The following is a 57,671-nucleotide window of genomic DNA, read 5'->3' on the forward strand; positions in this document are numbered from 1 at the left end:
TTTCTTTTCCTTCTTGCTGAATGAAACAGTTTAAAGTGGTTCCTCCAACCTGATCAAAATAGCTGATATTGAGTTTGTGGAATCCTTTTTCGAGTTGTACGGCACCATAGGCTTCATTTAGCCAATGAATTCCTTCATTGTTAACGACTAGTTCATCGTCTATAAAAAGCTTCGATCCGTCATCTGAAAGCGTCGAAATGGTATAGTTTGCGGTTTCGGACACATAGATGTACCCGTCGAATTTTAAGCCGATATAACGCTCTGTTTTGGTTTTCCATTTTTCACTGCTAATAGCGCTTTCAAAAATACCTGAGTTTAGAGGTTTTGCTAATTCTAAATCTTGTACTTGTTGAAAAAGAGTTCCGGTATAGTAGTTATATTTTAAGCCCTGTTTGGTTGGTTTTATTGCTAAAGCCGGTTTTAAATCAGGATTTCGAACCAAAATTTTATTAATGGAACTTTTTCTTCCACCAGAACTAATCTGAACTGTTTTGATGATTCGATATTCTCCTTTTGGGACATTTATGGTAACCGGTTTTTCATAAAGTACCGCAGTCTCGTCCGGATTATAACCGTCGATAGTATAGAAAATTTGCCCGTTTTTGATTGTTGGCACTAGATTTAAAGTGTATTTTGATGCAATTAGTGCTGTTTCCTCAGAACCAAAAGGCGTTGGGACCTTGTACAATCTTTTTTGAAGTTCCAGTTTTTCCAAGTGATGTGGCATTCGTTTTAAAACAAAACTGTTGTAATTTTTGTTTTGAGGTTGTGTCCAGGCAATTTCTGCCAAAGCAAAAACTCTTGGATAAAGCTGGTAATTTAATTTCGCCGGGTTGGTTAAGTATTCCGACCAAAGATTAGACTGTACACCAATAATGTATTTTTGCTCTTCAACAGTTAAGCTGTCCACAGGAGTTGGATTGTAATTGTATATTTTGTCGACTGTAATTAATCGTCCTACTGTCAAAGGTTCTTGGGGCGAATACCCTTGATTGTAATCTAAATAAAGAACTTGTTCGGGATTCATGATTACAAAATGCTTCTGTTTTGCGGCCGCAATTCCTCCGGATTCTCCGCGCCAGGACATTACCGCTGCATTGGGAGCAAGTCCGCCTTCAAGCATTTCATCCCAACCCAGAATTTGTCTTCCGTTTGCATTGAGAAATTTTTCTATTCGCGTAGTCAGGTAAGTTTGTAGTTCGTGTTCGTTTTTTAGTCCTAAATCTTTAATCTTTTTTTGGCAATTCGGACAAACTTCCCATCGTGCTTTTGGGCATTCATCTCCTCCAATATGAATGTATTTGCTTGGGAATAATGCAATAACTTCAGTAAGAACATCTTCTAAAAAAGTAAAAGTTTCTTCTTTTCCGGCGCAAAAAATATCTTCGAAAACACCCCAGGATTCCACAACTTTGTAAGTACGATCTGGAAAACAGGATAAATTGGGGTAGGCGGCTAATGCTGCTGTTGCATGTCCTGGCATTTCAATTTCGGGAATGATATTCACATAATGAGCTTCGGCAAATTTAACGACATCCTTAATTTCTTCTTGTGTGTAAAAACCACCATAAGGATTGCCGTCAAAGAAACGTGGAAATCTTTCAAACTTATTGCCAACCAGTGTTTGTGCTCTTTTAGATCCAATATCGGTTAGTTTCGGGTATTTTTTTATTTCAATTCTCCAACCCTGATCATCAGTTAAATGCCAGTGAAAATTATTCAATTTATAGTACGACATCTGACGGATGAAATCTTTTATAACGTCTGCCGAAAAAAAGTGACGACATACATCCAAGTGCAATCCGCGGTAAGTGTATCTTGGTTCGTCTTCGATAGTGAGACAAGGGAGCTTTATTTCTTTTTTATCAGACAGTTTGTTCGGTAAGAGTTGCAGTAAACTCTGAACGGCATAGAATAAACCTTCTTCTGAGCCGGTTACGCTGATCTTTTTTGAAGTAATACTAATTTTGTAAGCTTCTTTGCTTAGGGAAGCGGAAGGATTTTTGGTGCTGAATTGAACTTCGATCGTACTCTTTTTTGAAGGAAGGTTTCCGTTAATGACTGTTTCAAAAAGTTGTGCTGTTTTAAGTTCTTTTGGACTAAATTTATTGTTCTCAAAAACAACTTTGATTTGTCCGTTTAAGCGAATACTGTCGCCTGTTGCTTTATAGAAGTTTGGTGCCGGAATTATAGTATTGTTTTCAGAAGTGGCTTGTGCATTTCCGAAGGAATAACAAAACAGCAAAAAAAATAGAAGGCTTTTTTTCATGGTTTATTTTGGGTTAGTTATAAACAAATATATTGTTTAGGAATCTATTTGCAAAAAATATGCAAAACTTAACATTGCTTAAATGTCTTTGAAATAGCGGAATTAACTTTTTTATTGCGTCATGTTGTATTTTGTTTCGCAATAATCTTGCATTAATTGTTTACATTTGTTTAATAAAATGTATTTTCATGAACAATGATAATGAGATAGTAAATTATACTAAGGAAGAACGTAAAAGTCATATTTTAAAAGAAATTAATTTGCACACTCGTGTAAGTTTTGAAACGCTTTCTGTTAAACTATGCGTTTCAGAAGATACCGTTAGACGCGATATTAATGAACTCGAATCGGAATCCTTATTGATTAAAGTAAAAGGGGGTGCGATGACCAAAGCTTACCACCACTCTTCATCAAATCAAACCTATGCGGGCGAGTCGAAACAAATTATTGCGCAAAAAACAATAGGACTTCTTCATGACGGTATGGTTTTGTTAATTGGTGGCGGAACGACCATTAGAGAATTTATTCGTTTGATCCCAAATGATTTGAGTCTGACCATTTTTACGGTTACTGTTTTGTCTGCTGTTGAACTTCTGGATAAACCTAATGTTAAAATTATCATGATCGGTGGTAGCATTTCGTCGTACAGCCAAATGTGTGTGAGCGGTGATGTATACAATCAATTGGCTAATATTAAAGTCGATTTATTGATTTTAGGAACCAATGCTTTAGATATTGAAGGCGGTTTCTCAGATTCTGATTGGGAAACGGTTCAGGTGAAAAAAGCAATGATTCAGGCTTCACAAAAAACAGCCATTCTGACTATTTCTGAAAAATTGGATACCGTTCTAAAAATGAAAATTGCCAACTTATCCGAGGTAGATTATGTAGTGACCGAAGTAGAGCCTGATCACGAAAAATTACAATCCTATAAGAAGGCAGTTCCAAGTTTAGTGTTTGTTTAATGCCAGTTTTTCATTAAAAAATTAATCCAGTTCTGGTGAAAGATGCTTTTTAGATCTTCATCAGTATAGCCGTTGTTTTTAAAAATCAATACCAGTTTCTGCAAATCGGCAATCGTGTCTAAATCATACGGACCTTGTTCGGTTCCAAAAGCGCCATCCAGATCTGAACCTACGCCAATGTGGTTGGCATTTCCTGCCAATTGGCAAATGTGATCCATGTGTCTGAAAACCGTTTCCAGATTGCATTGTGTGCCTAAAGGGGTTGAAACGCCTCTTTCCCAATTTGGGACTAACATCCAGGCGTCTAAAGCACCACCGATAACTGCTCCTCTTGAGATTAATGCTTTAATCATTTCGTCGCTGTATTGTCTGTTATGATCCACAAGACTTCGGCAGTTGTTGTGACTTGCCCAAACCGGACCGTTGTAATGATCCAAAGCTTGCCAGAAAGCATCGTCACATAAATGAGTGGCATCTAAAATAATATTCAGACGTTCCATTTCTTTTAATAAATCAATTCCGTTTTGATTCATTTTTCCCGTTGCATCTGTTCCGTTCGCGTAACGTCCGGGGCCATAATGAGCGGGTCCAATGGCTCTTAATCCATAATTGTAGGCTTTCTCTAAATAGGAAATATCTACAATCGAATCGGCTCCTTCTAAACTCAGGATATAACCAATGGGTTTTTTATCATTTGGGGTACCATCATTCCATAGATCAATTTGCTTTTGAAGCGATTTTTTATCAGTAATGGCAACCATTTCACCGGCTTCCTCCATGCATTTGTACCAGTTTAATTGTCCTTGCGTTTGCGCCCAGGCTTGCTCAGGAGAGTTCCAACCCGGAATGCTGCTGCCCGGTTTTACAAAACGTGCGATTTGTGTGGCGACTACAATGCCAATATTACCTTTTCGCAAATCAGGAAACGAAACTGTTGCCCGTTCACGATCCGGTTTGTCGGTCATTCCTTTTTCTAAATGGCGTAACGTTTTTACATCATTTCTTAAATCTCGGTTCCATTCCATTGCATTCATGCTCAGGTCTAAATGGGCATCTATTATAAACATAGTGGGGATCTTAAATTTTAAATACTAATTTTTCTGTTGCGCGCCTCGACAACCCATTGGTCGCAGATTTGATGCGCTGCATTGACAATCTGAACGGTCTCGTAAAGGGCGCAGGTAGGGCAGACGTGGTACGGAATGGCATAAATAATATCGCCAATTTTATACTCGTTTTTGCCTCGGTTTTCTATAATTAAATGTTCTTCTGAATGGGCCGTCGGGACCAAGTTTTCATCATTCAAAATCACTAATCTTTTGTCTATCGGATTTTCTGAAGCAACTGCTTTATAACCAATATCAATGCAAAATGTTGAAGAACTTGGTTTTGAAATAATGGTTCCGACAAGAACTGCTGCCGGTTTAAAGTGTTGTTCGGGTAAATTTAGACTGTAATTAATATCCCAAAAAACAAAAGTGCCCGGACTGCATTCTACGTTTTCTTGTTCGGAATAAAAAGGGAATGTATTAGAACCTCCTGCCACAATTTTTAGTTCATAATTTACTTGTTGTTGTAACGTTTCTATTTTTTGATTGATGATTGAAAAAGAATGGGAAGCGTCTAGTTTTCGTTGTTCAACACTACCTTTTAGATGACCGTCGTAAATGTGAATTCCGGCAAAATGAATGTTTTCCAGTTGCATTATCTCTTCTGCTAAAGCAATCCAATCTTCAGAAACCGAAAATCCTGTTCGGTTCATTCCGGTATTTAGATCCAGATAAACGGTAAGTTGTACTTGCTTCTTTTTTGCACTTTCATTTAATTCTTTCGCTGATTCTATATTGTCGACGATAGTTGAAAATTCTGAAAGAGGATATTTCTGAACTAAAGAAATCCATCTTTCCCCACGTAATCCAACAGGCTGATAGGCTAACAGTATATCCGAAATTTGGTGAATTGCACAAAGTTCTGCTTCAGCAATTGTGGCGCATTTGACTTTGTTTATGCCATAGACTTTAAACAAATCAAGAATTTCTCCGGTTTTGTGTGTTTTAATGTGAGGACGTAACTTCTGCACATCACCTTTTACTGTCGCAATCAAATGTTCGATATTGTGTTGTAAACGGTCTTCATAAACAGCCAAAAAGGGAGTGTCGACAAGTGTTTCGGAATTAATTTTCCACCAATTTTCTTCCATGATTTAGGTTCTTGTTTTTTCGATAACTTCAATTAAATTTTGAAAGGCTTCAACTGATTTTTCATAAGTCAATTGAGCTAATAGTTCTTTAGAAAACAAATTAGATCCGATACCCACACAGACAACGCCAACTTTAAACCAGGATTTTAAGTTGGTTTCTTCTAAAGTCACGCCACCGGTAGGCATTAGCTTTAAGTTCGGAAAAGGAGCTTTTATTGCTTTTACATAGCCAGGTCCGCCAATTTTGTCTGCAGGAAATAACTTGACTATTTCTGCTCCTAAATTATTAGCATGCAGTATTTCGTTTAAAGTGGCAGCTCCGGGAATCCAATACACCTTGTTTTTAAGGCAATAAGCGCCAATTTCCAAATCGGTGTGCGGACAAACGATACAATCTGCTCCCAATTGATGGTAGGTTTGTGCATCCTGTAGGGTCAAAATAGAGCCAACGGCTATTTTTAGGTCTAATTTATGGGCATTTCTAAACGCAATCATTTGGCTGAAAACCTCCTTTGCATCATTTGAACGTGCTGCAAATTCGATAATTTTAATACCGGTTGCTGCAGCTGATTTCAATAAGATCTCGGCAGTTTGAATGTTGATTTGAGTTACTAACGGAAGTACACCTTGAGCTTTTAAAATGCTGTACATATCTGGGGAAATTTATCTGTTAATTCTATTACTTGAGCCATTTTTAATAAAATGACTGATCTCGGTTGGGCTGCTGATGGCAAAATCTCCCGGTATGCTTTGTTTAATTACGCCACAGGCCGTTGCCCAATCTATAATTTCCTGACCGGAAAAGGCTTTGTTGAGTCCGTAAAGCAAACCTGCTGTAAAGGCATCTCCCGAACCAATTTGGTCGGTTACCAATTGTATTTTGTGTTCTGTGGTTTCGTAAAAATGATCTTCATGTGCCAATAACCCTTTGTACAAATGAGCCGGTCCGTCTGATTTTCTAAAGCTCATCGCAAGCGTTTTTAGAAAAGGCATTTTTGCTTTTAATAACTCGAATGTTTTCTGAAAACGATTGGCATCGGATTCTTTGGTGTCGGTTTTGATTCCAAAATAAATTTCTATTGCGTCTAAATCGGCAATAGTGATGGTGCTGTAATGAAGCAGTTCGGGCATAACCTCAGCGGGTTTTTTGCCGTATTGCCATAACTTCGATCTGAAATTAAAGTCAGAAGAAATCGGTAATCCTTTTTGATGTGCAGCTAGAATGGCCTCTTTGCAAACCAATGCGGCTTCATAAGAAACACCAGGACTAATTCCGGACCAATGAAAATGTGTGGCATCGTTCAAAACAAGATTCCAGTCAATTTGCTTTTCTTTAATGGTGGCAAAAGAAGAGTTACTACGGTCATAGATCACCTGCGATTGTCTGATTTGATTTCCGGCTTCAACAAAATACAGTCCCAGACGTTCTCCGCCATAAATGCAATTCGAAGTGTTTACTTTGTATTTCTGAAGTTCGTTTAAGGCTAATTGTGCCAAATCATTTTGAGGCAATCGTGTGATATAATCGGTGTGGATTCCTAATTGAGAAAGTAAAACACAAACATTGGCTTCGGCTCCGCCAACATGAATGCGCATTTCGTTGGCTTGCGTAAATCGATATCCATTCGCGACATTCATTCGGAGTAATAATTCTCCAAAAGTTGTAATTTTTGTTTGTGAGGTATTTGTATTCATGTTTATAATTTTTGTACAGATTAATAGCGTATAGATTTTGTTAAGCCACGAATTTTATCAATTATAGCAAATCACTGCGTATAATTAATCCGGGGGAATTTGATCAATTCGTGGCAAACAATTTTAATCTGTTGAATATTTCTTTAGCCACGAATTACACAAATTTACACAAATCATTGCGTGTAATTAATTCGGTGAATTCATGGCAAACAATTTTAATCGTTTGAATCAGTGAAATCTGTGGCATTTTTTAAACACGAATTACACTAATTTGCACCAATCGTTGCGTTGAATTAATTCGTGAAAATTCGAGCAATTCGTGACCAACAATTTTAATCCTTTGAATCAGTGAAATCTGTGGCATTTTTTGAACACGAATTACACCAATTTGCACCAATCGTTGCGTTGAATTAATTCGTGAAAATTCGAGTAATTCGTGGCGAACAATCTTAAATCCTTTAAATCTGTGGCATTTTTGACTTGTGTTTTAAAATAATTCAAAAACAGCTTCTACTTCTACAGGGATATTATCAGGTAAAGAGCCCATTCCTACAGCGCTTCGTACTCCAATTCCGTTTTCCTGACCCCATACCTCAGCAAATAATTCGCTGCAGCCATTAATTACATAAGGATGTCTTAAAAAATCTTCCGTACAATTTACCATACCAAGGACTTTTACGACTCTTTTTACTTTGTTCAGGCTTCCGAAATTGGTTACAATTGTAGAAAGCATCGTCAGACCAACTTGTCTTGCGGCCAGTTTTCCTTCTTCAATGTCCATATCGTCGCCAATTCTTCCGATGATTAAGGATTTGTCGTCGCGAACCGGACCGTGTCCTGACAGGTATAAATATTTACCATCAACTAAATAAGGTTTGTAAATACCAAGCGGCTGTGGTGCCGGTGGTAAGGATAAGCCTAATGTTTCAAATTTTTCTTGTGGTAATAAATTCATGATATTAATGTATAATTGAGTTTAAAATAAAAACGAAAATGATTCCTAAAACCGATACTAAAGATTCCATGACGGTCCATGATTTGAATGTATCTTTCAGGCTGATATTAAAATATTCCTTAAACATCCAAAAACTAGGATCGTTTACATGGGAGCACATTAAGCTTCCGGCTCCTACCGCTAATACTAGTAGATTGGGGTCTAGGTTATTGGCTTGTAATAAAGGTAGTAAAACGCTGGCAGTCATTAGGCCGGCAGCTGTTGCAGAACCAACACAAATACGAATTATTGCAGCCATCATCCAGGCCAATATATAGGGATGAATGCTTGTTTGTGTTAGCAAATCAACAATGGTGTTGTTAACGCCGCTGACGATCATGACTTCTTTTAAGCTTCCTGCACCACCAACAATTAAAACGATTAAGGCAACATCTTTAATGGCAGTTGCGTAATCATCCATTACGGATTTTAAGCTTCTGTTCATTCGTGTACCTAAAGTGTAAGTGCAGATCAATAGTGAGATTAACATTATAATGCTAGGTTCACCAAGTGTTTTGCCTATGTTAAGAGCTGTTTCGTTGTTAGTCAAAAAGGGTAATAACGAGGTTAAGGTTAATCCAAAAACAGGAAATAGCGCAGAGAATATACTAACGGAAAAACTCGGAAGTTTACCTTCGTTTGCAATTTCTTCTACATTTAAAATTTCTTGATTAGATTGTGTTTTAATGTTTTTAAGCAAATTTGAAAATAACAAACCCGCAATGAAAATAGTCGGTATAGCGATTATAATTCCGTACACCAAAACAAGGCCAATGTCCGCATTTAAAATACTGCTCAATGCCATTGGTGACGGATGGGGAGGCAAAAAACCGTGCGCTACTGAAAGTGACGCAAGCATAGGAATTCCTAAATATACTTTTGATAGTTTAAATTGATGGGCTACTGAGAAGATTAATGGAACTAACAAAACAAACCCCACACTATAAAATAGAGGTATCCCAACAATAAATCCGGTAATCATTAGGCCTAAGCGGACGTATTTTTTACCTGTCCATCCCATAACAGTTTTAGCAATAACATTGGCTGCTCCGGACGAAACAGTGAGTTTTCCAATGCAAGTTCCAAATACGATGATTAGCGTTATGGAGCCTAACATTTCGCCCAGACCTTTTTGCACCGTCTGTGATAAAGTGTCTATCGGCAGGCCTAAAGTAAGGCCTGCTAATAAAGCTGTGATAATAAATGCGATAAAAGGATTGATTTTAAACCAGGCAATTTGCAGGATTAAAAAGGCAATACAGGCAGTAAGAATTAAAATGCTCATTTATTTCTATTATATTATTTATCCCACCATGTTCTTGTTGTGAATGTGTCTGCTCCCTGGCGTTTGATGGCTTCAGCTAAGTTAGCTGAATTCACGGAATATTCGCTTACAGGGTATCTCAAACGTCTTGGTATTGTTCCGTTTGTGACATTGCCGGGAAAGTTTACCGGTACCAGAGCAGGGTAGCCTGTTCTTCTCCAGTTCGAATAAATTTCCTGCTCATCTACAAATAGGGCAACCCAAATTTGAGAGTGTATTTGATTCATTTTTTGCTCAAAAGTTCCTGCCGCGTTAAAAGGATTAGCTGTTAAATAAGGTGTTGCATCCGTGATGGCATAAGTTGCACCGTAAATTCCCATATTGAGGAACGATGCTTTTACTCCTTTTTCATATAAATCTTTATCCGTTTCGGCAGTGTACCAACCTCTTGCTGCAGCTTCTGCTAAATAAAGATTAGTTTCGGCATTGCTTAAGATTACAAGAGGGGCGTCATATCTAAAAACAGTACCCTGATTTGGCTCAGAAAAAGTGGCTTGTTCTATTGCTGTTGGAGGTGTTTTAAGTCCGTTTGGGAAACCTTTTTGAACGTCGGCCGCAGTATTTTGCGTTGTTCCTTGCCAAACACCTGAGTAAACACTGATTCTTGGGTCAGCTGTAGCTTTTAGTACATCGATAAACGTTTTGGCCAGTTTCCCGCCTTCTACATTTTTTTGACCAAAGGAGTCTTTTGTGAAATCAATACTTCTGGAATCAATACCGGCTGGGTTTCTGTTGAAATCGTTTGGACCATCCGTATATTTCATAAGTGCATTGTCGGTTCCGTTTACAATTACACCACCGGCGATGGCTTTTGTAACCCAGGTTTTGGCCAATGCCGGATCAACTTTTGTTAATCTTAACCCTAAACGAAGCATTAAAGAGTATGAAAATTTCTTCCATTTGGGGATATTACCGTCATATATAAGATCGGCTTTGCCAAAGCTTGTTTTTGCAGGGTCTAATGCGGTGGCAGCTTCATCAAGTTCTTTTAATAAATCTTTGTAGATGAATTCCTGACTGTCGTATTTAGGAAGAAAATGTTCATTCGAATATGCCTTCGCCGCTTCCGTATAAGGAACGTCTCCGTACAAATCGGTCATGCGGTGGTAGATGTAAACTTTCCAGATCCTTGCAATGTTAAGTCTGTTGCTGTCAAGAGGATTATTCTGTAGTAAATTAATCACTGTTTGAATTTCATTTACTGCAGTTGGATAACCTCGATTGAAATACGCAGAATAGTATACCTCGTTGCTCAGGTATTTATCTCCAACACCGGATGCTTCTTTGTAAGTGGCATAATGTTGTAACATACCCCCACATTCTAAAACGTTAGTAAAAAAATAATTGTTATTTAAGCCGTCCAGTTGTGATTGACTGAATATGAAATTTGGATTGGCTACTTCAACAGAATTAGGGTTCGTGTTTATTTCTTCAAAATCTTTAGTACAGGCTGTCATGCTTCCTAAAAGTATACCTGCTATATATAAAATAGATGTCTTTTTCATTTCTTTGTACTTTAAAATTTAACATTTAAACTTAAACCAAAACTTCTTGTTCTTGGTACTCCAAATTGTTCTACACCTTGAGCATTTCCGGCACTAAATACCGATTCCGGATCTACGTTTGGTGTTTTCTTGTAAAGGATGAATAAGTTTCTCGCGATAAAGGAAACAGAAACACCCTGAAGTCTGGAAAGGCTTTTGATCTTTTCGATTGGTAGCTGATACCCGATAATTACTTGTCTTAATTTTACAAAACTGGCATCGTAAACAAAATAAGAAGAGATGTTTCTTAATCCGTCATAGTAGGTTCTTAAGTTTTCAGGTGAAATAACCATGTTAACCGGATTTCCACTAGGATCTACGCCCGAAATTGGCAATCCATTTTCACGACCTTCTAAAGTCATTTTGGTTAATCCCATACGAGTTCCGTATAAATCTGTACCGGAATATAAGTCTCCTCCAAATTTACCATCAATTAAAAAGCTGAATGATACTGATTTGTATTTGAATTCATTACTAATACCTGCTGCCCAAGGGTGAACTCCCTGACCTAGTTCTTCCAGAGGACCTTGTGCTACTGTAGCAGTACCGGCACTAACATTATAAACTGTATTGCCGTTGGCATCTTTTAAAGGTTTGTATCCTTTTATAATACTGTAAGGACGACCAACATCACTTGCTATGGTAACGTATCCGTTTACAGAAGTTGCCATTGTGATGGAATTTAAGTGATCTGCAAGTGCTTCAACAGTATTTTTGTTGTAAGATCCATTAATACTGGCATCCCACGAGAAGTTTTCTGAGTTAATGATTTTTCCGCTTAATAAAACTTCAACTCCCTCATTTCTCATTTTTCCAAGATTCAATAAGGCAGTTCTGGCTCCTGATGCATTAGAGATGGTAGTTTCAACAATATCATTAGTGGTTACGCGGTTGTACCAGGCTAAATCAAGATTCAAACGATTGTTGAAAAAACCGATATCTGTTCCTACTTCAAACGTTGTGGAAGTCAATGGACTCAAAGTAGAATTTGGAACTCTTGAACCCGTTGTACCTTGTAATTGTTGACCGTTATGTCCTCCCTGAATGATAGAATACGACTGATTTAAGGCGTAAGGATCCGGAGTAGCGCCACCAACTTGTGCCCAGGAAGCTCTAAGTTTAGAGAACGAAATCCATTCCGGCATTTTTACAAGATCAGATAGGATAACACTGGTTCCAATTGAAGGGTAAAAGATCGTGTTGTTTTCTGATGAAAGAGTCGAGAACCAATCCTGACGTCCTGTAAAGTTTAAGAAAACGACATTTTTATAATCTAAATCGGCAGCTGCATAAACCGAGTTTGTTTTGGTTTTTCCATAAGGATAGCTGTAAGTTATAGTAGCTAAGTTTGTTAGCGAATAGAAATTGTCCAATACAAAGTTGGATCCGTCTATTCTGATTTCGTCTCTCAAAGAAGTACGGGAATTGACACCAATTAAAGCGTTTAAAGAAAAATCATTGTAAATGTTTTTCTTGGTATAATTAAGGATTGCTTCAGAGTTGACATTAGACAACTTTACTTTTGAACCTTGTCCGTATCCAACAGGATTGTTTAAACTTGTTTTTGGGATATAACCATAGAAATCATAATTGGTAAAATCTTGTCCGATACGCCCTTGAAGGAATAAGTTAGGAGTAAAATTTACTTTTACGTTTAACATTCCGATGAAACGGTTTTTGGTATCGCTGTTTTTTATTTGATTTACTGCGAAGTAAGGATTGGTGGCCACAGCAACAGGGTTCCAAGGTGTTTCAATGCCATTTGGACCATATCCCGGAGAAAGATTTCTGATGTCTACGGTGTTGGCAATCATATAAGTTCCCCAGTTTGGGTTTGCCTCGGCATCAGAAACGGTTGTTCTGTTGTCTGTTTTGTCAATGTTGTATTGCGCTACAACATCAAATTTTAGCCAATCTGTTAAATTTACATTGGTTGAAATGTTAACGCTTTTACGATTAAAGCTCGAATTAGGAACAATGCCTTCATTGTCCATATTCATTAGTGAAAGACGTCCCGTTGCTTTTTCACTTCCTCCCGATAAAGCGATAGAGTTGATGAAAGTTGTTCCGGTTTTGTAGAAGTTTTTAATGTTGTCTTTTTGAGGGGAGTAAGGTCTTTTTACACCATCAAACTGAATAACATCTGATCCGTCCATTTTTGCTCCCCAGGACCAACGTCCGAATTCTATAGCTTCGGCTTTTGTTGTTGGTTTTTTGCCCAAAGCACCGGATCCGTATTCGTATTGCCAGTCCGGTTTGATAGATGGAGTTTCAAAAGTAAAAGAGCTATTGTACTCTACACCGATTCCTTTTTGTGCTGTTCCTCTTTTGGTTTGGATTAAAATAACACCATTTGCGGCATTTGCACCGTACAAAGCAGCAGCTGTTCCTCCTTTTAAGACGGTAATACTTTTGATGTCATCCGGATTTATAACAGATGTTCCGTCTCCTCTGTCTACGTTAATTCTTGGAGATCCCGCTCCGTTACCGATTCCGGGCAAGTTCAGTTGGGTGTTGTCTATAGGTAAATCATTGACAACATACATCGGTTGGTTGTTTCCGTTTAAGGAACCATTTCCACGAATTACAACTCTCGTTGATCCCGTCGGGCCCGTGGCAGTGGCACTAACGTTTACACCGGCAATTTTTCCGGCCAAAGCATTCGTGATATTAGTCTCTTTTGCTTTCGTAAATTCGGTTCCCTTAAGTTCGGTTACCGCATAAGAGATGGCTTTGCTACTTTTTTTAACTCCTAATGCAGTTACTAAAACTTGTTCGAGAACATTTTCAGCTGGTTTTAGGCTTATAACGATATTTGTAGTGCGTTCCAGATTGTATTCGGTACTTTCATAACCCATATAGGTGATGATAATTGCAGTCTCATTTTCCGGAACATTTAGTTTAAAATTCCCGGATTCATCCGTGATGGTTACTATTTTGTTATTGCTTTTTGCAACGATGGTGGCTCCTGCAATAGGCATTCCGTCATCTTGGCCTTTTATTTGACCCGTAATTTCAATCTGACTGCTTTTTTGTTCAATAAGGTGCTTTTTAATTGCAACCTCGTTTGCATTTGCTGAGAGGATCATTCCTCCAACAAACACTAATGAAATTAGCTTTGTTTTCATAATACTTTGGTTTTCATGTTTTTTTTTGGTTTAGTCGGCAATCAAATATAGAAATTTATTTTACAAATTTGCATTTTTTTTGCATAAAATGCATTTTTTTTGCAGATTTTTTTTCTGAAGTATTTTTTTATTCCAAAAGAAGTGTTGTTTTTAGTGGTATTTTGAGAAATTTTTGCACAGAATGGTTTTCTGCGAAAAAAGTAATTTTGGCTGAAAAATCGTATTTTTTGATCGAAAAGGGGTTCGATAGACGCTGGTTGAAACCAATGGCAATTCAAAAAAAGTACCACTCATAATTCGGTGTGAATTTCGAGTGGTACTAATAAAAAAAGGAAGTATGTGATTTTTATAAAGGCTTGTAAATTAATCTACATCCCACCAAACTTTAGCTAACCAACTATTGTTGTTGTATTTTGCACTTGCAGCTAGATAGTTGTCTCTGTTACTTGTGGATTCTTCTATTGGGTAAGGCATTCTTGTTGGCATAATTCCGTTGGTTCCGGAGGCAGGACGCGTAATTTTAATCAAAATTGGAAAGTCAGTTCGTCTGTAATTGGTATAGGCTTCTATTCCGTTTAAAAAGAATGTTAACCATTGTTGCGTCGCAATTTCTTCCAGTTCTTTTCCGGGTGTAAGATTTTTGGTTGCCAGAAAAGTGTTAATTGCTGCATTATCAATTATACTTTCGTCTTTAAATATAGACCATTGTCTGATTCCTGCTTCAATTCCTTTTTTGTAATAGTCTTTGGCGTCTCCGGTATACAGTCCTTTAAAAGAAGCTTCGGCTAGAAGAAGCATTACTTCAGAATAAGTAAAATGAAGGTACGGAGCACTATTTTCGTATAAATAAGGTTGGAGTTCTGACAGGTTGTTGCTGGATGGTAAGTGATCCCATCTGTAATTATTCGGATTGATTCCTTCGTAAATTCCGTTAGGATTTAGTCGAAACCATATTTTTTTTCGGGGATCATTTCCTAATAGGTTCAGGATGGTAGTGGTTGGGTGATCGTATACAGGACCGCTGCCTTTTAGTCCCTGTGACACTCCATTACCGTTGTTCAAGGCCCCTGCCGTTTCCGGAAGTGTTGCGTCATGTTTCATGTAGCAATTGTCGGCGTTGCTTGTAAACAGGCCATTTGCAACGGCTTTTAAGATTTGTTCTTTTGCCAAAGCAGGATCTACTTTTGAGATTCTCATGGCACAACGAAGTCTTAATGCACTAATCATTTTCTTCCATTTGGCTGCATCGCCGGCATAAAACAGATCTCCTTTAGTAGGTACAGATTGAGGTTGCATTTGATTTTGGGCTTCATCCAAAACTTTAAAAAAATCGGTATAAATGTCTTTTTGACTGTCGTATTTTGGATAGAAAATTTTCTTGTAATAACCTAAACCTGCTTCAGAATACGGAATGTCTCCATACAAATCGGTTAAGCGCTGAAAGGTCATAACTTTTAATACTTTTGCCATTCCGTTTAGATTGTTGAACTCCGGTTTTCCATTGGTTTTTTCCAGAACATCAACAAGGTTACGTACGAGCCCGCCTCCATAATTTGAAATCCAAAGCGCTTCTTGGTATTCTCTGGATGCAATAAAAAAAGAACCATAATTGGCAACAGGCCAAGATCCGCCAAGATGTTGAATAAATCCTTCTCCGTAGATAAGATTTGCTCTCCATTGTTCAAACCAGCCACCCGACATTGCGGCTTGAATTCCGGTTAATTGTGTTGAAGGATCTACCGATACGAAAGTTTCCGGATTGGTATTGGTTTCTCTGAAAAGATCGTCGTCAGCACAATTAGTTGTGGTAAGTACCAGAATCATTCCCAGTACATATTTTGTTAACTGTTGTATATATTTTTTCATTTGGATCAAATTAGTGGATTAGAATGATAATTGTAAGTTAAAGCCATAAGATCTTCTGTAAGGAAGAGAACCATATTCAAAACCTTGACCGTTTCCGTTTGTATAAGTAGATTCCGGATCGATGTTTGGAACTTTAGAATAAACGGTCCATAGGTTTCTTCCAATCACTGAAAATTTAAATCGGTCAAATCCGGTTCCTTTTAACCATTTTTTAGGAAGGTCATAACTAATAGAAGCTTCTCTCAGTTTAACATAAGATGCGTCATAGATGAAGGGTTCCGGAGTGGTATCATCTCCGTACAGATTTCTCCAATACGTTTGAGGATTCACCGGTGTAGTATTGTTTTGGTATCCGGTTACATTGCCGTTGATGTCTTTAATTTCGGTTACCCCGTTTACAATAAGTCCTGCGCCGGGAGCCAGTTGCCCGATTTCTGTTGGCGTTTTTCCTGCTGCAATTTGTTGGGCAACCCATGCGTTGAATTCTTCTCTTCCTTCGATAGTTACATCAGATAGTCCTGTAGAAGCGGCAAGAGCATTGGTCATGGAATACATTTTGCCTCCAAATTTCATGTCAAAATTGGCTCTAAGACTTATTCCTTTATAAGAGAATTCATTAATAACCCCTCCAATCCAGTCGGGTGCAGTTTTTCCTAAATTTTCAAGGGTTTGCGTTAATATAGGATTACCCTTGTCGTCTATCAGGATTTGACCGTCAGGTGATCTTTGAAATTTTTTCCCATAAATCTGCGTAGAGCTTTCTCCTACTTTTGCAACAATTTGTGCGCCTGCCCATCTTGCATTAGAGATTACTTGCAGGTCTGTTTTGTCTGTTAATTCCAGTAATTTGTTTTCGTTTTTCGCAAAGTTAAGGGTGATGTCCCAGTTGAATCCGTTTGGATCTCTGAAAATACCGGCCGTTACCAAGGCCTCAAAACCTTTGTTTTCAACCGTACCCGCATTCGCATTTGCTCCTACGAAACCGGATGTTTGTGAAGTGTTTAATACAATTAATTGATTTTTTGTTTTGGTGTAATAGTAGGATAGATCTAGTTGCAAACGGTTTTTAAAGAATCCTAAATCGATTCCCGCTTCGTAACTGGTGGTGAATTCCGGTTTTAGAGCATTGTTTGGGACAATGTTGTTTACTACTGAGCCGATTGGGTTTCCTAATAAAGGCTTTGCTTGTATGTTATAGTTGAGGGCAGTTGAATAGGGTGCCTCCAGTGCTTTTGCAGTTCCTGCCCAAGAGGCTCTTATTTTTCCAAAGGTCAATACTTCGCTGGTAATGTTTAAACCATCAGTAAAAATAAAACTGGAAGATACAGACGGATAAAAGTACGAATAGTTATTGTTGCCGGAGGAGCTAACTGCTGAGGCAAGCGTTGAATTCCAGTCGTTACGACCTGTGAAATCTAAGAATAAATAGTTTTTGTAATTAGTTCTTAAGTAGGTGTATACGGAGCGTACCAGTATTTCATCATTGATTTTGGAGCTGGGAATGCCGGAAAGAAAATTCGATTGTTTGTTTATACCATTGGTAATCATGTTTGTGAATACATTTCCTGTAATGACTCTTTGGGTATTTCGTTGATTGGCACCGGCACCTAAATTGATATTAAAATCACCGAATGATTTCTGAGCATTTAATAAAACCTCTGTGTTGTATTCCTGAAAGGTAGTATTACTATTGGCCAGGTATCCTGATTGTCTTTGTGACCAGGTCGTTCCGGCATTTACAAAATCGGAGCTTTCAAATGTAAAACGGTCAATTCCTGCCCTTCCTGTGGCGTTTAGCCAGCTGTTAAGAGCATAAGTAGCGCTGAAATTACCCAGTATTCTGTTTTTCTGTGTTTCGTTTTTATTTTCGTTTAAAACAAAATATGGGTTTAGTCGGTTTGGATCTGCATTCCATGGGTAATAGATGCCGTTTTCATCCTCATAGTTTTTTAGCCAGGACTGGTCAATGTTCGGGGCTATAGCGGCTACTGATAATCCAAGGTTACCGGCATCGTCTGATAGGGAAGGTCTGTTGTCTGTGTTTTCTGTAATATAGGTAAATTTGGCGTCTAGTGTAAGTTTGTCGATCTGCGAATTAAAACCTAATGTAAAAGTGTTTCTTTTTAAAGCACTTTTAGGGATAACATCAGTAGCATCAAGATTAGAGTAGTTCAATCTAAAGGCGGTGTTATCTCCTCCTCCTGACAGACTAAAGCTATTGATTGCAGTTACTCCTGTTCTGAAGAAGTCTTTGATATTGTTGTTTACGTTTTGATAAGGTTTGTAGGATCCGTCAAAGATTCTTACTGTGTTGTTGCCGGCTGATCCGAATTTCGGTCCCCAGGCGCTGGTGGTGGCATTTCGTCCGTTTGCAATATCGTTGGTATTTGGAAGCAGGCCGTTTGATCCTGTACCGTAGTCTCTTTGAAAATCTTTGTAGTTGGTGCTGATTTTGTCAAAAGTAGTAGTGCTGTTCCATTCTGCTTTTAAAGAGTTTCTTTTTCCTTTTTTGGTCGTAATGACAATGACTCCATTGGCGCCACGTTCTCCATAAAGCGCACTGGCAGCTCCTCCTTTTAACACAGAAATATTTTCAATGTCATCCACGTTTAAACTCGATAATCCATCTCCGTTATCAGCTCCTTCGGCATATCTTGCGGATTTAGAATCTGTTATTGAGGCTAACCCGGTGTTTCCTAAAGTAACACCATCGACAACATAAAGTGGTTGGTTGTCTCCGCTAATCGATCGGTTTCCTCTTATAACGATGCGGGAACTGGCTCCGATACCTCCTGTGGTTTGAGAGATGTTTACCCCTGCTACTTTTCCGTACAGAGATTGTGCGACACTTATTGTCGGGTTGTCGGCCAGGTCTTTTCCTTTTACATCCTGAAAGGAATAACCAAGTTCTTTTCTTTCTCTTTTTATGCCAAGTGCAGTAACTACAACTCCTGAAAGAACTGTTGCGGGAGCTTCTTTTAATTGTACATTAATGATAGCAGCGTTATCGATAAGAATAGCTACGGTTTCCAGTCCTAAGAACGAAATGATAAGTGTTTGCCCTTTTTCTGCCTCAATAGAGAATTTACCATCGAAGTCGGTGGTGACACCTTTTTTCTCATTTTTCAGGAGCACAGTGGCTCCGGGTAGTGTTATGCCATTAGAATCGGTAACAGTTCCTTTGACAGTTTTTACCTGTCCTGTTGCGATTTGCATAGTAAAAAATAGTATAAATATTGAAATAGTTTGTTTCATTATCTTGGTTTTAGTTAGTGGTGGGTTGTTGATTGATGTGTTTTGGTGTTAAAGCGTTTTTAATTCGTTTGATTTCGAGATTTTCTTACAAACAAAATGTAGTGTTTTCTCTATTGGTTTAATGCGGCCTGTGCTTTAATAGTACAGCACTCAAGACAGCAGTTCTACCTGTTAAATTTTTGTTTTATGCTTTTTTATTGCATAATATTTTACAATTTTTCGTAAATGATTTTACGGGTGTATTGCCTGATAAACGGGGTGTTTTTTCTCATAATTGAATGTTTTTTAAGGGGTTACTTTTTTTATTCGCGGTCAAATATATATAATTTATATCCATTATAAGCGATATTTTTGCAAAAATAATGCAATATTTTTGCAATATTATTTTTGTTAATGTTGTTTTTCTCTTAAAAATCCGATGTTTACTGGGTTTTCTTCCTTTTGGGTTGGGGTTTTGTAAAACGGGAAGCAGGATTGGTTTTTTTATGCTTTAAAAAAAGGTATTTTTGTAAGATGAAAATTGTACTTATTCAATCAGACCTATATTGGGAACAGCCTGATAAAAATCGAAATCATTTTGAGCGAAAAATCAATGGAATTGCGCATGCAGCTGACCTGATTGTGCTTCCCGAAATGTTTTCGACCGGATTTACTATGAATGCGAAAGCAGTCGCCGAAACGATGCAAGGCGAAACGGTGCACTGGATGCAAGCCTTAGCAAAGCAAAATAAATGTGCTATTACAGGAAGTTTGGTTATTGAAGAAAATGGGCAGTACTATAATAGAATGTTGTTTGTTTTTCCGGATGGAGAAATGCAGCAGTATGATAAACGCCATTTGTTTTCGCTGGCCGGAGAAAACCAATTTTATACCGGTGGAACCCAGAAAGTAATCGTCGAATATTTAGATTGGAAAATCTGTCTTCAGATTTGTTATGATTTGAGGTTTCCGGTTTTTGCTAGAAATGTAGAGAATTACGACCTGCTTTTATACGTTGCCAACTGGCCGAAAGTTCGTATAAATGCATGGGACGCTTTGCTGAAAGCGCGTGCAATCGAAAATCTAAGTTATGTAGTTGCGGTAAACAGAGTAGGCCTGGATGCTAATAAGTATGAGCATGTCGGTCACTCCCAAGTGATAGATTTTCTCGGGAATCCTGTTTTGGATCCTCAGGAAAAGGAAGGTGTTTTTGTGGTTGAAATCGATAAAAATACAATGCTGGAAACCCGTAAAAAACTCGATTTTTTAAGTGATAGAGATGATTTCACTATTACGATTTAATGAAATAAAGATTTAAAGAATTAGTCCAAAATTTTGATTTCTTTCTTTGAATTTTTAATGCGAACTACAATTTTTGTGTATGCCCATCCTGTTCCTTTTTTGAAGGCTGTGATATCCAGTTTACCTTTGGTTTTGGTGCCCTGTATTCTAACAGAAGAATGAACAGTACTATGGTCTTTAGAATACGAGGTGTTTCCTTCTAAAATGGCCAATTGGTCAAGAGGTGCTATAGTGCCGATAATTTTTAAAACTTCCTGATTCGTGTTGGCTTTTTGTATCGCATCTTCAAAAAGAGAATTATCGGAATAGGCCTGAACGATATCAGTTGTATTTCCTGCAATATTTGACGATAGAATAAATCCAAAGCTTAGGATCGATAGTAGGGTTAGTGGTAAAAACCATTTCCAGTTTCTGCTCCACCAGCTTTTTCTTAGGACTAATTCATTCTCTGTTTTTTCCATTTTTTAGTCTATTGTTGAATTTAGTTTAAAATTAGTGAAGTTTTAAGTTGAAGCAGGAATGAAAAACGTCTTAAATGATATTGAGGGATTCTCTTCGAAAGATCCGATTGATTCTAACGCAATTGCGATTTCTCTATAAAAAAAAAAATAAGCTCTCGAAATCTTTATTTTGAGAGCTCATTCTATTTTGATCGAATACTTTTATTGAACTAAAACTTAGAAGGCGGTCTTTTTCTTTTTTGCTTCTTCTTTTTTCTTTTTATCGTCGACTTTTTTCTCCAGTTCAGGATTGTACTGAATGCTTAAGTCAAAATCCTGTGACCAATCCCAGTTGCTTCTCACATCAAAAGCTTCCTGTAGATAATTGATTTCTTCAGGGTATTGTTTTTCCAGATAGTTTCCAGTGTCGTATATTTTATTTTTATTGTCATCATATATTACACGAATAGTAAATGAATCGGGCTCTATGTGATTAAATTCAAAATTGGTTTTGCTTTCAGAATATTCCGTCGCGATGATCTTATCTCCTTTTTTGTTTATCAATTCTACAATAATCGGAAAACGCTTTACATTTTGTAAATTCAATTTAAGATTGGCGTAATCTTCGTATTCTTTTGTGTTTAATTTATACGATAAAGTATCGTTCGTTTTTTCGTAAAAATCGGTCAAAGCTCCCGGGAAAAAGGTGAAATTGTACTTTTCCAGGGGTTCTCTCTTAAAATCTACATAGAGTTTCTGATCGAATTCATCGTATTCAGTAGTAAAATCAACTGCAACAGAATCCTTGTTGATCAATTTGATTTTAGATTTATCAAATTTTACCAAAGGTGTTTCGGTCTCTAAGGTAAATCGCTCAATGAAGTTGATTGTTCCGCTTTGTACCGCCTTTATGTTTAAGGTGTCTTTTTTCTGGTCTTTGATTTTAAAAGTGAATTTCTTCTTGTAATTTTCTCTTTCAATCTCCATCGATAAGGAGTCGGTTTTTATGGGCTTGTACCACACCTGTAAAGAATCCTTTTTAGGAAACTGTGTTACAATCGTCTCCAGAATTTCAGACTTATTTTTAAGTACAATTTTCGGCTTTTTATTTTTGAAATTCTGTTTTCCGTCGTAAGGGAGGTACAGTCTGTTTCCGGAAGCCTGTATCGGTTTTAAGGCTTTTAACGGAACGGTTTCTTTGAATAATTCCAGTTCAAAAACAGTATCGTTTGGTATTGTAATGTAGTTTTTCAGAAACCCGATTTTATCTTCTTTAGGGTTGAATTTGTTGTTGTTTCCCTTGTCTTTTAAAGCTACCAAAAGATATTTTCCGGCTTTTAGATTTTCTAATTTAAAAGTTCGTAAACTGTCCAGCGTGTTCGTGATGTATCTCGGATTTTGCTTGTAAATTACAGAGTCTTTAAAAGTATCGTTGACTTCGTAAAGCATTACAGAGACAAAGTTGTCGACGTTTTTCTCGTAGGCATCTTTGATTGTTCCGTTAATAGAAAGCGAATCGATATAACTGCCCGTAGAAAAAACGTACTTCAGCTGGTTGTATGGATTTCCTTCGTTGTTGTCTGTTATACTCTGTCCGAAATTTAAACTGTACGTGGTATTAGGTTGTAAGGTGTCTCTAAATTTTATGTTTATAAATTTACTGGCATTAGAGGGTGTGATTATCGGCTCTTGTTTCATTGGTGGCGAGATAATCAGCTGTTTGTTGACGTTTTTAAGTTTTATGTATTCGTCAAAAGTCAGGGTGATTTCCTTTCCTGTAAAATTAGTCGTAAAATTTTTCGGTGAGCTGTATTTTAAAACGGGAGCCAGGGTATCTTTTAATCCGCCCGTTATACTGCCTCTTTTGGCGCAACTCAACATTAAAAAGACTAATAAAAGTGAAATATATCTGAGGTTGTTTTTCAACATAACGTTTTTAAATTTGATTGCACAAAATAACGATTATATTTGCTTTAATTGAAATTTTTTATCCATTTATTAGGATTTCAGGCTTTTGTTTCCGCTGCTTTTTTATGCTTTCAAATAATGGATTTGATATAATTTCTTATTTTTGACATTAAATATAATTTTTCCAAGTTTTGATAAAAAAAGTTTTTTGGGGTATGTTGGTTTTTTTACTCTTCTCCTGCAGTAAAAATGATAAGCCGGCAATTGCCTTTTATTATTGGAAAACAATCTTCAAATTGTCTGAAACCGAAAAAGAGATCCTGGAAGAAAATAAGGTAACGAAGCTTTATATCCGTTATTTTGATATTGGTTTGCAACCTCAGACAAAGGAGCCAATTCCGATTAGTCCGATACGGTTTCAGGGAAATGTCGCTAATTTTAATGTTGTTCCGGTGATTTTTATTCAAAATAAAGTCATGTTGCAATCTAATTTAGATGTTGAAAATCTGGCCAAAAAAGCAGTTCAATTAGTAGAGGAGATCAGTACTGTAAATAAAATTGCCTTCCGGGAAGTCCAAATTGACTGTGATTGGTCTCTAAACAGCAAGGATAATTATTTGAAATTTGTGGAGCGTTTTAAAAAGCTTTCGCAGAAAAAACTTTCGGCAACGATTCGCTTGCATCAGGTTAAATATTTCAAAAAGACCAAAATTCCAAATGTCGATTCCGGTGTTTTGATGTATTACAATATGGGATCCATTGCCTCCGATTCGTTAAATTCTATTTACGATCAGAAAATTGCAGCGCGCTATCTTAAGAGTTTAAAAAAATATCCGTTGCATCTCGATTTTGCTTTACCTATATATTCGTGGGGAGTTCATATCAGAAATCAAAAAGTGATTGGATTGCGTTCTAAATTGAGTTTTAGCGAACTTCAAAAGGATGAGAATTTTGTGCAGACAAGTGCCTTTTTTTTCAAAGTAAAACAATCAAACTATAAAAATGGAGTTTTTTATGAAGAAAATGACCTGCTGAAAATCGAGGCCATTACTCCTGAAGATTTGAAACAAATGGCGAAGGAGTTGGGCGAAAGTACGGGGCAAGCGCCAAAAGAAATTATATTTTACGATTTAGACGAATTCAATTTAAAAAACTATGAAAAGAATATTTTTGAGCAAGTTGTTTCTTGTTTCTAGTGCCGCTTTGCTTTTTGCATACGGAATAATTTATGCCTGTGGAGGCGGAGACGATTGGGATTATTTTGGTTATAATTCGAATTTTACACCGGAGACGTTTGCAGATAAGTCCTATGCGCCGCTTTTTTTGTCGGGAGATTTCTTCTATGGAATCGGTTCTGATACCGAGCACAATTCGAGGTTTAATGACAATATTAAACTGGATTGGGAGAATTTTTTAAAGGGAAAGGCGGATGCTGCGACTGTGCGTTATTTTCTGATTGGTCCTGATGAAGAAAGGGCATATGAGGACCGAAATAAACCCTTGAAGAATAAAGTTGAAATTGAGCAGCTTCATGTTTTTTATAAAACGAAAAAAGAGAATAAGACTTCGCTTAAATGGGGAAAAGTAGTGAGTCTGAAAGAGGTTAAAATCAAAAGTTTTATTGAATTTTTGTATTTGGCACAAAAGATCGAAACGGTTTCTATCGGCGAGGATTATTGGAGTTATGACCCTGTTGTGGCTAAAACATTCAATGACAAGAAGATGATTCAGTCAATTGAAAATGTTTACAATATGACTTCAGATCCGTTTCTGAAAAACAGGTATTGGTTTCTTACTGTGAAAGCACGATTTTATAGTAATGACAAGCAAAAAGCAATTCAGTTTTTTAATAAAACGGAAGCTTCAGTTCCTAAAAACACCTTATATTACAGAGCTCTTTCGTATGTGGCAGGAATAAATTATCAGCAAAAAAAGTATGCGGTTTCAAATTATCTGTATGCGCAGGTTTTTGATAAATGTCCGGAGTTGCGAGTGGTTACGGCTTATTGTTTTCATCCGCAGAATGTTGCAGATTGGAATAAATCTTTAGCGATGGCTAAAAATAACAAAGAAAAAGCGGCACTTTGGGCTATTCACGGCTATTATAAAGATGAAAAACAGGCTATTGAAAAGATTTACGCATTAGATTCAAAAAGCGAACATCTGAATTATTTGTTAACACGATTGATTAATATTGAGGAGGGAAAAATAAATTATTCGTTTCAACAGAATATGGGGGATAATGTTCCGGCCAAATTGCAAACGGTTGCGGAGAATAGAGTAGAGAATTATGCTAAAATGGATCAAACTGCTTTTGATTTAACAGCAAAAATTGCGGCGGCAGGGAATACAGAGAAACCTTATTTGTGGGATATTGCGCTGGGCTATTTACAAACTTTGAAAGGAGATTTTGCCGGTGCGGATAAGAATTTTGACAAAGCGGCAAAAACACTTCCGAAGACAGAACTGGCAGGATATCAGTTGAGGTTGTTGCGTTTTGTGAATGCGCTGAGTAAAATTGATAAATTGACAGATCAAAATGAGAGAACGATTCTGGCTGATTTGAATTGGTTGTATCAGGAGCTTCCAAAAACATACAAGGGACAGGAGTTTCGTTATGAGAATGCAGTGTTATGGAGTAAAAATTATTTGGCAGCGCTTTACAAAGCAAAAGCAAACCCTGTAATGGCGGAAGTTTTCGGTACTTCTTCTTATGGTTATTGGAATTCGGGTAATGCTTTTTATGATAACGAAAAAGAGCTGTTGGAGATGAAGGCATTTCTGTCTAAATCCAATAAAACCGAAATAGAGAAAATTGGGGCTGGGATTTATGGCTTTAAATTAAAAGATATCAATAACTTTCAGGCTGTTCAGGCCACTTTTAAGAATAAAATTCCGGAGGCGATTGCTTTTATACAGCAAACGGACTCGGTGCAGTATCGTACCTTTTCAGGAAATCCGTTTAATGGAAATATAAAAGACTGTCATGATTGTGATCATGTGGCTTATCAAAAAAAGAAATATTCTCAGCTTGAATTCCTGAATACCATAAAAACCATGCAGGATAAACTGGCTCAGAAAGAAGATGTTTATACCAATAGTTTGTTACTTGGGAATGCTTTTTACAATATCACTCATTTTGGGAACGGAAGAAGTTTTTACGAAATCAATATTGTAGGCTACGGCTCGAGCCCCTATTCTTTTAGAAGTGCAATGAAAGGAATGATCACGGATTGTACTGTTTCAAAAATGTATTACCAAAAAGCCTTTGAAGCCGCGACAACAAAAGAACAAAAAGCAAAATGTGTCTATTTAATCTCCAAGTGTGAACGAAACGAATATTACAACAACAAATACAATAAGGTAAACAGTTGGTGGGAAGTGGAGGACGATAAGATTAATTTTATTGCCTGGAATGGATTTAAAACACTGAAGAAAGAGTATTCGGATACGAAGTATTATCAGGATGTGATTGCAGAATGTGGTTATTTTAATACGTATGTGAATCAATAATAAGGAGCAGGTTTAAATAATAGTAAAAGAAATGGTAAATAAAATAGAACATATCGGAATTGCAGTAAAAAACATGGAGGATGCCAATGTGTTGTTCGAAAAATTACTGGGCGTTCCGTCATACAAAATGGAATCGGTAGAGAGTGAAGGGGTTTTGACTTCTTTTTTTCAAACTGGAGTTAATAAAATTGAGCTTTTGACGGCCACAAATCCCGAAAGTCCAATTGCGAAGTTTTTAGAAAAAAAGGGAGAAGGGATTCATCACATCGCTTTTGATGTAGAAGACATTCACGCAGAAATAACACGACTGAAAGACGAAGGTTTTGTGTTGATTAATGAGGTACCGAAAAGAGGAGCGGATAATAAATTAGTAGTTTTTCTGCATCCAAAAAACACAAATGGGGTTTTGGTGGAGCTTTGTCAGGAAATAAGATAAAAAAATGTGTTTTTTTATTCCTGAATAAGCCATTGAAAATCAATTGTGTTCTGTGAAATAAGGGTGGCAGTTGCAAATTAAATAGAAAACATCTCTTAAAATATTTGGAGTGAACGAAAAATAGTAGTAATATTGCAACCTCAAACCGGTCCTATAGCTCAGCTGGTTAGAGCACCTGACTCATAATCAGGTGGTCCCTGGTTCGAGCCCAGGTGGGACCACTTTTAAAGTTCGTAAAGCCTTGATAATCGTGAGATTATTGAGGCTTTTTTTATTAGAGCTCAAACATATGCTCAAACTTCTTCGGAAAACCTTACCACCATTGACTTTGTTTGATTGTATGACTTCTCCAAATTTAATTTTGAAATGATATTGTTATTAGTAAATTACATAACTAATTTTACTATTTATCCTTTATATTACTTAGCCTAAAGAGATTGAAAATGTTTCCGTTTTTGTCAATCTATATATTTTATCTTTGAATTCACATTATAGATTTAACTAGTCCCACTAATAGAACTGATATATGAACAGAAATGACCGTACTTCTATCCAATTAACAGATTTATCTCTTGAATCAGTATCAAATGTGTTTAAATTCTTAGAAGAGTTTCTTAAAATTGATAATTTGGATTTAGATGTTTTTGAAAACAAAATAAGGAAATTCAATATATTGGAACAGTACTTTATTTGTGAATATGGAGCAGAATATTTTTCAGAGCAAAAACTTAAGCACTTATCAAAGCATGAATGGATTGATGATGAGGTATTTGGATTAATTCGTGAAAATAGTCGAAATTTTATTTTAGGCATTGAAGGAATGAGGAGGTCTTTACGACGATTAGCAGCAGTTTATAAACGTAAAAATATATTTTTCAAGGATTTGCCATTGTTATTTGAAGAAGATGCTATAGATCATAGACTACCTCTTTATTTTATTCCGCAAACATTAGAAAATTATGAAAAAAGAAGCAATGTTTTAGCAATAAATAAAACTACTTTTAAGAAAGAAGTTTATGATATTTTCATTGATATATTTTCTAAGAATGATATAGAATGGTTTTTTATTAATTCTTTCGACTTCAAGAATAATCCGTATCCAGTTTGCTTTCTTTACATAGAAGTTCACGATATGTCAGATTTTAACAACAGGATTCATCAGCTTTATATTAGCTATACTCAATATTATGAATCAGAAAAAAAGAAGTATGAGGATTATTATGCAGATTACATAAAACAACTAGAAAAAGGTGAAGTGAAAAAAGTTTCAACTACCGATAAAGGACTACTACTTATTGATATAGATAAAATAAAAATAACTGATATTCGTAAAAAATTCTACTCTAAGCCAAAAGAATCACTTAGTTTACCTAATGTTAGTAAAACAGATTTTACTAAAATTATGTTTAATAATTTCATTCACATAAGAGAAAAATATTATCGAAAAAAAATGGAAAACTCTGATTACCAGTTAAAAATATTCCTGAAATCAATCGAAAACAGTATTCGCCCAACGAATAACTTATAGGTGATGTGTAAAGCGTGTAAATTTTGTCGACATTTTACACATCATTAAATAAACCATTTTTCATTCTATAATTTCGCTTTGTAAAGTTGAAATTATATGGAAGACCAAGCACTTTTTAATCATTTTTTGAAACTCTTTTCGGAGTTAGAAAACCGTATAGCTGAGAAAGTTATTTCTCAACTATTAGAACATTCTAATGCACTTGTAGGGACGCCTGCGAACCGAGAAAATCTTTTGAAACCTGATGAATTGTGTGAGGCTCTTAGAATTTCTTCTTCTCAATTTTATAAGATAAAAAAAGCTCATAAAAACTTCCCCGTTTGTAATGTAGGAGGCGCTAAGCGTTATAAACTATCAGAAGTCGAGCAGTTTATCAAAAAATCTAAAATCTAAATTTATGGAAAGAGAAAAACCCGAAATAATACCGAAAATTATTTCGACACCATTTCGCAAAACTGCAAAAGGAAAAATATATGTAACAACTATGGATTTTATCAATTTTTTACAATTTCTGAATTTTTGTAAAGCCAAAATAAATGAAGCCTTTGAGTACATTCAAATTAAAGATAATATAGTGAAGATTGTTGATAAATCCTTTATGATTCAAACGTGTTTGGAATGGTTGGAAAATAGTTTTGAAAATTTTTCAGATCAAGGATTCACAATTAAAGATGTTCATGAAGCTTGGGTTTCTAGAATAAGAATTTTAATGGATGAAAAAACATTGTATTTTCTCCCCACAATTGAATTTAGTCCTCACTTTGATACTGAAAAAGAGTGTTTTCTATATTTTAAAAATACTGCGGTAAAAATAGATAAAGAAACAATTGTTTTAGTTGATTATCAGGATTTAAACGGTCATGTATTAGAGGAACAAATTATTGACCGAGATTTTGAGTTTCCAGAACAAACATCGTCCACTTTAATCTGCTTTTTTCAGCTATTTGTTAGGAATATTTCAAATCAACTGACCAATAGAATAAACGCTTTTGAATCCATTTTAGGCTACTTGATGCATCGTTTTCAGAACCCAGCAAAATCAAAAGCTGTTATACTTTTGGATGGTTCAATCAACGAATTAAATATTGTTTCAGGTGGTACTGGGAAGTCTCTTTTTGTAAAAGCATTAAGTTTTGTGCGAATTGTATGTGATATATCAGGTAAAGATTTTGATATTCGGAATATCTTTTCACTTCAAAGAGCAACTCCACAAACTAATATCGCTGCAATTAATGACGCTAAAGAAAACCAAAATTTTGAGTCGTTTTATGGGCGAATAACAGATGGTTTTACCATCAATAAAAAATACAAACCCGAGATTTATATTCCTTTCAATCGTGCTCCAAAGATGCTTATTACATCAAATTATATGCTGAGAGCTCCTTCGGGAAACAGTACTGAAAGAAGACGTTATGAGATAGAGTTTTCAGAACATTACGGAGAACATCTTACGGTTTATGAAGACTTTGGACACTATTTTTTTGATGATTGGGATAGGAATCAATGGAATGAGTTTTCTATGTATATGATGTGTTGTATTCAAAAATATCTCAATACAGGATTAATAGAAGCAAGTTCAATTAATTTAAAAGAGAGACGACTTATAAATGATGTCGGTATTGAATTGATAGAATTTTTAGATGAGGAATTACTTCGAACTAAAAGATTACATAAAAAGGAATTGTTTCAGACTTTTATCAGAGGTGGTTATGTTTCATACAAATATCTACCAACACAAAAAACATTTACCACTCGAATCAAAAAGTATTTCGAATATAAAGAGATTAATTACATAGAAACTCCAAGCAACAGTAAAGTATATTTTGAAGTAGTAGAAGAATCCTCTCTTGCAAGTTATACAACGATTAAAGATGTTACGACAGATTATAGAATTGTTGATACTGCTAATAAAATGACTCGATTAGTAAAAGAACTTAAAAAGCATTTTAGCGAAAACCCTAATGGAGTTTTAGCACTAGATTTAGAAACTACAGGACTTGACGCTCATAATGAAAAAATTGTTTGCATGGCATTGACTTTTAAAGAACGTAGAGGTTACAATATTATTTTTCCAAAACACAGAACAAAAGTCAATGATTTTATCAAACCGATATTTCATTTTTTGGAAAATGAAAATATCATAAAGGTATTTCATAATGCAAAATTTGATCTCAAATTTTTGCAATTATATGAAATTGCAATTGGCGGGACTATCAAGGACACCATAATTATGGATTATTTATTAGACCCAAACCGTAAAACGCATGGCTTAAAAGAAATATCAAAATTACACCTGAATTACGCACAGGTCGATTATCAAGAATTAACCAAAGGAAAATCAATTAGAGAAGTTCCTCCAGAAGAATTAACGCAATACGCTTGTGAGGACACAGACCAAACTTTTCAACTATATCATTATATCAATAACGAATTAAAATCTAAATTATGAACGATACAATTATCAATATAGAACATCAATTAATACCTGTTCTCGTTAAAATGGAATTGGAGGGAGTAAAAATTGATGTAAAAAAATTATCGAATGTAGAACTTGAATTAAACGAGTTAAGTAATTCTACCAAAATGCAAATTCAACAACTATCCAATTCAGAGGTTAATTTAAAAAGTTCCGAACAAGTGAGTCAACTGCTTTTTGAGGATTTAAAAATACAGCCTAAAATAAGTAAAAAATCAAAAAGCGACTATTATTCTGTGGATAAATCGCACTTAAATAAGTTGCTTAAAGACCATGAAATAATTCCATTGTTGTTGGATTATAGAAAAATAACAAGTCTATTGCAATTCTGTGATCAATTAAAAGAAGTCAATTCTAAAACCAAACGGTTACACGGCAATTTTAATCAAATTGGAACAGCAACAGGTCGATTTAGTTGTAGTAAACCAAATTTACAAAACATTCCAAATGTAAAGGTAAAAGCAGAAGAAAAAAATAGACTGAAAGTACTTGAATCTAAATTTAGAGAGGTTTTTATCCCTGAAAATGATTGTCAGTTTGTTGGAGCAGATTATTCTCAAATTGAACTTCGAGCAGCCGCAGAAATGAGCCAAGATCCTTTTTTGTTGAAAGCCTATAATGAAGACTTAGATATTCACATACTTACGGCAAGTGAGATTTTCAAAGTAAAATTTAATGAGGTTAGCAATGAACAACGCTCCATTGCAAAGTCAATTAATTTCGGATTAATTTATGGAAAAACAGCAAATGGACTCGCAGAATCATTGACTGAAATTACAAAAAAATCACATTCTGTGGAACAGGCTCAAAAAGTAATGGATGACTATTTTAAACGTTTTAGTGGAGTGAAATCTTTCTTAGATGGATTAATTGTTTTTGCTGATAAGTATGGTTATTCCAAAACACTTTACGGAAGAAAAAGACCAATTCCTGAGTTAAGTTCTTCAAAAATGTCGGAAAGAGAAAAAGGAAAACGTCTTGCAATGAATTCTCCTATTCAAGGTAGTGCCGCTGATATTATTAAAATGGCGATGATAGCTTGTGATAGAGCAATCATAGAAAAGAACCTCAAATCAAAATTAGTACTCCAAGTTCACGATGAATTATTATTTGAAGTTCCTGACGATGAGGTTTCAATAATGGAAAAATTAGTAAAAAACGAGATGGAGAATGCAGTAAAACTATCAATTCCTTTGAAAGTAGAACTCTCAATTGGTAAAAATTGGGCGATGGCTCATTAATATAAAAACAATAATAATAGTAACTCTTTAAAATTCAATATTATGAAAAAGGCAGAAACAAAAAACAATTCCATTTTAACTAAAGAATCTCATTTGCCAAAATTTAAGACAATTGGAGATGAGCTTATTGTTTTCAGTATAAGGTTGACAGTTGAAAATGTAGAGAAAGAAAGTGTTTGTCTACAAAATTTGGTAAAAAACCATTCTGAAAAAGAGCAATTTATACTTAATCCCAAATTATATGAGTCGGATGATTTAAAGCTAGAATTTTCAAATAAAAATGCAAAAATTGATATGAGAATGCCTAAACTGGTCTTCGATACTGTGGATCATAATTCTGAAGACAACCCTTGGATACAGTTAAGAAATTCAATAAAAGAGATGTTAAATATTGACATCTCTAATGCAAAAGTAGAAAAATTAAATTTTATGTTGCCTGAATCAGCGATAGTGAAAAAACTGTTTGAGTATAAATTTGGAATTGACGGATTTTCTTTAAAACAGGCTAGTCAACGGTATAGAAAATTTATAAGAAACGACAAAGAATTGGAATACATAATAATGTCTAGTTATACTCACAGTAAAAATATTATTAATGAGGAAATTATATTGAAAAAAAATCACACCTTTTTAAAATCTTGTCCTTATTCTGATTTTATGAATTCTAATGTGGAAGATAAGATGCGAGAAATTACTTTTGAATGTAGAAAGAACTTAAAAACAAAAGATTAATTAATAATTCTAACTTTTATCTGTATGAAATTCAGCTTAATTCTTGCGTAGGTTAGGCTGATATTTCCCGATATTAAAACAATAATATTATGAACACAAAATTATACAAAACACAGATTGATTATATTTCTTTAAAAGTAGATTCTGTAGATGCTCAACAAATCAATTGGAATCACCTTATTCCGCATCCAACTTTAAGAAAGCAATACGTTTTAGTTCCAAACATCATCAAAGAAGCCAAAAACTTTAGATTATATGCAAAAAGCAACGGAGATGTCATCATTAGCCTTAGCATTCCTTATTTTCTGTTTGGATATAACTACAGAAGTGTAGGGCAGGAAGAACTTACAGGCTTTTATGCTGAAATAAAATCCATTATAGGAATTGATATAAAAAAAGCAGAAATTCTCGAGTTTGAATACGGAGGATTTGAAGATGTTAATGAAAACCCCGAAGAACAAATACAAAAAATTATAGGGATGAGAGATTCTGACTTGGTATATTCCAAACCACAGATAAAAATATATGCTCAACAAAATAATGGTATTTTCTTCAAAATATACGATGCCGTTTATAATGCCAAACTGAAAAAAACGTATTCTCCTGAACGTTTTCCAAAAAGCAATGTTGTTAAATATGAGATAAAAATAACTAATCCAAAACAAATTTTTAAAAGGAATGTAGTATTTGAGGATTTACTTGTAGAACCTAGCCGGGAATCCGTTTTACTCTTCTGTATGCAATTCTTATCCAAAACAAAAAGTTTATTAATTCTACAAGATGATACAAAGGTTCTCCCTAAAAAATATGATTTGATTAATATTTTGTACGCCGAATTGAAAAATTTAGAAAAAGCAAAAGGAAATTCTAATGTAATCCATAAAGAACTTATAGAGATTATCAATTCAAGCCCTTTGTCTTCTTCTCAAAAAAGCAAAAGACGTAAAGCCATTGGCGATCTTGATTCTTTATATTGTGATTTACCTTTTTAAGCAAAACTAATTTTACCCCTTATGGCTAATTCATGTTGAAATAAGGGGTAATGTTATCTCAAATAAATCATAAAAATATGGCAACATTAAAATTTGTACTGAATAAATCGCAACATCAACGAAAAATAAAAAGTAAGGAGTCTATGTTGATGTTGAGGTACACGCACAAAAAGGAGGTTACTTACTTTACAGCTCATAAAAACATTGATGAGAAGTATTGGGATGATAAGGCTCAACAAGTAAAAAGGAGTTATTCTGGATCGGACCGTTTCAATATATACATCAAAACAATTAAACAAAAAGTAGAAGACATTGTTAACGGATTACTTATTTCAGGAGAAGACCCAACAAAAGACTATGTTAAAAGACTTTACAGTAATGGTAAAGAATTACAAGAAAAGAAGAATCAATATAGTTTCTTTGAATACACAGAAGTGTATTTAGAAATCAGTAAGAAGCATAAGAGTTTGGGGACTATTAAAGCTTATAAAACATCTTTGAATCAGCTAAAAAAGTATGAGAAGTATGCAAAGGTAAAATTAGATTGGCATAATATCGATATGAATTTCTATTATGATTTTTTAGATTTTTATACTGGAGTTCAAGGATTAACTAACAATGGATTTGGAAAGGTTATAAAAATAATTAAAGTAATTTTAAATGATGCAACTGAAAAAGGATTCAACTCGAATAACGCTTTTCATCATAAAAACTTTAAAACAATAAAAGAAGAAGTAAACAATATTTATTTATCTGAGGAAGAACTTGAGGCAATAATAAATTTAGATTTAAAGAAAAGCGCTGTTTTAGAACGAGTTAGAGACTTATTTGTTTTTGGTTGTTATACAGGACTTCGATTCAGTGATTTTAGTCAAGTTAAACCTGAACATATTGCAGATAATAAACTTAGAATAAAGACAATAAAGACAGATGAGTGGGTGACTATTCCTTTACTGGATCAAGTGAAAGTCATCATGGAAAAATATAAAGACCAACCTAATAGTTTGCCTAAATCCTGTGTTAATCAAACTATGAATAGACATCTTAAAGAGATAGGAAGTTTAGTAGGAATTGATGAAAAGGTTTTGAAAATAAGAAACAAGGGCAAAGAGAGAATTGAAGAGTCGTATTCCAAATGGGAATTGATATGTACTCATACTGCAAGACGTTCTTTTGCTACTAATATGTTTAAGAGAGGTGTTCCAACTAGAGTAATTATGCAAATAACAGGACATCGTACAGAAAAAGCATTTTCAAGTTATATAAAAATATCTCAGGAAGAAAACGCTGATTTGATGTTGAAATACCTTGATAAATCAGCATAAATAAAGTTTCTTTCAGTGTCTTTTTGATTAAGAGGAAGGCACTCAAAGAAACATCAGCTTAATTAATTTCAAGCCTAAAAAGAAATACGACATAACCTCTTGAAAGCATAACTTATAAGTTGGTTTTTAAATACTTTACAAGGTAAATGTCCTCTCTTTTACATAAACTAAACAACATTTTACAAGTGTATTTTTTTTTTCAAAAAATACCAAATACCCCAGAACAACCTCATTGCGTAGCAAAATGAGTAGTTGTTCTGCAATTTTACACATCTTAATTCTCTTTTTATCTAACTCTTTAATTAATTCTATTTAATTATAAGTGCCAAATTGGTGAATTTGAAATGCAAAATAGGTGAGTTTGAAGTGCAAAATTAGGTGTAATGAGATGCAAAATGGTGATAAAAATAGGAATTTGACCGCTGTAAAAAATAAAATAAAATGACTACTGAGAATAGGTTACCACTTATAATTAAAATTCCATATAAAATTCTGCTGAACAATGAATTGTCATTAAACGACAAATTAATTTTAGGATTGGATTATACGTATAGTTTAAAGATCAGAAGTAATACAATGAATAATATTCAAGTTGGTAAGTTGCTCCAGCTTCATAGTAATATTGTAGGAGACTGCCGAAAAAAACTAGTTGCACAAGGATATTTATCCAAAGAGAAACAAACGTATTTTTTAACCACTAAGTTTGATGAGTTTTCAACCACATTTGAAGATAAAAGAACTATTTATATCCTTTCTGGAATTTATAACAATCCAAAATTACGAACTGGAGAAAAACTACTTTGGGGGGAATATAATTCTATGAGTAAAGGAGATAAAACATATTTCGCTTCACGAGAACATACCGCACAAAGATTAAATGTTAGTAAAGAAAGTATAACAAATTGGACAAATTTACTACAACAAAAAAATCTAATTACACTACAGTATAACATTGGTTACTGTACAAATCAAAGACTAATTACTACTTGCAAGTTTGACTTGTAGTTGATTTGAAGTGCACAATTGGTGCTTTAAGGTCTTATTTATATTTAGAGAAAATTTATTTGTCCTCGAGAGGACTTTGTGGTAAAAAATCTTTAGGAGAACATTCAAATATCTCTGCTAATTTGTTGATGTGTGAAAGATTATATTTTGCTCTAAACTTTGAACTTTCCACATTTCCTATAAAACCAATTGACAAGTTTAAAGCATAAGACAACTCTTTTTGAGAAATTTTCTTTTCTATCCGCATTCTTCTAACTGTATCAATTATATATTGTTCTATCGGTTCTATATTCGAATTGTCCATAAACTTGCATTTGGACAAAGTGAGTTAATGCCGAAAAATATTGCACTTGCACCTGTGTAAGTATTTAAAAAATGTTGATATTTGTGATAAGAATTTTCTAAAACCTAAAGTGAAAATCTTAACAATTATTAATCAATAATCTTTGAAAATGAAATCAACTTTTTTTTGCATCATAGTCACAGTAATATGTTTATCATGTAATTCCATAACTAATAAAGAGCTCCCCGAAAATAAAAATGAAGACGGGACTGATATGTTTATTTGTACTGAAAATATATTTAGTGACTTTGTTGTGTTGAGTTCCTCACTTGATAAAATGCAAAAGCCTCGTACGGCAACTCATGTCTTTAAAGGCATACTAAAAAATAATACACAAAACATTTATAAAAAAGTAACATTAACAGCTGAGTTGATAATTGTTCTAGAGAATGGAAATGAATTAACATGTAGTGATATTAATTACACAAAGAATTTATTAGGAGATGGTATTACACCACAATTTAGAAGCAATTGGAAGCCCAATGAGGAATGGATTATAGATAAAATAAAAACATGTACTTTTCCTGTTGAGTATCTCGACTATCCAGTTAAGGAGGTTTACACGCAATATTATTTTAAATTAACAGATCAAGTTAATAATACAGAAACAGAAATAATGGCATCTCAGAGAGATGTAACCGAAAAGTGGTTTAATGCTAAATCTAAAGTGATAAATAATAGTGTAGATTGTAGTGATAATTCTTTTGAATTTGGAAAATTTATGAGAAATAAAATTTAAGATAAGTATACTCACTTCATACCAGAATTAATAAAAAGGGTAAGAGTGAACTTACCTCTCTATTTTATTATATTAACCACAACAATCTAAGCGTGATGTTAAAGTTAAAATGATGCTTTTTACTAAAGAACAAGGTGTTAGTAACTTGTTAGTCGGAATATATAAATCAAAGCCTCTATTAATTTAGAAGCTTTTTGAACTTACAAAAAAACTAAAAACGAAACCTCTTTAATTAGAGGTTTTTTATTAGTTAAATATATAATTCAATTACACAGAATTATTTAAGATTAAGATCTTTATATAGAATGTCAATTACTCTTTTAACTTCAACTGCCATATCTATATAAGGATTAATATTTTCAAAATCCTGCTTCTGAAAATTGCAAAAGAAATTAATCTTGGTAACCAAATCCATTACTGATTTTCTACTTTCCTCATTAAGATATATACTGTTACGTACAAGAGCATTATTTAATAGGCTAAGAGTTTCAACTGAACCTTTTGCATCGGAATTTCTTTCAAGAAATGGATTATTATAAATATTCGGTTCTAATTCAAATCTAAAATCAATAAGTATATTGTGTAACTCATTAAATGCTCGAATTTTGTTTTGATATAGAATCTCTATACGTTTTGAGCGATTTGAAAGCTTATGAGTTACAACACCTACTATTATTCCACTAATAATTGGAGAAAATATAGCTAGCCATTTGAAAATTTCTAGATTGTTCATTGGTTTGGTTTTAACAAATCTAACAATAAAGCCTTTCACAAGCTAATAGATTAAACTAAAATCCTCATTATGAGGATTTTTTTATGAAATAAAATTTCCAAAATCAAAACTTAAAAAATTGTACAGTCTTTAAAAAAAACTTACATTGTGCAGTTAAATCGATTACCTCTTTAAATACTCAAAGACAAAGTGAATAACGAACTATCAAATATTCCAAGCACATGGAAGTGGGTTACTTTAGATGACATCGGTATTGTTGTCAGCGGGGGAACTCCATCAACTAAAGATCCTGAATTTTGGAACGGGAATATTCCTTGGATAACTCCAGCTGATTTATCAAGTTATGAAGATATTTATATATCAAAAGGAAGGAGAAATATATCTCAAGTCGGATTAGAATATTCGTCAGCAATCCTTCTACCTAAAAATTCTATAGTCTTCTCGTCTCGTGCTCCAATCGGCTATGTTGCTATTGCTCAAAATAAAATGGCTACTAATCAAGGATTTAAAAATTTAATCTTGCCAATCGATTTAGTAAACCCTAAATATGTTTACTATTATTTGAAAGCAATCAAAGAACTTGCAGAAAATATGGCAAGTGGAACAACTTTTCTAGAACTTTCTACAAGTAAATTTAAACTAATTCCATTTCCTCTAGCTCCAATTGAGGAACAAAATAAAATTGTTGAAAAAATTGAAGAATTATTTAGTCAAATTAAGAACTCCGAAGATAATTTGCTGAATAGCCTAAAGTCATTAGAAAAATTGAAATTTTCAATAGGAAATAAATTTTTTATTAAAGACGATAACAGCAAAATAAAAAAAATAAAAAATATAGGAGTAGTAAGTACTGGAAAAACTCCTAGTACAATAAATAAAGAATTTTATGATGGTGATGTGAATTTTTTCAAACCATCCGATTTAGGTGATGATTTAATGTTATATCAATCCGAAATGAAAATTTCAAAAAAAGGTTGGAATGTTATATCACAGGCTGAAGTTGACTCAATATTAGTTACCTGCATTGGTAGTATATTAGGTAAAGTTGGAATTGTCAAAAAAGAAGGAGGGTTTAATCAACAAATCAACAAAATAACTGTCAATAAAGACTATATCCCAGAATATATCTTATATTTTTGTTTGTCACAATTTTTTAAAAATCAGCTAGTTGAAAATTCATCATCAACTACAATTAGTATTATTAATAAAACTAAATTTGAGAATTTAGATGTTTTTGATGTTGATATAGAAAAGCAAAGAGAGATCGTTAATTTTCTCAATGAAAAGCATGATGAGTTAAAATCTCAAGAAAAAAGTGTTCGTATAGAATTAGAAAAAACAAGATTCCTGAGAGATAAAATTCTAAAACAAGCATTTGTGGGAGATTTAATTGATCGATTTGATACAAATTTATCAACTGAAGAATTGTTTGAAAATATAAGGAGCGAAAAAGAAAAAATCCTTGCTAAGCAACAAGAAGTTGTAAAAAGCCATACTAAAGTTTCTAAGGCTAAACATGATTTAAAAGATATTATTAATTCAAAATTTAGTAATGTTCCCTTTAGATTTGAAGATTTAGTAGAACTGAATATATTTTCTATTGTTCAATTAAGTGAACAATGGGATAAACTTTTATTTGAAGGATACATCAAAAAGAACTACAATATTGAAACTAAACAAATACAGTTTAATAAAGTATGAAAATTAGAAGACTTAAAATTTATGACATAGAAAGTAAACCTTTATTAAAGGGTGTTGATCTTTTTTTTGAAAAAGAGACGACTAATATTATAAATGCAAATTGTTTTATTGGCGCTAATGGTTCTGGAAAGTCACAAGTTTTGGAAGTTATTATAGAAATCTTTTTATATATAGATAATTTGTTCAGAAATGAAAACAAGTTAGATCAAAAAAAGATATTTTCTCCATTTGCTTTCAGAATTGAGTATGAAATATATGTTAACACTGAAATTCATCTGGTGATTTTCGAATGTGATACTATAAGAACAAGTTTTAAAAATTTGCACATTGAGATACTAAAAAAAGGAACGGAGAGTATTGAAAATTTAGATATAACTTCACTAAGTATTTCAGATTATATACCAACAAAAATTGCAGGATATAGTTCAGGATCGAATGAAACATTAAGTTTACCCTTTGATTCTTATTATGATGAATATGCAGAATATACTTGGAAAAGAGCAAAAAAAATAAAAGACAGTAATGATTATTCAGACATAGACTATGATCCTAGATTGTACTATATGAATTACAATACTAACTTAGGTATTGTAATTAGTAGCTTTATTTTTAAAGATAAATTGCCTGAATTTGAGTTTATATTAAACGAATTAAGAATTAAGGAATTAAAAAGTTTTGTTATCACAATACAAACGCTCGGGCCATTAGCTCCTAATCGAACTAAAGGGGGGGTAATATTAACACCTGAATTAGAATTATGGAAACAAAAGTTAATTAATATTTCTGATGAAAATATTGTTGATGAGAAGCATCAATTAAATACATTAAAATTCAACATAAATGAAGAAACAATTCTTGCTTTTAAAGATAATTTTTCTTCTGCATTGGAACTCTATACATGTCTTTATAAATTAGAACTTTTAAATAATTTAATTGTTGATAAAACTACAAGAGATAAAATAAAAAAAGAGAGAAAAGAAAGAAGACTTGTGACTAAAATGCCTATTGTTTCTGATATTAATAAGGTATTAAATTATTCAGAATTAAAATTTATATTAAAAGATGATTCTGAAATTAACTACCTATCATTAAGTGATGGGGAACATCAATTTATAAATGTTTTCGGTACATTATTAATGATTAATCAAGAGAATTGTTTGTTTCTATTAGATGAACCAGAAACTCATTTTAATCCGACATGGCGAAAAAAATTCATTCGAATTTTAGAGAAAATAACTACAAATAGAAAATTAGATGTTTTTATCACTACTCATTCGCCATTTGTAGTTTCAGATTGTAAACAAGAACAAGTATTTATATTCAAACGAGAAGATAATAATCAAATTTTGATTTGCAAACCTGATAAAGAAACTTACGGTACTGCCTTTGACAACATTTTAGAAATGGCTTTTAATATAAATCCTCCGATTTCAGAAAATTCCTTACAAGAAATACAGAAATTACAACATGAAAATAATCCTAAAGTCATTGAAAATAGATTAAGTGATTTTGGAGATTCTCTTGAAAAAGCTAGTCTTGTAAATAGAATGGTAATTCTAAAAAATAAAGAAAAATAATAAGATGTTTTATAGATACGAATTTATCAAGCACCGGAGATTTAGGGAGTTATATTTTCATTTTTTATATTTTATTAAAAAGCTAAAAGATGTAAGGGCAAATTCTCGTTTTGTGCCTAAAAATTATTTTCACGCATCCTTTTTAAACATTGAGGGTGAAATTGCACCCAATGGAATGCGAAATGATACCATAAAAGATGCTTTTAAAAATTTCTTTGATGCATATAAGAAAATTGACGGTGATAAAAAAGAAGAATTTTATCAGTTAGTTTTATATTCTCAAAAACTAAAATTAATATTAGAAAATCTTAATCAAGTTGAAGCAAACAAACTTCATATTGATTATTTAAACGGTATACTAAATGATAATCTAGTTTTAAAAAAGTTAATGGATGTTTTATGGAGTAATTTAAAAACTAATGCTTGGGAGATTGATGCTCATTATGATAAGTTTTATAAAAAGTTGCCCGATTCCAAAATGTGCCCTTTTTGTGCTTTAAAAAAATTAATTGATAGCGATTTAGGTAAGGAAGACTATGATCATTTATTATATAAGGCTAAATATCCATTAACATCTATTTGTGATAACAATATTGCTCCAGCTTGTAGTGATTGTAATAGAAGGTTTAAGAATATTGAAGATATATTATTCAATACAATCAATAGACGATTATTTAAATATCCTTTTGTGATGAGAAGAGGATTTGAAATTCAAAATCTGTTGATTACTCTTGATGGAAGTACTCACCCTGAAACAAATTTAGCTAATTATAATGGAGAATGGATTGTAAATATTTCTCCAAATGATGATTTTAATCAATCTTGGTTTGATATATATAAAATAAAAACTCGTTATGAGAGCCATCTTAAAAATGACTATAAAAAATGGATTAAAGAATTAATTAATTCAGCTAGAATTGATAATAATAATGAGACTTCAATTTTACTTAAAATATATATTAATAAATACAAAAAAACTTTTGAATCTTTGGAAGTTGAATATCCATTAAAATGGGCATATTATGATTATATGGAAAAAAATATGTCGGATGATCTACATAATTATATGGAAAGGATTGCAATATGATAACTAATAATTTAGTAGCAAAAATATGGTCATTTTGTGATACTTTGCGAGATGATGGTGTAAGTTATGGTGATTATCTTGAACAAATAACATATTTGTTATTTCTCAAAATGGCTGATGAATATTCAAATCCACCATATAATAGGGACTTTAATATACCTAAAAATTGTGATTGGCAATTTTTTTTAAAACATCCCCTTGAAGGACTGATATTAGATTATATAAATGCTTTAAATGTGCTATCTCAATCGGGAAAAATGTTAAGTAACATTTTTAATGGGGCCCAAAATAAAATTCATGATCCTTATAAATTAAAGAAATTAGTTGAGCTTCTTGATGAAGACAATTGGATTTCTGAATCGGTAGATATTAAAGGTGATATATATGAAAGTTTATTACAAAAAAGTGCAGAAAGCAGTGGTGCTGGTCAGTATTTTACTCCTCGCTCAATAATTAAAGCCATTGTCGAATGTATTGAGCCTCAACCATTAGAGACTATATCAGATCCTACGTGTGGTACAGGTGGTTTTTTTCTTGGCGCAATAGAGTATTTGAATAATAATCATTCAATAGAATTAAAGAATAAGAATAAAAAAGAGTTTCTTCAATTTAAAACATTTCATGGGTGGGATATTGTTCCATCAACTGCAAGGCTTTGTTTAATGAATTTGTTCTTACATGGAATTGGAGATATGGAAGAAACTCCTGAGATAAAAGTTGAGGATAGTTTACTTGAACTGCCAAAAAATAATGTAAAAATTGTATTGGCTAATCCGCCGTTTGGAAAAAGTAGTACTTACACTATAACTAATGATGAAAAATTAGCTAAGCAGGAATCATATATATTGAGAACTGATTTTTGGACTACTACAAGTAATAAACAACTATGTTTTGTTCAGCATATTATAAGTATGTTAGAAGAAAATGGCCGGGCTGCAATTGTGCTTCCAGACAATGTTTTGTTTGAAGGAGGTGCAGGAGAAACAATTAGGAAAAAGTTATTAGAAGAAACTAATCTTCATACAATTTTGAGATTACCTACTGGTATTTTTTATGCTAATGGCGTGAAAGTGAATGTTTTATTCTTAGAGAAAAAAAGTAAAAGAAAAACTCCCAACACTAAAGAAATTTGGTTTTATGACTATAGAACTAATGTACATCATACATTAAAAAAATATCCATTGCAGTTTGAGCATTTAAAATCATTTGTTGAGTGTTATCAGTCTAAGGACAAGGTTACAACATCTGAAACTTGGAATGAAGATAATTTGAAAGGGAGATTTAGAAGATATACTTATAAGGAGTTAATTTTAAGAGATAAAGTTAATTTTGATATTACTTGGTTAAAAGATGATAGTTTTATTGATTTAGATAGTTTACCAGAACCAGAAATACTAGCTCAAGAAATTATTGATAGTTTAGAAAGTGCATTAAATAGTTTTAGAGAAGTAGTTAAAAGTTTATCAAAAGGAAATTAAATGACAACAACTAAAATAATTGCATTTGTTGATATATTAGGGTTTTCTAAAATGATTGAAGATTACGATAATGGTAATCATCAAATATTAGAAAGTTTAATTCATGCGATGAATAATGCTGGTGGTTTTATAAAAGCTCTACCGAAAGAGAATAATGAGTTTGCTTTCAATTTTAGGGAATGTATTGAAGCTAAATTGTTTTCTGATTGTTTATGTGTGTCTGTGCCCTTAGAGTATGGTAACGAACATAATACTTATAATCTTTATGATCAATTCTGGTTCTTTTATCAATATTTGAGTGGTTACCAAATTCTACTTTTACAAAAAGGTATTTTTACTCGCGGAGCAATTACAATAGGGTCATATTATTCAGATGAAAATATAATTTTCTCTGGTGGATTAGTAGAAGCATATAATTTAGAATCGAAAGTAGCAAACTATCCAAGAGTAATAATAAGTAAAAAGCTTTTAGATGTTTTCAAAAGCTCTGACTTACATAATAATTGGGATTACAGTCAAATCTTAAATATTGATAATACAAATGAAGTTTATATAAATCCTTTTAATTACAGAATATCTACTTCACAATTAGCAGATCAAATTTTGCAAGAAATGATGTCAAAAGGAGGAATAGAAGGGCTTTTTAATGATTCATTTCAGGAAGAAGACTTAAGAGATAAAAATGTAATCCTACAGGAGGTTTTAGCAATTTGCCAAAATGAAATCAATACTGATATCAGCGATAAAGTAAAAGACAAATATAGTTGGATAATTGACTTTATAAATTATGAATTAAGTATTGATAATTCAAGAGAATTTAGTCAATTTAAAGTATAATTAAATGAAACAAAAAACTATTATTCAATTGTGGGGTAAACATGGTTGTGGTAAAACAGGGACAATAAAGTTTCTAAGAGAAGAATTAATAGTTCGTTATATTAATCCTTCACATATATACCCAACACCTTTACCTCTGGGTGAAATTTCCGACGTCCTTACATGTGGCGGTTATAAAGTTGGTATTGAGAGTATGGGGGATTATCTGTGGCGTTATAATCTACATGATAGATTGAGTGATTATGTTTTGGCACACAATTGCGATATCATAATTTGTGCCAGTAGAGTTTATAATGATGTTTCGGCTCATATTGAGCATTTAGCTAATACGCATGGTTATAGATTGCTAAAAGTTACAAATTATAGAGGAGATAATCCTCCATTTGATAGAGGTGAGTTAAATAAACAGTCGGCTACTCATTTGTTGGATTTAGTAAATCAAATAATTTTAGGTATCATTTAAATAGATTTAAATGGTTTCTTTCAAGTGATGCTCAAACCCACGTACATCCATAGTATTCCATAATAGTGTAGTTTTTGATATATTTGCAGCAGAAAGTTTATAGGAGTCTATATAAACACATGTAAATCCATTAATTGAGATACAGGTGGGACCACAGTCAATTCTTCAGAAGCCTTATAAACATTATGTTTGTAAGGCTTTTTTATTTCTAGAGATGAATTATTTAATAATTGTATTTTTAATTTTTTTGTACGGATTTTATTCTTAATATTAGCATTCATTAAAATTGATTATTAATATGGGAGAATGGTCTAAGTCTGTAGGAGAAAAAGGGGAAAAGATAGTTGATTACTTTTTTAGGGATATTTTAGGGTATGGCAATGTGTTACATGGGGAATCTATTATTTGCAACAAGCCCGTTAAGCACAAAGATAAAAAAGCTCAAGGAAATAGAACAACACATGGAATAGATGCATTTGTTAGTATGGTCAGTCCTATGGAAGATCAAACCCTTGATGTAGGTGTCATTTCATCTAAGTTTACTTCAAAACCTTATCCGAACTCCCCTAAAGCAACTTTTAAAGAGCATTTTATTGATTTAGCTCATACACTTGAATGTTTTAAAAATTCGAAATTATCTGCAGATACAAATTTTGGTTTTTCCAATGTAAATAAAACAGAGGTCGTAGGTATATTAGTTTGGGCATCTAACAAAAGTGATGAAAGTAAAAATATAATATCTGAGATTTCAAATATTCAAATAGATAATGATCTAGTATTTGATAAAATAGTTGTTTTAGATAACAATAGACTAAGCTTTTTTGTTGACACAATTCAAAATGCTAAAAAAGAATTTGGAAAAGAAAATTTGAAGTTCGTTTATCACAATACCGGATTAAATAATATTAATCTGCAATCGCAAAGCTTTGGCGACTTTTTGCCTTTACAATATCTTTTTTCAGATATAATACCTGTGCGTATTGCGAAAGATGGAAAAGTTGAGCTTTTGATTTTTTCAAAGGATGAGTTTTCAAGTAGCAATTTTACTAAATTATTAGATTTTGCAAAAGGTTTTGATCACTTAGGTTCTATATCGGCTACAGTATTATCGTTTCCCGATTTTAATGATTTAGAACATTCGCCTATTGTGAAAAAGGAGTTAGCAAGATTTGGAAATTACATTCACGAGAAAAATTTGTTTTTGAAAAAGCATACAGAGGATTTTAGAAATTATTAATTATGAAGAAAGATATTTTACCACAAGGTGATAGGATTAGGCAATTTTTAACAAATGGGAGTATTACTTCTTCTAATCTTAATACAATACTTAGAGAAAAAGGTGTTTTCTTGGGGCATTCAGAAAAAAATTCTTCTGTACCATTATTGATGAAAACATTGATAAGTCCAAGCGAATTTGATGATTTGTGGGAAGTGCAAAAAGTTAAGGACGAAACTGTAAAGTATAGGACAGCTACAATAAAATGTACTACAGATTTAGATTTAACAGATGTTTTTTCGGAAAATATTAATTTAAATAAATTGATAAACGATGCACATCATTATGACCCAGGTTTTAGTTTAGTTGGAACACCTCATTTTTATTTTGATGATGGTGAAGCTGTTTTTAGTTATCAGATTAAGAAACAAAACCTACTTGAGAACTGGAATGAAAGTGAAAGTTTGCATAGTGGGGCAATTTATATTAGTAAGTCTAAAGAGGGCGATATTGAACTTTCAGTAAAGCAAGATTCTACATCTAAAGAGACTATTTTAATAAATAGTATTTTAGGGGGTGAGGTTAAGAGAATTTTAAAAGAAAGAAAGATTATAAAGCCTGATGATGATTTTATTAGAATAAAATTTAATGGCTTCACAAATAAAAATAGAATACAGTTTTTGTATGCATTTACGACAAAATTCTGTATTTATTTGGATTATGTTTCCATTACTGACATCGATCTTTACTTAGATGAAAATGAAAAAGCTCATGCTGATGTTAAGGATTTTTTGGATGAAATAGATTCTTTAAAGTTAAATGGTAGGGAATTGCAAAATCATATTTTACTTAAAAATAATTTATATCATTCAAAGCTTATTTTTGCTTCTGTTTCTTTAAAATATAATTTTGATATCGATGGAGTTAAGGGAACATGTGTAATTGATATTTCTTTTCCCGACTATATAACGAAGAAGGATGTGAACGCTGAGTTACAGATTTCATACAATTTTAAAATAAATAGAGAGGATAAGAGAAAAGCAACAGAATTGCAGCTTAGAAAAAAGGTGTACAGATTTGTTGAAAAATTAAAGACAAGCAGTTATGAAAAACATAAAAAAGCTAATCCTTAATTGGGTTAGCTTTTTTAAATTTAGAAATTTATTCCTAGAGAATTCCAAAACTCAAGTTTTCTATAATTTTCATTTAATAAATAAATATACTCGGGGTTTAGATTTATAAATAGTAATATCATATTGGTGGTTATTTCTTTTATAAGTTCTCTTTCTTCTTTGTCTTTAATTTTATTTGCAACTTCAAGAAGTTGGTTAAATGTTGCGCCATTATAAATTAAAATTGCTAGTGCGTATTCAAAAAGGAAAAGATCTTCGTCAGCCGAATCAAATGTTGCAAATTTTATACTTTAGGTAAATCTTTTATTACTGTATTGTTTGTTATCGTAATTTTGTTTTTAGTTGTTCATAGCTTTGTTTTTATCGTCCAATATTTTGTAGAGTGGTAATGTTTGTCTGTTAAGGTTTGTCATTTTTATAATAGCTCTATTGCTGTGGTCTTTTACTTCAAATTCTTTCAGTATAGCGTCTAATTTTTTAAATTCATCTACAAAGCTCGAATCTGTATAGAGTTCTGAAACTTGGCGGGAGCAATTCCAAACTTGACAATTAAATTTGTCGCTGTTTTTAGTAACGTATTTTATTACGAAAGATGCTATCGACCTAATGTTATTTGAATTTAATTGTCTTACATCAGATGCTGATGAGGGTTTGTAATTTTTATCTCTTGGAAGTATTCCGTTTTTCTTTTGTAAATCAAGTTAATGATTCTACCACTTCCTGATATTTGTTGGTTATCATGTAATGAATGGAGATTTCCTTCAAGGAAGTTTTTTTGTAAGCTTATGAGCTTTTGTGGCTGATTTGTAGTTTGTTTAGTTGAGATAGTAAAAAAGCTTCATAAATTTTATGAAGCTTTTTTTATTTGTAAAACTTGCATTTGAAAGAAAATCTTATACATTTGCCAATAATTTTGAGCGTAAACACTTGTTTTTGTGAGAATTATAATAAGAAAAATAATTTTAATAATGTACTGTGCTGTTTTTCAGCGTATTGAAAATTATGAAGATATCTAAGCCTGTTTTTTTTGTATTTCTTTTGACCTTGATTAGTATTTCGAGTGTTAGGGCTGAGGATGGTCCTCCTGAACCAAGGGCCAGGACTAGTAAGACAGCTGCAGGGCCTCCGCCTCCGCCGGATGGGCCTATTGATCAAAATTTAATAATTTTAGTTGTAGGTGCTTTGTTTCTGGGAGCACATACTGTATATAAAAATAGTTATAAAAGAAAAGCTTCAATGTAAATTGAAGCTTTTCTTTTATATAGCATGTTTTAGAGGCTATTTGTTTATCGAATAAAGTCTTGAAATGTATTTTCCTACTACATCAAATTCCAAATTAATCTTTGTTCCGATTTTAAAGTTTTTAAAATTGGTGTTTTCATAAGTGTACGGGATTATTGAGACACTAAATTCATTTGTTTTTGAATTTACAACAGTAAGACTTACTCCGTTTACGGTTATGGATCCCTTCTCGATAGTAATGTTGCTGAGGTTTTTGTCGTACTCGAAAGTGTAATTCCAGCTCCCGTTTGCCTCTTGTATGTTGGTGCAGGTTCCGGTTTGGTCTACGTGGCCTTGTACAATATGTCCGTCCAGACGATCTCCGAGTTTCATTCCTCTTTCCAGATTTACGATGTCGTTGGCTTTCCAGTCACCTATATTGGTTTTTAGAATGGTTTCTTCGATTGCGGTTACCGTGTAACAGTTGTCTTTTATGGCGACAACAGTTAGGCAAATGCCGTTATGAGAAACGCTTTGATCGATTTTTAATTCATTGGTGATAGAAGACTCAACGGTTACATGAAGGTTGTTTTGGTCTTTTTGTATTTCGTGAATTCTTCCTAGGGTTTCTATAATTCCTGTGAACATTGTTGTTTTATTTTACTAAATTTGCACATCAAAATTAGTAATAAATAAACTGAGCACATGAATAAAAAAGCAGAAAATATAATTGTTGGAATTTCAATAGGAGATTTAAACGGTATTGGAAGCGAAGTTATATTAAAAACATTCGAAGATTCTCGTATGTTGGAACTCTGTACGCCGGTTATTTTTGCTAATGCCAAAATACTTTCGTTTGTTAAAAAAAGCGTGACTTCTACCATTCAGTTTCATGGGATAGATAAATTAGACCAGGTAGTGACGGGAAAAGTGAATGTCTTTAATCTTTGGAGAGAAGGTGTAGATGTCAATTTTGGAACAAATGATGTAAAAATAGGGGAGTATGCTGTAAAATCTTTTGTTGCGGCTACAAAGGCGCTAAAGGATGGATTAATTGATGTTCTGGTTACAGCTCCTATTAATAAATACAACATTCAGTCTGAAGAATTTAAATTTCCGGGACATACCGATTATTTAGAGCAAGAATTAGAAGGAAATGCCCTTATGATGATGGTTCAGGATAATTTGAGAGTTGGTTTGCTAACGGATCATGTGCCGTTGAATGAGGTTTCGTCTCATTTGACAGAAGAATTGATCACCAGAAAAATAGAAACCATTAAAAAGTCCTTAATTCAGGATTTTAGTATTGTGAAACCAAAAATTGCAGTTTTAGGGTTGAACCCTCATTGTGGTGATGGCGGAGTGATCGGAAAAGAAGATGATTTGATTTTAAAGCCGGTTTTGAAAAAAATATTCGATAAAGGAACTATGGTTTTCGGACCATTTCCCGCAGATGGGTTTTTTGGAAGCAGTCAATATGAAAAATATGATGCTGTTGTGGCGACTTATCACGATCAGGGACTTATTCCTTTTAAAACGCTTTCGTTCGGTAAAGGGGTTAATTATACAGCAGGATTGAATAAGGTAAGAACCTCGCCGGACCACGGTACGGCTTATGATATTGCCGGAAAAGATGTTGCAGATTACAATTCATTTAAAGAGGCCGTTTACCTTGCGATTGATATTTTTCGCTCGCGTAATCAGCATGAGGAGATTACTCAAAAACCTCTTAAAATAAAAGAAAAACAGTTATAAACAAAAAAAGGTGAATAAGATTATTAGTTTTATAATAATTTTATATCTTTGCACCCCAATTCAGGTATCTGAGTTTTAGATACCGGTTGGATAAATTGATGTTGAAATGAGCAAAACAAAAGAATTTTTAATTCCTTTCGTAGGATTAAAATTAGGAAAACACCATTTTGAGTATCAAATAAGTAACGCGTTCTTTGAGAACTTTGATTACGACGAATTTCAAAGTTCGGATATCAAAGTGGCTTTAGTTTTAGATAAGAAAAGCAACATGATGGAGTTGGATTTCAAACACAAAGGGACTATAAATGTACCTTGTGATCTGACAAGCGAAGAATTTGATTTGCCTATAAAAGGGAAAATGAAATTAATTGTTCGCTTCGGAGATGAATTCAATAACGATAATGAAGAGTTGTTGATCTTGCCGCATGGAGAGCATGAAATAGATGTAGCACAATACATTTATGAGATGATTGCACTTTCGGTACCGCTAAAACGAGTTCATCCAGGAGTAAAAGACGGAAGTTTGCAAACCGAAGCTTTAACAAAACTGAATGAATTAACCGTAAAAGAACAAAAAGAAGAGAGTAAACAAGAAGAAGATATTGACCCGCGTTGGGACAAATTAAAGAAACTATTAACGGATAAATAATATAGTAAAATGGCACATCCTAAGAGAAAAATCTCGAAAACAAGAAGAGATAAGAGAAGAACACATTATAAAGCTACTGTAGCTCAGATCGCTACATGTCCTATCACTGGAGAGGCACATTTATACCACAGAGCTTACTGGCATGAAGGTAAAATGTATTACAGAGGGCAAGTTGTTATCGATAAATCTGTAGCGGTTGCTTAATACGTTTTTGTAAAAAATACTGGAACTCTCACATCGTGGGAGTTTTTTTTGTTGGTTATAATTTTCTTTTTTTAAGAAAATAGATACAAATTCGCTTTGTTTTTTTTTGTAATTTTCAAGTCTTTTAAAAATTTTTCAAATAGGAGTATTTGGAAGGAAATAATAGAATATAATGAATACAATCACAGCCGCAATTACCGCTGTTGGAGCTTATGTTCCTGACTTTGTACTTTCGAACAAAGTTTTAGAAACAATGGTTGATACCAATGACGAATGGATTACCACTCGTACCGGGATAAAAGAAAGAAGGATTCTTAAAGATGCTGACAAAGGAACATCGTTTCTTGCTATAAAAGCAGCACAGGATTTAATAGCGAAAGCAAATATTGATCCGTTAGAGATTGATATGGTTATAATGGCAACGGCTACAGCAGATATGCCAGTAGCTTCTACAGGAGTTTTTGTTGCCACGGAAATTGGAGCTACAAATGCTTTTGCATACGATTTGCAAGCAGCATGTTCAAGTTTTTTATACGGAATGTCTACGGCTGCAGCTTATATTCAGTCAGGACGGTATAAAAAAGTATTATTGATTGGTGCGGATAAAATGTCATCAATTGTAGATTATACAGATAGAGCGACTTGTATTATTTTTGGAGACGGCGCAGGAGCTGTTTTATTTGAGCCAAATTATGAAGGCTTAGGTTTACAAGACGAATATTTACGCAGTGATGGCGTAGGACGTGATTTTCTTAAGATCGCTGCCGGTGGTTCTCTGATTCCTACTACAGCAGAGACCGTACAAAACAAACTACACAATGTTTTTCAGGACGGGAAAACCGTTTTCAAATACGCAGTAACTAATATGGCTGATGCCAGCGAATTGATCTTAAAAAGAAACAATTTGACTAGAGAAGATGTAAGCTGGTTAGTAGCGCATCAGGCAAACAAACGTATTATTGATGCGACAGCAAACAGAATGGAGCTTGAAGATTCTAAAGTATTAATGAATATCGAAAGATATGGTAATACAACTTCAGCAACTTTACCATTAGTGCTAAACGACTTTGAACACTTATTAAAAAAAGGAGATAATATTATTTTTGCCGCTTTTGGTGGTGGATTCACTTGGGGATCTATTTACCTAAAATGGGCTTACGATAAGAAATAAATTAAAACTAAAAACAAATCATTATGGATTTAAAAGAAATTCAAAACCTAATCAAATTTGTTGCAAATTCGGGAGTTGCAGAAGTTAAGTTGGAAATGGATGATGTGAAAATCACGATCAGAACAACTTTGGAAACAAATGTAACAGAAGCTACTTATGTGCAACAATTACCTGCTCAAACTGCATTGCCACAGGCAGTAGTTCCTCAGCAGACAGCTCCGGTTGTTGTAAATGTTAACACTGATACACCAGCTGCAACAGAAGATTCTAAGTATATCACTATAAAATCTCCAATTATTGGAACGTTTTATAGAAAACCATCTCCGGATAAAGCCGTTTTCACTGAAGTGGGAAGCACTATCGCTAAAGGTGATGTTCTTTGTGTAATTGAAGCAATGAAATTATTCAACGAAATCGAATCAGAAGTTTCAGGTAAAATTGTGAAAATTCTTGTTGACGATATGTCTCCTGTAGAATTTGACCAACCTTTATTTTTAGTTGATCCATCATAGTTTTTAAAAATTCCAATAGACAAATCACAAAATCCAATGAGTTGGAATTAGGAGATTGGAATTTGTAATTTTTAATATAAGTAAGATGTTTAAAAAAATATTAATTGCGAATAGAGGAGAAATTGCACTTCGTGTAATTCGTACATGTAAAGAGATGGGAATCAAAACTGTAGCGGTTTACTCTACAGCTGATGCAGAAAGTCTACATGTTAAGTTCGCTGACGAAGCGGTTTGTATAGGACCTCCTCCAAGTAACTTATCGTATTTGAAAATGTCAAATATTATTGCTGCTGCTGAGATTACCAATGCAGACGCAATACACCCGGGATACGGTTTTCTTTCTGAGAATGCTAAATTCTCTAAAATTTGCCAGGAACACGGAATCAAATTTATTGGTGCCGCTCCTGAAATGATTGACAGAATGGGAGACAAAGCTTCTGCAAAAGCTACCATGAAAGAAGCAGGAGTACCTTGTGTTCCAGGTTCAGACGGATTGTTAGAATCTTTTGAACAAACACAAGAACTGGCTAAAGAATTTGGTTACCCGGTAATGCTTAAAGCTACTGCCGGTGGTGGTGGAAAAGGAATGCGTGCTGTTTGGAAAGAAGAAGACTTATTGAAAGCCTGGGAAAGCGCACGTCAGGAAGCTGCTGCTGCTTTTGGGAATGACGGAATGTACATGGAGAAACTTATTGAAGAACCACGTCATATCGAAATTCAGGTTGTAGGAGATTCTTATGGAAAAGCATGTCACCTTTCTGAAAGAGATTGCTCAGTACAACGTCGTCACCAAAAACTTACTGAAGAAACACCTTCCCCTTTCATGACAGACGAATTGCGTGCTGCTATGGGAGAAGCTGCTGTAAAAGCTGCTGAGTTTATTAAATACGAAGGAGCAGGAACAGTAGAATTTTTGGTTGACAAACACAGAAATTTCTATTTCATGGAAATGAATACCCGTATTCAGGTAGAGCACCCGATCACAGAACAAGTTATAGATTATGATTTGATTCGTGAGCAAATTATGGTGGCTGCAGGAATTCCAATTTCCGGAAAAAACTATTTACCACAATTACACGCTATAGAATGTCGTATTAATGCTGAAGATCCGTATAACGATTTTCGCCCTTCACCGGGAAAAATTACTACGCTTCATATGCCAGGTGGTCACGGTGTACGTTTAGATACACACGTTTATTCTGGTTATAGTATTCCACCTAATTACGATTCGATGATTGCCAAGTTAATTACAACAGCGCAATCTCGTGAAGAAGCAATAAGCAAGATGCGAAGAGCTTTGGATGAGTTCGTTATTGAAGGTGTGAAAACGACAATACCTTTCCACAGACAATTAATGGATGATCCAAGATATATTGCAGGAGATTATACTACTGCATTTATGGATACTTTCAAAATGAATCCAATCGAATAATTTTAAAGGCTATCAATTTTGATAGCCTTTTTTTGTTTCTATAGTTAGTTTATCAGTACCGTTTAAAAAAACGCTCCGGTTTGCCGGTTTGGTTTTTCGCTAAGTAAACACTATTTGTGTATACTTTTTACACACTATTTCGTAATAGTATACAATTTTGTTTGTTTTTGAGTTTTGTTATATTTTGTTTAAAGCCTTTTAAAATAAGAGCTTAGGGCGTTTGATAGTTGGTTTTGTACTTACGGCATAATAATTTCATTATCCTAAAGCGTATAACAACTATTAAATAACTAAACATATACATTATGAAAAATTTATTTTTATCAGCCGCAATCGTTTTGGGAAGTTTATCTTCATTTGCCTCAACTACTCCAATTAGTAACACAACAGTAAAAACGATCTCAGTTCAGGATGACTATACAGAGATTAAATTGGAGGAACTTCCTACTGCTGTTACAGACGCTCTTAAAAAAGCATATCCAACTGCTGTACTTGCTAAAGCATTCAAAAATACAAATTCAGAGTACAAATTAGAAGTAACAGTTGGAGATAAAACGGGAAATCTTTTTGCTAACGCAGATGGAACCTGGATCAAAAAATAAGTATCTTGGTTTCTCTTAAAAAGCATTCAATAAACACTATAAAATATATACACACTATGAAAAATTTATTTTTATCAGCCGCAATCGTTTTGGGAACTTTGACTTCATTTGCTTCAACTTCTCCGATAACTACTACAAGCCTAAAAACAATCTCAGTTCAGGACGAATATACTGAAGTGAAGCTGGAGGAAGTACCAGTCGCGATTACCGATGCTCTTAAAAAAGCTTATCCGACTGCTGTACTTGCCAAGGCATTCAAAAATGCAAATTCAGAATATAAATTAGAAGTTACCGTTGGGGACAAAACAGGAAATCTTTTTGCTAATGCAGATGGAACCTGGATTAAAAAATAACCAAAGTAAACTTAAAAACTATATCTTATGAAAAAATTAATGATCACTGCGACTATCGTTTTAGGAACTTTGTCAATGCAGGCTGGAACCACTTTTATCAAAACCACAAAAGTCCAGTTAGAAACCACTCAGGAGGAGTATAAAGAAATAGATGCTGTTCCGGCAGCCATCAAAACAGCTTTAGATAATGCCTATCCGGGGGTGAAGCTTGAAAAAGCATACGTTAATGAAAAGAAAGAATATAAAATTGAGATCGTTGTAAGAGAAGTAAAGTCAGTAGTATACACCGATGCTCAAGGGAATATTCTAAAAAAATAATAACTAATTATTAAACAACCCAATAAAAAAATCATTATGAAAAATTTAGTAGTAGCAACAGCAATCGTTTTAGGAAGTTTAACTGTTAATGCAGCCACAACTCCATCATTAGAAAATGCAGTAAACCAATCCGTTCTTATTCAAGATGAGTTTAAGGAAGTTAGTGCAGATGCAGTTCCGGCAGCAGTAAAATCAACAGTTGAAAAATCTTTTCCAGGTACAAAACTTGAAAAAGCGTATGTAAATGAGAAGAAAGAGTATAAGCTTGAAATCTCTAAAGGAGACAAAAAGTATATTATATTCTCTGATGCTGCGGGAAACATAGTTAAATAAGAAAAAATATGAAAAAGATCGTTTTAATAGCCGCAATCGTTTTAGGAAGCCTATCCATTTATGCCACTACAATTGTACATTCTGAAGAAGTGAAAACGGAAACAAGTTTCCAAACCGAATATACCGAAGTTGGTACAGATGCTGTTCCGGCAGCAGTAAAAACGGCATTGGAAACAGCGTACCCTGGTGCAAAATTGGTTAAAGCTTATGTAAACGAGAAAAAAGAGTACAAATTAGATATATCAGTTGGTGACCAAAAGGCTACTGTCTACTCAGATGTCAATGGCAACTGGTTGAAAATATAATTAGGTGAATTAGATTTATGTTTTTGGTAAAAAAGAGATTGTTGGATAACAATCTCTTTTTTTTTTGCAAAATTTTATGAAAAGACAAGTTTAATAGTATTATTTTAGCAAAAAAGTCACTAAAAAACAATGCCAAAGATATTACTAATAGAAGATGATATTTCATTCTGCAAATTATTGGAGAAGTTCCTGATAAAAAAAGAATATGAAGTAATCATTGCCTTTTCAGCTGCAGAAGCCCGAGTAGCAGTTAACAATCAATTATTCGATTTGATTTTAACGGATCTTCGATTACCGGACTCTGATGGTATTGTACTTATGACTGAATTTAAGGCTTCAAATCCCGAAATACCTGTGATCTTAATGACAGGATACTCCGATGTGAATACGGCTGTAAAAGCGATCAAAAATGGCGCTGCAGACTATATTTCGAAACCGTTTAATCCCGATGAAGTTTTGTTGGTTATTACAAACGCTTTGCAAACTCCGCAAGTTCAAGTTCCAACAAAAGAAAAAAAAGTTGTCAAAAAACAAACTGCCACTACGGAGAACGAATTTGTACGAGGAATTTCTGTAGCTTCAAAAAAATTACTGGATCATATTCAATTGGTTAGTCCAACAGACATGTCTGTTTTAATTATTGGAGAAAGTGGTACAGGAAAAGAAATCATCGCCAAAAGCATTCACGAGCAAAGTACCCGAAAAAGCAATAATTTCATTGCCGTTGATTGTGGTGCAATTCCAAAAGAATTGGCTGCAAGTGAGTTTTTCGGACATTTAAAAGGATCTTTTACGGGAGCAATCAGCGACAAAATGGGTTATTTTGAAGCGGCTAACGGTGGAACTCTTTTTTTAGATGAAATAGGAAATCTTTCGTATGAAAATCAAATTCAGTTGCTAAGAGCACTTCAAGAACGAAAAATTAAACCCGTAGGAAGCAACAAAGAAATTAACGTTGATATCAGAATTATTACGGCCACCAATGAAGATTTGCGGGAAGCTGTTAAAAATGGTGATTTCCGTGAAGATTTATACCATAGAATTAATGAATTTTCTATTCAGTCTCCTTCCTTGACAGACCGCGAAGAAGATTTAATGGTTTTTGCCGATTATTTTCTCGAGAAAGCCAATCAGCAATTAAACAAAGAGATTATTGGTTTTTCACCGGATGTAATTCGAATTTTTCAAAACTACAGCTGGCCCGGAAATTTACGTGAACTTCAAAATTGCGTAAAACGTGCCACATTATTGTCACGCGGTGATTATATTGAAAGTGAAGTTTTACCAACAGAATTTTTTCAAATCGAAAAACAACAAAATTCTAAAGGAAATTTCTCCTTGTCAGAAAACGAGAAAGAGGCCATTATTCACGCATTATCCAAAGCACAGAAT

Annotated in this window: 50 protein-coding genes and 1 tRNA gene (2 of these 51 running past the window's edge); 35 read left to right on the forward strand and 16 right to left on the reverse strand. The window is 33.7% G+C overall.

Annotated features, from left to right (window positions below):
- Positions 1 to 2,269, reverse strand: partial view of a family 20 glycosylhydrolase gene (locus tag AB674_RS11630; protein WP_047776763.1) — the 5' portion only. It extends 38 nt beyond the left edge of the window; only the first 2,269 of its 2,307 coding nucleotides appear in the window; its start codon is at positions 2,267 to 2,269; the stop codon falls past the left edge of the window.
- Positions 2,270 to 2,457: 188 nt separating this feature from the next.
- On the opposite strand from AB674_RS11630, the gene AB674_RS11635 reads away from it, so the two are divergent.
- On the forward strand, positions 2,458 to 3,234 hold the full coding sequence (locus tag AB674_RS11635; RefSeq protein ID WP_047776765.1) for a DeoR/GlpR family DNA-binding transcription regulator: 777 nt from the start codon (positions 2,458 to 2,460) through the stop codon (positions 3,232 to 3,234).
- Here the strand turns inward: AB674_RS11635 and AB674_RS11640 are convergent.
- The 10 genes from AB674_RS11640 to AB674_RS11690 form a co-directional block, all read right to left on the reverse strand.
- A complete protein-coding gene (locus AB674_RS11640; protein ID WP_047776767.1) occupies positions 3,231 to 4,301 on the reverse strand; it encodes a dipeptidase in 1,071 nt (356 codons plus the stop codon). The two genes, AB674_RS11635 and AB674_RS11640, sit on opposite strands and share 4 nt — an antisense overlap.
- 17 nt (positions 4,302 to 4,318) lie before the next feature.
- Entirely contained in the window at positions 4,319 to 5,434 is a 1,116-nt protein-coding gene (locus tag AB674_RS11645; RefSeq protein WP_047776769.1) for a D-TA family PLP-dependent enzyme, read from the reverse strand.
- A 3-nt stretch (positions 5,435 to 5,437) separates the two neighbouring features.
- Positions 5,438 to 6,085, reverse strand: a complete 648-nt coding sequence (locus tag AB674_RS11650; RefSeq protein WP_047776770.1) for a bifunctional 4-hydroxy-2-oxoglutarate aldolase/2-dehydro-3-deoxy-phosphogluconate aldolase — start codon at positions 6,083 to 6,085, stop codon at positions 5,438 to 5,440.
- Positions 6,086 to 6,097: 12 nt separating this feature from the next.
- Positions 6,098 to 7,129, reverse strand: a complete 1,032-nt coding sequence (locus AB674_RS11655; RefSeq protein ID WP_047776772.1) for a sugar kinase — start codon at positions 7,127 to 7,129, stop codon at positions 6,098 to 6,100.
- Between the two features lie 487 nt (positions 7,130 to 7,616).
- Positions 7,617 to 8,084 carry a RidA family protein gene (locus AB674_RS11660; RefSeq protein ID WP_047776773.1) on the reverse strand — a complete coding sequence of 156 codons (468 nt, stop codon included), beginning with the start codon at positions 8,082 to 8,084 and terminating at the stop codon, positions 7,617 to 7,619.
- Between the two features lie 4 nt (positions 8,085 to 8,088).
- On the reverse strand, positions 8,089 to 9,408 hold the full coding sequence (locus AB674_RS11665; RefSeq protein WP_047776775.1) for a gluconate:H+ symporter: 1,320 nt from the start codon (positions 9,406 to 9,408) through the stop codon (positions 8,089 to 8,091).
- 14 nt (positions 9,409 to 9,422) lie between these two features.
- Positions 9,423 to 10,952, reverse strand: coding sequence for a SusD/RagB family nutrient-binding outer membrane lipoprotein (locus AB674_RS11670; RefSeq protein ID WP_047776776.1), 1,530 nt, complete (start codon positions 10,950 to 10,952; stop codon positions 9,423 to 9,425).
- 11 nt (positions 10,953 to 10,963) lie between these two features.
- Positions 10,964 to 14,119 carry a SusC/RagA family TonB-linked outer membrane protein gene (locus tag AB674_RS11675; RefSeq protein ID WP_047776778.1) on the reverse strand — a complete coding sequence of 1,052 codons (3,156 nt, stop codon included), beginning with the start codon at positions 14,117 to 14,119 and terminating at the stop codon, positions 10,964 to 10,966.
- 363 nt (positions 14,120 to 14,482) lie between these two features.
- Positions 14,483 to 15,985, reverse strand: coding sequence for a SusD/RagB family nutrient-binding outer membrane lipoprotein (locus AB674_RS11685; protein WP_047776780.1), 1,503 nt, complete (start codon positions 15,983 to 15,985; stop codon positions 14,483 to 14,485).
- A gap of 18 nt (positions 15,986 to 16,003) precedes the next feature.
- Entirely contained in the window at positions 16,004 to 19,240 is a 3,237-nt protein-coding gene (locus AB674_RS11690) for a SusC/RagA family TonB-linked outer membrane protein (RefSeq protein WP_082210628.1), read from the reverse strand.
- A gap of 513 nt (positions 19,241 to 19,753) precedes the next feature.
- On the opposite strand from AB674_RS11690, the gene AB674_RS11695 reads away from it, so the two are divergent.
- Positions 19,754 to 20,521: a nitrilase family protein gene (locus AB674_RS11695; RefSeq protein WP_047776782.1), complete on the forward strand. Its 768-nt coding sequence runs from the start codon at positions 19,754 to 19,756 to the stop codon at positions 20,519 to 20,521.
- Between the two features lie 20 nt (positions 20,522 to 20,541).
- On the opposite strand, the gene AB674_RS11700 is transcribed toward AB674_RS11695, so the two are convergent.
- Entirely contained in the window at positions 20,542 to 20,982 is a 441-nt protein-coding gene (locus tag AB674_RS11700) for a cytochrome c oxidase assembly factor Coa1 family protein (protein ID WP_047776783.1), read from the reverse strand.
- Between the two features lie 216 nt (positions 20,983 to 21,198).
- Positions 21,199 to 22,890 carry an Ig-like domain-containing protein gene (locus AB674_RS11705; protein ID WP_047776785.1) on the reverse strand — a complete coding sequence of 564 codons (1,692 nt, stop codon included), beginning with the start codon at positions 22,888 to 22,890 and terminating at the stop codon, positions 21,199 to 21,201.
- A 194-nt stretch (positions 22,891 to 23,084) separates the two neighbouring features.
- Here AB674_RS11705 and AB674_RS11710 point away from each other — a divergent pair, with 194 nt between their 5' ends.
- The 12 genes from AB674_RS11710 to AB674_RS11760 all read left to right on the forward strand — a co-directional run bounded on the left by AB674_RS11710 (position 23,085) and on the right by AB674_RS11760 (position 36,117).
- A complete protein-coding gene (locus AB674_RS11710; protein WP_240478085.1) occupies positions 23,085 to 24,065 on the forward strand; it encodes a hypothetical protein in 981 nt (326 codons plus the stop codon).
- Positions 24,025 to 26,382, forward strand: coding sequence for a hypothetical protein (locus tag AB674_RS11715; RefSeq protein ID WP_047776786.1), 2,358 nt, complete (start codon positions 24,025 to 24,027; stop codon positions 26,380 to 26,382). The genes AB674_RS11710 and AB674_RS11715 overlap by 41 nt, the downstream gene beginning before the upstream one ends.
- 31 nt (positions 26,383 to 26,413) lie before the next feature.
- Positions 26,414 to 26,818 (forward strand): methylmalonyl-CoA epimerase, encoded by a 405-nt coding sequence (mce, locus tag AB674_RS11720; RefSeq protein ID WP_047776788.1) that lies wholly within the window; start codon positions 26,414 to 26,416, stop codon positions 26,816 to 26,818.
- Between the two features lie 147 nt (positions 26,819 to 26,965).
- Positions 26,966 to 27,039 (forward strand) — tRNA-Ile (locus AB674_RS11725).
- Between the two features lie 305 nt (positions 27,040 to 27,344).
- Positions 27,345 to 28,346 carry a hypothetical protein gene (locus tag AB674_RS11730; protein WP_047776789.1) on the forward strand — a complete coding sequence of 334 codons (1,002 nt, stop codon included), beginning with the start codon at positions 27,345 to 27,347 and terminating at the stop codon, positions 28,344 to 28,346.
- Positions 28,347 to 28,442: 96 nt separating this feature from the next.
- Complete coding sequence (locus AB674_RS11735; protein WP_047776791.1) at positions 28,443 to 28,739, forward strand: helix-turn-helix domain-containing protein; 297 nt, start codon at positions 28,443 to 28,445, stop codon at positions 28,737 to 28,739.
- Positions 28,740 to 28,743: 4 nt separating this feature from the next.
- A complete protein-coding gene (locus AB674_RS21870) occupies positions 28,744 to 30,795 on the forward strand; it encodes a ribonuclease H-like domain-containing protein (protein ID WP_053004250.1) in 2,052 nt (683 codons plus the stop codon).
- On the forward strand, positions 30,792 to 32,063 hold the full coding sequence (locus AB674_RS11740) for a DNA polymerase (RefSeq protein ID WP_053004251.1): 1,272 nt from the start codon (positions 30,792 to 30,794) through the stop codon (positions 32,061 to 32,063). Before AB674_RS21870 ends, AB674_RS11740 begins: the two co-directional genes overlap by 4 nt.
- 42 nt (positions 32,064 to 32,105) lie before the next feature.
- A complete protein-coding gene (locus AB674_RS11745; protein WP_047776793.1) occupies positions 32,106 to 32,795 on the forward strand; it encodes a hypothetical protein in 690 nt (229 codons plus the stop codon).
- A gap of 89 nt (positions 32,796 to 32,884) precedes the next feature.
- Entirely contained in the window at positions 32,885 to 33,787 is a 903-nt protein-coding gene (locus tag AB674_RS11750; protein WP_047776795.1) for a hypothetical protein, read from the forward strand.
- A gap of 77 nt (positions 33,788 to 33,864) precedes the next feature.
- Positions 33,865 to 35,112, forward strand: coding sequence for a site-specific integrase (locus AB674_RS11755; protein ID WP_165579374.1), 1,248 nt, complete (start codon positions 33,865 to 33,867; stop codon positions 35,110 to 35,112).
- Positions 35,113 to 35,553: 441 nt separating this feature from the next.
- Positions 35,554 to 36,117: a hypothetical protein gene (locus tag AB674_RS11760; RefSeq protein WP_047776798.1), complete on the forward strand. Its 564-nt coding sequence runs from the start codon at positions 35,554 to 35,556 to the stop codon at positions 36,115 to 36,117.
- A gap of 55 nt (positions 36,118 to 36,172) precedes the next feature.
- Here AB674_RS11760 and AB674_RS11765 read toward each other — a convergent pair whose 3' ends face one another.
- Positions 36,173 to 36,421 carry a helix-turn-helix domain-containing protein gene (locus AB674_RS11765; RefSeq protein ID WP_047776800.1) on the reverse strand — a complete coding sequence of 83 codons (249 nt, stop codon included), beginning with the start codon at positions 36,419 to 36,421 and terminating at the stop codon, positions 36,173 to 36,175.
- Positions 36,422 to 36,569: 148 nt separating this feature from the next.
- Between AB674_RS11765 and AB674_RS11770 the strand changes: the two genes are divergently transcribed.
- A complete protein-coding gene (locus AB674_RS11770; RefSeq protein ID WP_047776801.1) occupies positions 36,570 to 37,199 on the forward strand; it encodes a hypothetical protein in 630 nt (209 codons plus the stop codon).
- A 277-nt stretch (positions 37,200 to 37,476) separates the two neighbouring features.
- Here the strand turns inward: AB674_RS11770 and AB674_RS11775 are convergent, their stop codons facing one another.
- Positions 37,477 to 37,932: a hypothetical protein gene (locus AB674_RS11775; RefSeq protein WP_047776802.1), complete on the reverse strand. Its 456-nt coding sequence runs from the start codon at positions 37,930 to 37,932 to the stop codon at positions 37,477 to 37,479.
- Positions 37,933 to 38,121: 189 nt separating this feature from the next.
- Between AB674_RS11775 and AB674_RS22835 the strand changes: the two genes are divergently transcribed.
- The 8 genes from AB674_RS22835 to AB674_RS11815 all read left to right on the forward strand — a co-directional run bounded on the left by AB674_RS22835 (position 38,122) and on the right by AB674_RS11815 (position 47,424).
- Positions 38,122 to 39,633 (forward strand): restriction endonuclease subunit S, encoded by a 1,512-nt coding sequence (locus tag AB674_RS22835; protein ID WP_047776804.1) that lies wholly within the window; start codon positions 38,122 to 38,124, stop codon positions 39,631 to 39,633.
- Positions 39,630 to 41,210 carry a restriction system-associated AAA family ATPase gene (locus tag AB674_RS11785; RefSeq protein WP_047776805.1) on the forward strand — a complete coding sequence of 527 codons (1,581 nt, stop codon included), beginning with the start codon at positions 39,630 to 39,632 and terminating at the stop codon, positions 41,208 to 41,210. The genes AB674_RS22835 and AB674_RS11785 overlap by 4 nt, the downstream gene beginning before the upstream one ends.
- Before the next feature lie 4 nt (positions 41,211 to 41,214).
- The gene (locus AB674_RS11790; RefSeq protein WP_047776806.1) at positions 41,215 to 42,297 is read left to right on the forward strand and encodes a hypothetical protein; all 1,083 of its coding nucleotides are present in this window, start codon (positions 41,215 to 41,217) and stop codon (positions 42,295 to 42,297) included.
- Positions 42,294 to 43,775: a class I SAM-dependent DNA methyltransferase gene (locus tag AB674_RS11795; protein ID WP_047776808.1), complete on the forward strand. Its 1,482-nt coding sequence runs from the start codon at positions 42,294 to 42,296 to the stop codon at positions 43,773 to 43,775. Before AB674_RS11790 ends, AB674_RS11795 begins: the two co-directional genes overlap by 4 nt.
- On the forward strand, positions 43,776 to 44,612 hold the full coding sequence (locus AB674_RS11800; RefSeq protein ID WP_047776809.1) for a hypothetical protein: 837 nt from the start codon (positions 43,776 to 43,778) through the stop codon (positions 44,610 to 44,612).
- A 4-nt stretch (positions 44,613 to 44,616) separates the two neighbouring features.
- Entirely contained in the window at positions 44,617 to 45,075 is a 459-nt protein-coding gene (locus AB674_RS11805) for a hypothetical protein (RefSeq protein WP_047776811.1), read from the forward strand.
- Between the two features lie 298 nt (positions 45,076 to 45,373).
- On the forward strand, positions 45,374 to 46,312 hold the full coding sequence (locus tag AB674_RS11810; RefSeq protein ID WP_047776813.1) for a hypothetical protein: 939 nt from the start codon (positions 45,374 to 45,376) through the stop codon (positions 46,310 to 46,312).
- Between the two features lie 2 nt (positions 46,313 to 46,314).
- Positions 46,315 to 47,424: a hypothetical protein gene (locus AB674_RS11815; RefSeq protein WP_047776814.1), complete on the forward strand. Its 1,110-nt coding sequence runs from the start codon at positions 46,315 to 46,317 to the stop codon at positions 47,422 to 47,424.
- Positions 47,425 to 48,702: 1,278 nt separating this feature from the next.
- On the opposite strand, the gene AB674_RS11825 is transcribed toward AB674_RS11815, so the two are convergent.
- Positions 48,703 to 49,293: a riboflavin synthase gene (locus AB674_RS11825; protein WP_047776818.1), complete on the reverse strand. Its 591-nt coding sequence runs from the start codon at positions 49,291 to 49,293 to the stop codon at positions 48,703 to 48,705.
- A 57-nt stretch (positions 49,294 to 49,350) separates the two neighbouring features.
- Between AB674_RS11825 and pdxA the strand changes: the two genes are divergently transcribed.
- The 12 genes from pdxA to AB674_RS11885 form a co-directional block, all read left to right on the forward strand.
- The gene (pdxA, locus tag AB674_RS11830) at positions 49,351 to 50,400 is read left to right on the forward strand and encodes a 4-hydroxythreonine-4-phosphate dehydrogenase PdxA (protein ID WP_047776819.1); all 1,050 of its coding nucleotides are present in this window, start codon (positions 49,351 to 49,353) and stop codon (positions 50,398 to 50,400) included.
- Between the two features lie 106 nt (positions 50,401 to 50,506).
- On the forward strand, positions 50,507 to 51,049 hold the full coding sequence (locus tag AB674_RS11835; RefSeq protein ID WP_047776821.1) for a YceD family protein: 543 nt from the start codon (positions 50,507 to 50,509) through the stop codon (positions 51,047 to 51,049).
- Positions 51,050 to 51,058: 9 nt separating this feature from the next.
- A complete protein-coding gene (gene rpmF, locus AB674_RS11840) occupies positions 51,059 to 51,253 on the forward strand; it encodes a 50S ribosomal protein L32 (RefSeq protein ID WP_007137315.1) in 195 nt (64 codons plus the stop codon).
- Positions 51,254 to 51,425: 172 nt separating this feature from the next.
- A complete protein-coding gene (locus AB674_RS11845; protein ID WP_047776822.1) occupies positions 51,426 to 52,424 on the forward strand; it encodes a beta-ketoacyl-ACP synthase III in 999 nt (332 codons plus the stop codon).
- A 23-nt stretch (positions 52,425 to 52,447) separates the two neighbouring features.
- The gene (gene accB / locus AB674_RS11850; RefSeq protein ID WP_047776824.1) at positions 52,448 to 52,936 is read left to right on the forward strand and encodes an acetyl-CoA carboxylase biotin carboxyl carrier protein; all 489 of its coding nucleotides are present in this window, start codon (positions 52,448 to 52,450) and stop codon (positions 52,934 to 52,936) included.
- 85 nt (positions 52,937 to 53,021) lie between these two features.
- Positions 53,022 to 54,368, forward strand: a complete 1,347-nt coding sequence (gene accC / locus AB674_RS11855; protein ID WP_047776826.1) for an acetyl-CoA carboxylase biotin carboxylase subunit — start codon at positions 53,022 to 53,024, stop codon at positions 54,366 to 54,368.
- Positions 54,369 to 54,673: 305 nt separating this feature from the next.
- Positions 54,674 to 54,970, forward strand: a complete 297-nt coding sequence (locus tag AB674_RS11860; protein ID WP_047776827.1) for a hypothetical protein — start codon at positions 54,674 to 54,676, stop codon at positions 54,968 to 54,970.
- A gap of 56 nt (positions 54,971 to 55,026) precedes the next feature.
- On the forward strand, positions 55,027 to 55,323 hold the full coding sequence (locus tag AB674_RS11865; RefSeq protein WP_047776829.1) for a hypothetical protein: 297 nt from the start codon (positions 55,027 to 55,029) through the stop codon (positions 55,321 to 55,323).
- A 27-nt stretch (positions 55,324 to 55,350) separates the two neighbouring features.
- A complete protein-coding gene (locus AB674_RS11870) occupies positions 55,351 to 55,641 on the forward strand; it encodes a hypothetical protein (RefSeq protein ID WP_047776831.1) in 291 nt (96 codons plus the stop codon).
- 36 nt (positions 55,642 to 55,677) lie between these two features.
- Entirely contained in the window at positions 55,678 to 55,974 is a 297-nt protein-coding gene (locus AB674_RS11875; protein WP_047776832.1) for a PepSY-like domain-containing protein, read from the forward strand.
- A gap of 8 nt (positions 55,975 to 55,982) precedes the next feature.
- Positions 55,983 to 56,279 carry a hypothetical protein gene (locus tag AB674_RS11880; RefSeq protein ID WP_047776834.1) on the forward strand — a complete coding sequence of 99 codons (297 nt, stop codon included), beginning with the start codon at positions 55,983 to 55,985 and terminating at the stop codon, positions 56,277 to 56,279.
- A 129-nt stretch (positions 56,280 to 56,408) separates the two neighbouring features.
- On the forward strand, positions 56,409 to 57,671 hold the 5' portion of the coding sequence (locus AB674_RS11885) for a sigma-54-dependent transcriptional regulator (protein ID WP_047776836.1). The gene runs 81 nt beyond the window's last position; the window shows 1,263 of its 1,344 coding nt (coding positions 1-1,263); the start codon lies at positions 56,409 to 56,411; its stop codon lies off the right edge, out of view.

This window comes from Flavobacterium sp. ABG, assembly GCF_001027725.1.
Classification (GTDB): Bacteria; Bacteroidota; Bacteroidia; order Flavobacteriales; family Flavobacteriaceae; genus Flavobacterium; species Flavobacterium cupriresistens.

Coding starts and splice junctions, on each gene's coding strand:
- AB674_RS11860 (WP_047776827.1), top strand. CDS start 54,674: ATGAAAAATTTATTTTTATCAGCCGCAATCGTTTTGGGAAGTTTATCT.
- AB674_RS11770 (WP_047776801.1), top strand. CDS start 36,570: ATGAAATCAACTTTTTTTTGCATCATAGTCACAGTAATATGTTTATCA.
- AB674_RS11880 (WP_047776834.1), top strand. CDS start 55,983: ATGAAAAAGATCGTTTTAATAGCCGCAATCGTTTTAGGAAGCCTATCC.
- AB674_RS11675 (WP_047776778.1), bottom strand. CDS start 14,119: ATGAAAACAAAGCTAATTTCATTAGTGTTTGTTGGAGGAATGATCCTC.
- AB674_RS11760 (WP_047776798.1), top strand. CDS start 35,554: ATGACTACTGAGAATAGGTTACCACTTATAATTAAAATTCCATATAAA.
- AB674_RS11815 (WP_047776814.1), top strand. CDS start 46,315: ATGAAGAAAGATATTTTACCACAAGGTGATAGGATTAGGCAATTTTTA.
- accC (WP_047776826.1), top strand. CDS start 53,022: ATGTTTAAAAAAATATTAATTGCGAATAGAGGAGAAATTGCACTTCGT.
- accB (WP_047776824.1), top strand. CDS start 52,448: ATGGATTTAAAAGAAATTCAAAACCTAATCAAATTTGTTGCAAATTCG.
- AB674_RS11785 (WP_047776805.1), top strand. CDS start 39,630: ATGAAAATTAGAAGACTTAAAATTTATGACATAGAAAGTAAACCTTTA.
- AB674_RS11745 (WP_047776793.1), top strand. CDS start 32,106: ATGAAAAAGGCAGAAACAAAAAACAATTCCATTTTAACTAAAGAATCT.
- AB674_RS21870 (WP_053004250.1), top strand. CDS start 28,744: ATGGAAAGAGAAAAACCCGAAATAATACCGAAAATTATTTCGACACCA.
- AB674_RS11750 (WP_047776795.1), top strand. CDS start 32,885: ATGAACACAAAATTATACAAAACACAGATTGATTATATTTCTTTAAAA.
- AB674_RS11870 (WP_047776831.1), top strand. CDS start 55,351: ATGAAAAAATTAATGATCACTGCGACTATCGTTTTAGGAACTTTGTCA.
- AB674_RS11670 (WP_047776776.1), bottom strand. CDS start 10,952: ATGAAAAAGACATCTATTTTATATATAGCAGGTATACTTTTAGGAAGC.
- AB674_RS11790 (WP_047776806.1), top strand. CDS start 41,215: ATGTTTTATAGATACGAATTTATCAAGCACCGGAGATTTAGGGAGTTA.
- AB674_RS11845 (WP_047776822.1), top strand. CDS start 51,426: ATGAATACAATCACAGCCGCAATTACCGCTGTTGGAGCTTATGTTCCT.
- AB674_RS11795 (WP_047776808.1), top strand. CDS start 42,294: ATGATAACTAATAATTTAGTAGCAAAAATATGGTCATTTTGTGATACT.
- pdxA (WP_047776819.1), top strand. CDS start 49,351: ATGAATAAAAAAGCAGAAAATATAATTGTTGGAATTTCAATAGGAGAT.
- AB674_RS11715 (WP_047776786.1), top strand. CDS start 24,025: ATGAAAAGAATATTTTTGAGCAAGTTGTTTCTTGTTTCTAGTGCCGCT.
- AB674_RS11805 (WP_047776811.1), top strand. CDS start 44,617: ATGAAACAAAAAACTATTATTCAATTGTGGGGTAAACATGGTTGTGGT.
- AB674_RS11865 (WP_047776829.1), top strand. CDS start 55,027: ATGAAAAATTTATTTTTATCAGCCGCAATCGTTTTGGGAACTTTGACT.
- AB674_RS11710 (WP_240478085.1), top strand. CDS start 23,085: ATGTTGGTTTTTTTACTCTTCTCCTGCAGTAAAAATGATAAGCCGGCA.
- AB674_RS11740 (WP_053004251.1), top strand. CDS start 30,792: ATGAACGATACAATTATCAATATAGAACATCAATTAATACCTGTTCTC.
- AB674_RS11685 (WP_047776780.1), bottom strand. CDS start 15,985: ATGAAAAAATATATACAACAGTTAACAAAATATGTACTGGGAATGATT.
- AB674_RS11705 (WP_047776785.1), bottom strand. CDS start 22,890: ATGTTGAAAAACAACCTCAGATATATTTCACTTTTATTAGTCTTTTTA.
- AB674_RS11775 (WP_047776802.1), bottom strand. CDS start 37,932: ATGAACAATCTAGAAATTTTCAAATGGCTAGCTATATTTTCTCCAATT.
- AB674_RS11765 (WP_047776800.1), bottom strand. CDS start 36,421: ATGGACAATTCGAATATAGAACCGATAGAACAATATATAATTGATACA.
- AB674_RS11835 (WP_047776821.1), top strand. CDS start 50,507: ATGAGCAAAACAAAAGAATTTTTAATTCCTTTCGTAGGATTAAAATTA.
- AB674_RS11730 (WP_047776789.1), top strand. CDS start 27,345: ATGAACAGAAATGACCGTACTTCTATCCAATTAACAGATTTATCTCTT.
- AB674_RS11755 (WP_165579374.1), top strand. CDS start 33,865: ATGGCAACATTAAAATTTGTACTGAATAAATCGCAACATCAACGAAAA.
- AB674_RS11800 (WP_047776809.1), top strand. CDS start 43,776: ATGACAACAACTAAAATAATTGCATTTGTTGATATATTAGGGTTTTCT.
- AB674_RS11690 (WP_082210628.1), bottom strand. CDS start 19,240: ATGAAACAAACTATTTCAATATTTATACTATTTTTTACTATGCAAATC.
- AB674_RS11875 (WP_047776832.1), top strand. CDS start 55,678: ATGAAAAATTTAGTAGTAGCAACAGCAATCGTTTTAGGAAGTTTAACT.
- mce (WP_047776788.1), top strand. CDS start 26,414: ATGGTAAATAAAATAGAACATATCGGAATTGCAGTAAAAAACATGGAG.
- AB674_RS11660 (WP_047776773.1), bottom strand. CDS start 8,084: ATGAATTTATTACCACAAGAAAAATTTGAAACATTAGGCTTATCCTTA.
- AB674_RS11810 (WP_047776813.1), top strand. CDS start 45,374: ATGGGAGAATGGTCTAAGTCTGTAGGAGAAAAAGGGGAAAAGATAGTT.
- AB674_RS11825 (WP_047776818.1), bottom strand. CDS start 49,293: ATGTTCACAGGAATTATAGAAACCCTAGGAAGAATTCACGAAATACAA.
- AB674_RS11665 (WP_047776775.1), bottom strand. CDS start 9,408: ATGAGCATTTTAATTCTTACTGCCTGTATTGCCTTTTTAATCCTGCAA.
- AB674_RS11700 (WP_047776783.1), bottom strand. CDS start 20,982: ATGGAAAAAACAGAGAATGAATTAGTCCTAAGAAAAAGCTGGTGGAGC.
- AB674_RS11640 (WP_047776767.1), bottom strand. CDS start 4,301: ATGTTTATAATAGATGCCCATTTAGACCTGAGCATGAATGCAATGGAA.
- AB674_RS11695 (WP_047776782.1), top strand. CDS start 19,754: ATGAAAATTGTACTTATTCAATCAGACCTATATTGGGAACAGCCTGAT.
- AB674_RS11650 (WP_047776770.1), bottom strand. CDS start 6,085: ATGTACAGCATTTTAAAAGCTCAAGGTGTACTTCCGTTAGTAACTCAA.
- AB674_RS11655 (WP_047776772.1), bottom strand. CDS start 7,129: ATGAATACAAATACCTCACAAACAAAAATTACAACTTTTGGAGAATTA.
- AB674_RS11645 (WP_047776769.1), bottom strand. CDS start 5,434: ATGGAAGAAAATTGGTGGAAAATTAATTCCGAAACACTTGTCGACACT.
- AB674_RS11635 (WP_047776765.1), top strand. CDS start 2,458: ATGAACAATGATAATGAGATAGTAAATTATACTAAGGAAGAACGTAAA.
- AB674_RS11735 (WP_047776791.1), top strand. CDS start 28,443: ATGGAAGACCAAGCACTTTTTAATCATTTTTTGAAACTCTTTTCGGAG.
- rpmF (WP_007137315.1), top strand. CDS start 51,059: ATGGCACATCCTAAGAGAAAAATCTCGAAAACAAGAAGAGATAAGAGA.